General features: G+C 64.1%; 46 protein-coding genes and 1 pseudogene. 24 read left to right on the top strand and 23 right to left on the bottom strand.

Annotated features, from left to right (window positions below; all coding sequences use genetic code 11):
- Positions 1–180: 180 nt before the first annotated feature.
- Complete coding sequence (locus tag QMX85_RS16085; RefSeq protein WP_282342497.1) at positions 181–1,200, bottom strand: hypothetical protein; 1,020 nt, start codon at positions 1,198–1,200, stop codon at positions 181–183.
- A gap of 88 nt (positions 1,201–1,288) precedes the next feature.
- Positions 1,289–1,795 carry a DUF1993 family protein gene (locus QMX85_RS16090; RefSeq protein ID WP_090230528.1) on the bottom strand — a complete coding sequence of 169 codons (507 nt, stop codon included), beginning with the start codon at positions 1,793–1,795 and terminating at the stop codon, positions 1,289–1,291.
- A gap of 99 nt (positions 1,796–1,894) precedes the next feature.
- On the opposite strand from QMX85_RS16090, the gene QMX85_RS16095 reads away from it, so the two are divergent.
- Both QMX85_RS16095 and QMX85_RS16100 read left to right on the top strand, forming a co-directional pair.
- On the top strand, positions 1,895–2,248 hold the full coding sequence (locus tag QMX85_RS16095; RefSeq protein WP_282342503.1) for an MmcQ/YjbR family DNA-binding protein: 354 nt from the start codon (positions 1,895–1,897) through the stop codon (positions 2,246–2,248).
- A gap of 76 nt (positions 2,249–2,324) precedes the next feature.
- Positions 2,325–3,506, top strand: coding sequence for an MFS transporter (locus QMX85_RS16100; RefSeq protein WP_282342505.1), 1,182 nt, complete (start codon positions 2,325–2,327; stop codon positions 3,504–3,506).
- Here the strand turns inward: QMX85_RS16100 and QMX85_RS16105 are convergent.
- Both QMX85_RS16105 and QMX85_RS16110 read right to left on the bottom strand, forming a co-directional pair.
- Positions 3,503–4,174 carry a DUF1294 domain-containing protein gene (locus QMX85_RS16105; protein WP_282342507.1) on the bottom strand — a complete coding sequence of 224 codons (672 nt, stop codon included), beginning with the start codon at positions 4,172–4,174 and terminating at the stop codon, positions 3,503–3,505. The two genes, QMX85_RS16100 and QMX85_RS16105, sit on opposite strands and share 4 nt — an antisense overlap.
- 23 nt (positions 4,175–4,197) lie before the next feature.
- The gene (locus QMX85_RS16110; protein ID WP_282342568.1) at positions 4,198–5,028 is read right to left on the bottom strand and encodes an undecaprenyl-diphosphate phosphatase; all 831 of its coding nucleotides are present in this window, start codon (positions 5,026–5,028) and stop codon (positions 4,198–4,200) included.
- A 203-nt stretch (positions 5,029–5,231) separates the two neighbouring features.
- On the opposite strand from QMX85_RS16110, the gene QMX85_RS16115 reads away from it, so the two are divergent.
- Positions 5,232–6,866 (top strand): methyl-accepting chemotaxis protein, encoded by a 1,635-nt coding sequence (locus tag QMX85_RS16115; protein WP_282342510.1) that lies wholly within the window; start codon positions 5,232–5,234, stop codon positions 6,864–6,866.
- 56 nt (positions 6,867–6,922) lie between these two features.
- Here QMX85_RS16115 and QMX85_RS16120 read toward each other — a convergent pair whose 3' ends face one another.
- Positions 6,923–8,437, bottom strand: a complete 1,515-nt coding sequence (locus QMX85_RS16120; protein ID WP_282342511.1) for a RimK family protein — start codon at positions 8,435–8,437, stop codon at positions 6,923–6,925.
- A 104-nt stretch (positions 8,438–8,541) separates the two neighbouring features.
- On the opposite strand from QMX85_RS16120, the gene QMX85_RS16125 reads away from it, so the two are divergent.
- Positions 8,542–9,639 (top strand): GNAT family N-acetyltransferase/peptidase C39 family protein, encoded by a 1,098-nt coding sequence (locus QMX85_RS16125; protein WP_282342512.1) that lies wholly within the window; start codon positions 8,542–8,544, stop codon positions 9,637–9,639.
- Between the two features lie 5 nt (positions 9,640–9,644).
- Here QMX85_RS16125 and QMX85_RS16130 read toward each other — a convergent pair whose 3' ends face one another.
- The gene (locus QMX85_RS16130) at positions 9,645–10,268 is read right to left on the bottom strand and encodes a hypothetical protein (RefSeq protein ID WP_282342513.1); all 624 of its coding nucleotides are present in this window, start codon (positions 10,266–10,268) and stop codon (positions 9,645–9,647) included.
- A 185-nt stretch (positions 10,269–10,453) separates the two neighbouring features.
- Here QMX85_RS16130 and QMX85_RS16135 point away from each other — a divergent pair, with 185 nt between their 5' ends.
- From QMX85_RS16135 to QMX85_RS16160, 6 genes are all read left to right on the top strand, one after another.
- Positions 10,454–10,717, top strand: coding sequence for a DUF1652 domain-containing protein (locus QMX85_RS16135; RefSeq protein ID WP_282342514.1), 264 nt, complete (start codon positions 10,454–10,456; stop codon positions 10,715–10,717).
- Positions 10,718–10,872: 155 nt separating this feature from the next.
- Positions 10,873–11,142 carry a hypothetical protein gene (locus QMX85_RS16140; RefSeq protein ID WP_090230506.1) on the top strand — a complete coding sequence of 90 codons (270 nt, stop codon included), beginning with the start codon at positions 10,873–10,875 and terminating at the stop codon, positions 11,140–11,142.
- A 125-nt stretch (positions 11,143–11,267) separates the two neighbouring features.
- Positions 11,268–11,558 carry a DUF1652 domain-containing protein gene (locus tag QMX85_RS16145; protein ID WP_282342515.1) on the top strand — a complete coding sequence of 97 codons (291 nt, stop codon included), beginning with the start codon at positions 11,268–11,270 and terminating at the stop codon, positions 11,556–11,558.
- A gap of 15 nt (positions 11,559–11,573) precedes the next feature.
- The gene (locus tag QMX85_RS16150) at positions 11,574–12,266 is read left to right on the top strand and encodes a DUF421 domain-containing protein (RefSeq protein WP_282342517.1); all 693 of its coding nucleotides are present in this window, start codon (positions 11,574–11,576) and stop codon (positions 12,264–12,266) included.
- A gap of 78 nt (positions 12,267–12,344) precedes the next feature.
- Entirely contained in the window at positions 12,345–12,533 is a 189-nt protein-coding gene (locus tag QMX85_RS16155; RefSeq protein WP_282342519.1) for a hypothetical protein, read from the top strand.
- 60 nt (positions 12,534–12,593) lie between these two features.
- Positions 12,594–13,718 (top strand): DNA topoisomerase IB, encoded by a 1,125-nt coding sequence (locus QMX85_RS16160; RefSeq protein ID WP_282342521.1) that lies wholly within the window; start codon positions 12,594–12,596, stop codon positions 13,716–13,718.
- 6 nt (positions 13,719–13,724) lie between these two features.
- Here the strand turns inward: QMX85_RS16160 and QMX85_RS16165 are convergent, their stop codons facing one another.
- The 5 genes from QMX85_RS16165 to QMX85_RS16185 form a co-directional block, all read right to left on the bottom strand.
- Positions 13,725–14,675: a diguanylate cyclase gene (locus QMX85_RS16165; protein WP_282342522.1), complete on the bottom strand. Its 951-nt coding sequence runs from the start codon at positions 14,673–14,675 to the stop codon at positions 13,725–13,727.
- A 2-nt stretch (positions 14,676–14,677) separates the two neighbouring features.
- Positions 14,678–15,676 (bottom strand): response regulator, encoded by a 999-nt coding sequence (locus tag QMX85_RS16170; protein WP_282342523.1) that lies wholly within the window; start codon positions 15,674–15,676, stop codon positions 14,678–14,680.
- A 209-nt stretch (positions 15,677–15,885) separates the two neighbouring features.
- Entirely contained in the window at positions 15,886–16,470 is a 585-nt protein-coding gene (gene nfuA, locus QMX85_RS16175) for a Fe-S biogenesis protein NfuA (protein WP_090230489.1), read from the bottom strand.
- Positions 16,471–16,553: 83 nt separating this feature from the next.
- Positions 16,554–17,564 (bottom strand): acyltransferase, encoded by a 1,011-nt coding sequence (locus QMX85_RS16180; RefSeq protein ID WP_282342526.1) that lies wholly within the window; start codon positions 17,562–17,564, stop codon positions 16,554–16,556.
- A 182-nt stretch (positions 17,565–17,746) separates the two neighbouring features.
- A complete protein-coding gene (locus QMX85_RS16185; RefSeq protein WP_282342527.1) occupies positions 17,747–20,026 on the bottom strand; it encodes a fatty acid cis/trans isomerase in 2,280 nt (759 codons plus the stop codon).
- Between the two features lie 165 nt (positions 20,027–20,191).
- Between QMX85_RS16185 and metH the strand changes: the two genes are divergently transcribed.
- From metH to QMX85_RS16200, 3 genes are all read left to right on the top strand, one after another.
- Complete coding sequence (metH, locus tag QMX85_RS16190; RefSeq protein ID WP_282342529.1) at positions 20,192–23,899, top strand: methionine synthase; 3,708 nt, start codon at positions 20,192–20,194, stop codon at positions 23,897–23,899.
- Positions 23,900–23,909: 10 nt separating this feature from the next.
- Positions 23,910–25,181 carry a Mur ligase family protein gene (locus QMX85_RS16195; RefSeq protein ID WP_282342531.1) on the top strand — a complete coding sequence of 424 codons (1,272 nt, stop codon included), beginning with the start codon at positions 23,910–23,912 and terminating at the stop codon, positions 25,179–25,181.
- 447 nt (positions 25,182–25,628) lie between these two features.
- A complete protein-coding gene (locus QMX85_RS16200) occupies positions 25,629–26,774 on the top strand; it encodes an acyltransferase family protein (protein ID WP_282342533.1) in 1,146 nt (381 codons plus the stop codon).
- On the opposite strand, the gene QMX85_RS16205 is transcribed toward QMX85_RS16200, so the two are convergent.
- Positions 26,737–27,039 (bottom strand): DUF1883 domain-containing protein, encoded by a 303-nt coding sequence (locus QMX85_RS16205; protein WP_090230475.1) that lies wholly within the window; start codon positions 27,037–27,039, stop codon positions 26,737–26,739. The two genes, QMX85_RS16200 and QMX85_RS16205, sit on opposite strands and share 38 nt — an antisense overlap.
- Before the next feature lie 178 nt (positions 27,040–27,217).
- Here QMX85_RS16205 and QMX85_RS16210 point away from each other — a divergent pair, with 178 nt between their 5' ends.
- Positions 27,218–28,084, top strand: coding sequence for an aldo/keto reductase (locus QMX85_RS16210; protein WP_282342535.1), 867 nt, complete (start codon positions 27,218–27,220; stop codon positions 28,082–28,084).
- Positions 28,085–28,120: 36 nt separating this feature from the next.
- Here the strand turns inward: QMX85_RS16210 and QMX85_RS16215 are convergent, their stop codons facing one another.
- The gene (locus QMX85_RS16215) at positions 28,121–28,663 is read right to left on the bottom strand and encodes a flavodoxin (protein ID WP_090230471.1); all 543 of its coding nucleotides are present in this window, start codon (positions 28,661–28,663) and stop codon (positions 28,121–28,123) included.
- Positions 28,664–28,921: 258 nt separating this feature from the next.
- On the opposite strand from QMX85_RS16215, the gene QMX85_RS16220 reads away from it, so the two are divergent.
- On the top strand, positions 28,922–29,962 hold the full coding sequence (locus tag QMX85_RS16220) for an RNA methyltransferase (protein WP_282342539.1): 1,041 nt from the start codon (positions 28,922–28,924) through the stop codon (positions 29,960–29,962).
- Between the two features lie 74 nt (positions 29,963–30,036).
- Positions 30,037–30,957, top strand: a complete 921-nt coding sequence (locus tag QMX85_RS16225; RefSeq protein WP_282342541.1) for an alpha/beta hydrolase — start codon at positions 30,037–30,039, stop codon at positions 30,955–30,957.
- Between the two features lie 16 nt (positions 30,958–30,973).
- On the opposite strand, the gene QMX85_RS16230 is transcribed toward QMX85_RS16225, so the two are convergent.
- Complete coding sequence (locus tag QMX85_RS16230; protein WP_282342543.1) at positions 30,974–31,900, bottom strand: ZIP family metal transporter; 927 nt, start codon at positions 31,898–31,900, stop codon at positions 30,974–30,976.
- A gap of 189 nt (positions 31,901–32,089) precedes the next feature.
- The gene (locus QMX85_RS16235) at positions 32,090–32,788 is read right to left on the bottom strand and encodes a transporter substrate-binding domain-containing protein (protein WP_282342544.1); all 699 of its coding nucleotides are present in this window, start codon (positions 32,786–32,788) and stop codon (positions 32,090–32,092) included.
- Between the two features lie 229 nt (positions 32,789–33,017).
- Between QMX85_RS16235 and QMX85_RS16240 the strand changes: the two genes are divergently transcribed.
- The 3 genes from QMX85_RS16240 to QMX85_RS16250 all read left to right on the top strand — a co-directional run bounded on the left by QMX85_RS16240 (position 33,018) and on the right by QMX85_RS16250 (position 35,733).
- Positions 33,018–33,236 (top strand): DUF2970 domain-containing protein, encoded by a 219-nt coding sequence (locus tag QMX85_RS16240; RefSeq protein ID WP_090230458.1) that lies wholly within the window; start codon positions 33,018–33,020, stop codon positions 33,234–33,236.
- Positions 33,237–33,590: 354 nt separating this feature from the next.
- On the top strand, positions 33,591–35,249 hold the full coding sequence (locus QMX85_RS16245) for a nitrite/sulfite reductase (protein WP_282342545.1): 1,659 nt from the start codon (positions 33,591–33,593) through the stop codon (positions 35,247–35,249).
- Positions 35,233–35,733, top strand: a complete 501-nt coding sequence (locus tag QMX85_RS16250; RefSeq protein WP_282342546.1) for a DUF934 domain-containing protein — start codon at positions 35,233–35,235, stop codon at positions 35,731–35,733. Before QMX85_RS16245 ends, QMX85_RS16250 begins: the two co-directional genes overlap by 17 nt.
- 48 nt (positions 35,734–35,781) lie before the next feature.
- Here QMX85_RS16250 and QMX85_RS16255 read toward each other — a convergent pair whose 3' ends face one another.
- The 3 genes from QMX85_RS16255 to sohB all read right to left on the bottom strand — a co-directional run bounded on the left by QMX85_RS16255 (position 35,782) and on the right by sohB (position 38,271).
- Entirely contained in the window at positions 35,782–36,162 is a 381-nt protein-coding gene (locus tag QMX85_RS16255; protein WP_282342547.1) for a hypothetical protein, read from the bottom strand.
- Positions 36,163–36,246: 84 nt separating this feature from the next.
- Positions 36,247–37,239 (bottom strand): YhdH/YhfP family quinone oxidoreductase, encoded by a 993-nt coding sequence (locus tag QMX85_RS16260; protein WP_282342549.1) that lies wholly within the window; start codon positions 37,237–37,239, stop codon positions 36,247–36,249.
- 9 nt (positions 37,240–37,248) lie between these two features.
- Positions 37,249–38,271, bottom strand: coding sequence for a protease SohB (gene sohB / locus QMX85_RS16265; RefSeq protein ID WP_282342550.1), 1,023 nt, complete (start codon positions 38,269–38,271; stop codon positions 37,249–37,251).
- Between the two features lie 205 nt (positions 38,272–38,476).
- On the opposite strand from sohB, the gene QMX85_RS16270 reads away from it, so the two are divergent.
- From QMX85_RS16270 to QMX85_RS16285, 4 genes are all read left to right on the top strand, one after another.
- A complete protein-coding gene (locus tag QMX85_RS16270; protein ID WP_282342551.1) occupies positions 38,477–39,187 on the top strand; it encodes a histidine phosphatase family protein in 711 nt (236 codons plus the stop codon).
- A 56-nt stretch (positions 39,188–39,243) separates the two neighbouring features.
- A complete protein-coding gene (locus QMX85_RS16275; protein WP_090230441.1) occupies positions 39,244–39,558 on the top strand; it encodes an SCP2 sterol-binding domain-containing protein in 315 nt (104 codons plus the stop codon).
- A gap of 188 nt (positions 39,559–39,746) precedes the next feature.
- Entirely contained in the window at positions 39,747–40,814 is a 1,068-nt protein-coding gene (locus QMX85_RS16280) for a phosphotransferase family protein (protein ID WP_282342555.1), read from the top strand.
- A 23-nt stretch (positions 40,815–40,837) separates the two neighbouring features.
- Positions 40,838–41,605, top strand: coding sequence for an SDR family oxidoreductase (locus tag QMX85_RS16285; RefSeq protein ID WP_090230437.1), 768 nt, complete (start codon positions 40,838–40,840; stop codon positions 41,603–41,605).
- Between the two features lie 67 nt (positions 41,606–41,672).
- On the opposite strand, the gene QMX85_RS16290 is transcribed toward QMX85_RS16285, so the two are convergent.
- Genes QMX85_RS16290 through QMX85_RS16305 form a run of 4 tightly spaced genes read right to left on the bottom strand, consistent with a single transcriptional unit; the run spans position 41,673 to position 44,300 of the window.
- Positions 41,673–43,007 carry an ATP-binding protein gene (locus tag QMX85_RS16290; protein ID WP_282342558.1) on the bottom strand — a complete coding sequence of 445 codons (1,335 nt, stop codon included), beginning with the start codon at positions 43,005–43,007 and terminating at the stop codon, positions 41,673–41,675.
- Positions 43,004–43,672 (bottom strand): response regulator transcription factor, encoded by a 669-nt coding sequence (locus tag QMX85_RS16295; protein WP_282342560.1) that lies wholly within the window; start codon positions 43,670–43,672, stop codon positions 43,004–43,006. Before QMX85_RS16295 ends, QMX85_RS16290 begins: the two co-directional genes overlap by 4 nt.
- Positions 43,672–43,989, bottom strand: a complete 318-nt coding sequence (locus QMX85_RS16300; protein WP_282342562.1) for a PepSY domain-containing protein — start codon at positions 43,987–43,989, stop codon at positions 43,672–43,674. The genes QMX85_RS16295 and QMX85_RS16300 overlap by 1 nt, the downstream gene beginning before the upstream one ends.
- Positions 43,989–44,300: a PepSY domain-containing protein gene (locus QMX85_RS16305; RefSeq protein ID WP_090230426.1), complete on the bottom strand. Its 312-nt coding sequence runs from the start codon at positions 44,298–44,300 to the stop codon at positions 43,989–43,991. The genes QMX85_RS16300 and QMX85_RS16305 overlap by 1 nt, the downstream gene beginning before the upstream one ends.
- Positions 44,301–44,475: 175 nt before the next feature.
- Here QMX85_RS16305 and QMX85_RS16310 point away from each other — a divergent pair, with 175 nt between their 5' ends.
- Positions 44,476–45,555, top strand: a complete 1,080-nt coding sequence (locus QMX85_RS16310; protein ID WP_282342566.1) for a patatin-like phospholipase family protein — start codon at positions 44,476–44,478, stop codon at positions 45,553–45,555.
- 15 nt (positions 45,556–45,570) lie between these two features.
- Here QMX85_RS16310 and QMX85_RS16315 read toward each other — a convergent pair.
- Positions 45,571–45,819 (bottom strand): annotated as a pseudogene (locus tag QMX85_RS16315) (paraquat-inducible protein A); the annotation flags it as partial.
- Between the last annotated feature and the right edge of the window lie 34 nt (positions 45,820–45,853).

The following is a 45,853-nucleotide window of genomic DNA, read 5'->3' on the forward strand; positions in this document are numbered from 1 at the left end:
ATGCGGGGGGTCATCCCAGATTTGTGCATATTGTCGCATAGGTCCCGGGGCAGTTGCATGAAGGCTTGGAAGCGCGGCGGCTCAAGCGCCGCCGCACGCTCCTCGCAGCACGGCCTCTATGGGCGGTTAGCGCGGCCGGTGGCGGGCCGGGCGGATCGCCGCGGTCCCACGCTAGCAGCGCTACAACTGCGCGGCGGTCTGGGGGGCCGTCAGCGTTTGGCTGAAGAAGCGCACGGCCTCACTGTTGAGGCTGTCGTGGACGGCCATGCGATCGACCCCTTCGCCGTCGTCGCAGAGCTGTGGCGCGGCCTCGCGCATCTCCGCCGAACAGGGCGCCATGAAGACGAAATGCCCGGCACCCGGCACCACACGGTAATCGGCAGGTCCCGGCAGACGCCGCGCCAGCGCCGCGGCGTTTTCCGCCGGCAGCAGCAGGTGGTCCTCGGCGCCGGCGTAGAGCAGCACGGGCACCTGGACGTCGGCCAGGTCCTGGCGCCCAAACATCAGGCCGAGCGGCGCCAGCAGCAGGAGCGAACGCACCCGCGAATCTGGCGCGGCTTCCACCACGTCATCGTCGATCGCCAGGCTCGCCGCGCGCTCGCAGGCTTCGGCGTCGTCCGGCTGTTTTTCACAGTACTGGCGAAGGTGCTGGAGTTCGGGATGGCCGCCGGCCAGGATCAACGCCGACTCCCCGCCCGCCGAGTAGCCGATCACCCCGACCTGGCGGCTGTCGACCTCCTCTCCGAGCAGTTTGTCCTGGCCGACCGCGTCGATCGCCGCGGAGAGCTGCATCGGGCGGCCATAGAGGTTGCTGAAGCGGCCGATGCGGCTCTGGTCGTCGACGTTGTCACCGGGATGCTGCACCGCCAGTACGATGAAGCCGCGATGCGCCAGCGCGGTCGCCAGGTCGTGATGCGCCAGGGGCGAGCCGCCATTGCCATGGGACAGAACGATCAGCGGGAAGCGGCCCTGCGCCGGTGGCGTGTCTTCGCGGCCAGCGATGCGGAACAGGTCGATATGCGTGTCGCCGCGCTTGACCCAGGACGGATAGAACGCGACGGCGCTCATCGGCTGGTGGTCGACCGGGTCCTCCAGCGTCAGCCGGTGCAGACCGACGCCCCAACTGGGGGCGGCATGCCCTGCGATCGGCAGTGCGGTGAGCATGGTCGCCAAGAACACTGTGAGAAAACGCCCTGACATGCTCCCCTCCCGTGCATTTCCGCGAGCCCCGGACGCACAGGGGCGCCGGGTCGCGGGAAACGATGCACGGATCGGACCAGAGGACGGATCAGAGAGCGCCCAGGTAGTCCATCTTGCCCAGGTCGAGGCCGTTGTGGCGGAGGATCGCGTAGGCGGTGGTCATGTGGAAATAGAAGTTAGGCAGCACGAAGTTCAGCAGGTAGGCATCACCCTTGAACGTCACCTCACCCTTCGCCAGCGTGAGCACGATCTCCTTCGACTCGCTGCCGTCGAACTGCGCGGCATCCAGGCCCTTGAGAAAGTCCACGGTCTTGGCGATGCGCGCCTGCAATTCGGGAAAGGTGGTTTCGGTGTCGGCGAAGCTCGGAACATCGCTGCCGGTCAGGCGGGCGCCGGCGCCCTTGGCCGCATCGCTGGCGATCTGGACCTGTTTCGACAGCGGCAGCATGTCGACCGCCAGACGCGCATTGACCAGCACGGAGGGGTCGATCTTCTTGGCTTCGGCAAAGGCCGCAGCCTTGTCGAGGATCGCCGACAGGTTGCCGAACATGCGCACGAACACCGGGACGGAGGCCTGATACATGGAGAGGGACATGGAATTTCCTGCTGCACGGGGTTGAAGGTCAGCCATGATCCGTCGTGAGATGCGTGCTGTCGAGCCGACCCAATCGCACCAAAGAGAGGAGAACGGAACATGTCACCGGATGCCGTCGCCGCCTTCTGCCTGCAGTTGCCGGGCGCCTGGGAGGACCTCAAGTGGGGCCATAACCGGGTCTTCTCGGTCGCCGGCAACAAGATGTTCGCCATCGTCGATTTCCTCGGCGAACGCCTCGCCTTCAAGGTCGACGCCGACCTGTTCCTCGGCTTCTGCGACCGTCCCGGCATTCATCCGGCGCCCTATCTGGCCCGGGCCCACTGGATCGCCATGGCGCCGCCCTTCCCGCTGGGCGATGCCGAACTATCCCTCCTGCTGCGCCGTTCCCACCAACTTGTGGTGGGGCGCCTGCCAAAGCGCAAGCGGATCGGGCTGCTGCTGGACGACGAGTGAATTGCTTAGCTAGCTTTCTTAATTACCGGGGACAGGCGATCATGGCGAACCTGTTCTGCCACCGCTTCGAGTGTCCATGAGCCCGCCTGCGCAGCCTTCTCCACCGATCACGCTGCAAATCATCAGCATCGTCTTCTTCACCTTCATCGCCTTCCTCAGCATCGGCATTCCACTGGCCGTTCTGCCTGGCTACGTACACGACGACCTGGCATATGGCTCGGTGCTGGCGGGCGTGGTGATCAGCAGCCAGTACCTCGCCACCCTGCTCTCCCGACCGCTGGCCGGCGCCACGGCCGACCGCCTGGGCGCGAAGAAGGCGGTGACGTTCGGCCTCGTCGGCTGCACCCTGAGCGGCATCCTTACGCTGATATCCACCTCGATCCAGGCCTGGCCGTCCGCCAGCCTGGGCCTGCTGCTCGCCGGCCGCGTGGTGCTGGGCATTTCGCAGGGCCTGGTGGGCACCGGCGCGATCAGCTGGGGCATCGGCCGTGTCGGAGCGGAAAACACCGCGCGGGTGATTTCCTGGAACGGCATCGCCGCCTATGGAGCAGTGGCGATCGGCGCACCGCTCGGGGTGTTGATGGTCGCTGAGCTGGGCCTGTGGAGCATGGGTGCCTCGATCACCCTGCTGGGCGTCGTCGCCCTGGGCCTGGCCTGGAACCGGCCGCCGGCACCCATCGTTCCCGGCGAGCGGCTGCCGTTTCGCCGGGTGCTCTGGCAGATCGCTCCCAACGGGCTGGGGCTCGCGCTGGGCTCGATCGGCTTCGGCACCATCGGCACCTTCATCACCCTGTACTACGCCAGCCTGGGCTGGACCGGCGCCGCCTACTGCCTCACGGCGTTCGGCGCCTCGTTCATTGGCGCGCGACTGCTGTTCGGTGGCGCGATCAAACGACTGGGCGGCTATCGCGTGGCGATCGCCTGTCTCGGTGTGGAATGCCTGGGTTTGCTGCTGCTCGGTTTCGCCCATCAGCCCTGGCTGGCGCTATGCGGCGCGGCGCTGACCGGCTTCGGCCTGTCGCTGGTGTATCCGGCCCTTGGAGTCGAGGCGATCTCGCGGATACCCGCCTCCAGCCGCAGCTCGGCGCTGGGCGCCTACGCGGTGTTCTTCGACATCGCGCTGGGCATCGCCGGCCCGCTGATGGGTGCCATCGCCAATGGCCTGGGCTTCGCCAGCATCTTCTTCAGTGCCGCGCTGATGGCGCTCGCCGGCCTGCTGCTGAGCCTGTGGATGTACCGCCAGGCCGAGCGTCGCTAGAACGTAATGAAACGCCGGCCAAGCAACAGCCAATCGATCCAGAACGCCTGGTGCAACAGCACGATCAGCCAGAAAAGCAGCTGGTAGGAAAGCTTTCGCGTCTTGTGGCGAAACACCTGCTGGGCGATCAACGCGCCCGGCCAGCCGCCCAGCAGCTCGATCAGGTGAAGGGTGTTTTCCGGCGTGCGCCGGCCGCCGGACAGCGCGCGGCGCTTGTCGATCCCGTAGAGCAGAAAGGCGAGCACACTGAGCAGCAGATAGGCGGTCGCCGGCCAGAAGCTCCCGCGCCAGGCCAACAGGGCGACGCCGCCTGCCGGCAAAAGGCACAGCAGCGCGAAGAGCATCAGTTTCAGCGGCAGATGGAGTGGCCTGCCCGTCGTGCGTGCCGGGGAGGCGCTGTGGCGGGTGGCGGGCCTGGCGGTGTCGCGTGGTTTCTGGCGGATCGCCGGATCGTCCAGCGACAGCCCCGGCAACCGTGCATGGCCGGCGCGCGGACGTTCGCCGGGCTCGCTGGACATCGTATAAAGCACGGTGTCGCCGGGCCGTGGGCGACGCTCGCCGCGCATCGCCGAGACATGCACGAAGACCTGGGACCCGCCCGCCTGCGGAACGATGAAGCCGAAGCCCTTCTCGTCGTTCCAGCTTTTCAAGGTGCCGCGCAGTTCCATCGCTCGCGTCCCTGCGAATCGCCTCAGCCCTGGGCCGTGCTCCAGTCGATCCAGCCGAACTGCCAGGTCGCCAGAATCACCAAGCCGAAGGCGATCCGGTACCAGCCGAACACCGCGTAGCTGTGGTTGGCGATGAACTTGAGCAGCGCGCGCACGGTGATCATCGCCACGACGAAGGTGGAAATGAAGCCGATGGCGAACACCGGAAGATCGCTGAGGTGGAGGATCTCGCGGTACTTGAAGAGCGAATAGACTGTCGCCGCGACCATCGTCGGCATCGCCAGGAAGAACGAGAATTCCGCAGCCGCCTTGCGCGAGAGGCCGAACAGCAGCCCGCCGATGATCGTCGAGCCGGAGCGCGAGGTGCCCGGAATGAGCGCCAGGCACTGGGCAAAACCGACCTTCAGGGCCAGCTTCCAGTCCATGTCGTCGACCGTTTCGGCGCGAATCGTATGCACGCGCCGCTCGGCCCAGATCATCACCACCCCCCCCATGATCAGCGCGGTAGCGACGGTAATCGGGTTGAACAGCCAGTGTTCGATGAGGTCGGCGAACAGCAGGCCGAGGATCACCGCCGGAATGAAGGCGATCAGCAGGTTCAACGTGAAACGTTGCGCGCGACGTTGCGTCGGCAGACCGACCACCACGTCGATGATGCGGCTGCGGAACTCCCACATCACCGCCAGGATCGCGCCCAGCTGGATGATGATCTTGAACGCGGTGGATCGGTCGCCGTTGAACTCCAGCAGGTCACCGACCACGATCAGGTGGCCCGTGCTGGAGATCGGCAGGAATTCGGTCAGCCCTTCGACAATACCCAGAACCAGTGCCTGAAAGGCGCTCCAAAGATCCATCATTCCCCCAGTTCCCAGGTTTAAAAACGCATACGGCTCGGTGCGCAGGGGTGCGACATAAACGCCCCACGCTCAGGTTTGCCCGCGTTTTGCCGAAATGCTATCAGAAGCTGGCTAAAGGCTGGCAAACCGGGTTTCGGACAGTCGTGGAACCGCTACAGTTCCCACGCTAGAGCAATAACAACAATATCGAGGGCTTCACCATGCGCAGTCTCCGAAGTTTGCCCATCAGCCGCCGGCTGATGCTGATTCTCGCGGTTGCTGTCGCCATGCTGGTGGCGCTCGGCGTGTTCATGCTGCAACAGATACACAACGACCTTTACGAGGGGAAGGTCGAGAAGACCCGTCATCTGGTGCAGAGCGCCAGCGCCATCCTGCAGAACTTCCATGACCAGGAGGTTGCAGGCACCCTGACCCGCGAGCAAGCCCAGACGCAGGCCGCCGCAATGATCCGCAGCCTGCGCTACGACAAGACCGAGTACTTCTGGATCAACGACCTCGGGCCGAAGATGATCATGCATCCGGTCAACCAGAAGCTCGAAGGCCAGGACCTCTCGACGATCAAGGACCCGGACGGCAAGGAGCTGTTCAACGAAATGGTCGCCCTCGCGCGCAAACAGGGCGGCGGCATGGTGGACTACCGCTGGCCGAAGGCCGGTAGCGCCGACCCGCTACCCAAGGTGTCCTATATCCAGCTGTTCGAGCCCTGGGGCTGGGTGCTCGGCACCGGCATCTACATCGACGACATGCAGGCGCAGTTCTACGGCCAGGCGCTGCACGCATCGCTGATCGGCCTGGGCATCGCCGTGGTGATGACCCTGCTGGTGATGCTGATCGCACGCAGCATCGTCGTGCCGCTGAACGCCGCGGTCGGCGCCATGGCCAACATCGCCAGCGGCGAGGCGGACCTCACGCGCAGCCTCGACACCCAGGGCAACGACGAGCTGGCGCAGATGTCCAGGCACTTCAACGCCTTTACCCTCAAGCTGCGCCAGGTCATCGGCGAATCGCTCGCCGCCTCGCGCTCGCTGGACGAAGCCGCGCGCTCGCTGGACGGCGTCGCCAACCAGGGCTACCAGACCAGCCAGCAGCAGTCGCAGCAGATGGAACTGGTCGCCACCGCGATCAACGAAGTCACCTATGGCGTGCAGGACGTGGCGAAAAGCGCCGAGGAAGCGGCCAACGAAGTGCGCAACGCCGAGGACCAGGCCAACCAGGGCCAGCAGAACATCGACAACAGCCTGCGCCAGATCGACCAGCTGTCCGGCACCATCGGCCAGGCCGTGCAAGTGATCCAGGCGCTGGCGCAGGAAAGCTCGCAGATCGGCAAGGTGCTGGAGGTGATCCGGGCCATCGCCGAGCAGACCAACCTCCTCGCGCTTAACGCCGCCATCGAGGCGGCCCGTGCCGGCGAGCAGGGCCGCGGTTTCGCCGTGGTGGCCGACGAGGTGCGCCTGCTGGCCCAGCGCACGCAGCAATCGACGGCGGAAATTCAGGGCATGATCGAGCGCCTGCAAACCAACTCCGGCGCCGCGGTGAAGGTCATCCACGAAAGCAGCGAGGCCTCGCAACTGACCGTCGACCAGGCCAGCCAGGCCAGCGAGAGCCTGCAACTGATCGCCCAGTCGATGCGCAACCTCGCCGGCGCCAACGCCTCCATCGCCAGTGCCACGCTGCAGCAATCGCATGTGGTGGAGGACATCAACCGCAACGTCACCGAAGCCGCGAGCCTGGCGCACACCAGCGCACTGTCCGCCGAAGAGACCAGCAGCGCGAGCAAGAACCTCGGTCAGCTCGCCGACCAACTGGGACGGCTGCTCGGCCAGTTCCGCGTCTGACCGGCGCCGACGCCGGTCCGCTGCCGTGAGCGCGCCATCGCGTTCACGGCGACGCGCTAGATCACACCCTCCTGGTTTTCCGACCAGGGTTGGCCCTTGCGCTTGAGCTCCAGACGGCGCACGAATTCCAGCAACACCGCGGCATAGAGCTCGTCCTGCAGGTGCACGTCCTCGATGCCGGCGTCGATGTTCGGGTTGTCGTTGACCTCGATAACCACCACCTTGTCGCCCGCCTGCTTCAGGTCCACCCCGTAGAGCCCGTCGCCGATCAGGTTGGCGGTGGTGGTGGCCAGCTCCAGCACCTCGCGCGGCACCTCTTCCACCGGCAGCGTCTGGAAGTCGCCACTGACCTCCTGGGCGTCCGGGCGGTGGTCGTAGATCTGCCAGTGGCCCTTGGACATGAAGTATTTGCAGGCGAAGATCGGCTTGTGATTGAGCATGCCGATGCGCCAGTCGTACTCGGTGTAGAAGAACTCCTGTGCCAGCAGCAGCACCGAGCGCTCGAACAGCTCAGCCGTCACCTTGAGCAACGCCTGCTGATCCTCGACCTTGATCACCCCACGGGAAAAACTGCCGTCGGGGATCTTCAGCACCAGCGGGAATCCCAGCCGCTCGCCCAGGTTGTCCAGTTCGTGCGGGCGGTCCTTGTAGAGTATTTCCGTGGCCGGCATGCCCAGCTTGTGGGCGCGCAGCAGGTCCGTGAGGTACACCTTGTTGGTGCAGCGCAGGATGGACGCGGGATCGTCGAGCACCACCAGCCCCTCGCTTTCGGCGCGTTTGGCGAAGCGGTAGGTGTGGTCGCTGACGTTGGTGGTTTCGCGGATGAACAGCGCGTCGTACTCGGCCAGGCGGGAGAAGTCCTTCTTCTCGATCAGGTCCACCTCGATGCCGAGGCGCTTGCCGACGCGGATGAAGTTCTTCAGCGCCTTGCGATTGGACGGCGGGAAGGCTTCGTCCGGGTCCTGCAGGATGGCCAGGTCGAAGCGCACCAGCCGGCGTGAACGTGGGCGTCGCCAGATCTTGCGGTTGAAGGCGTCGAGGACGTTGGCGAAGTGGTCCTCCTGGTCGTCGCGCAGTTTGTGCAGGCTACCGGGCTTGATCCCGGTGATGTGCCAACTGTCGTTGCGGCGGAATTCCACCAGCAACAGCGGACAGGGAAACGCCTCGAACAGCTGGCGCGCCAGGTCCTGCAGCGGTTCGATCTCGGTACGGCCGAAATACAGCGTGAGGGTGAAGCCGTCGGTGCTGCCGAACGGGTGGTCAGCCAGCGCCCTGTCGAGGGACTTGTCGAGGTATTCCAGCGCCAGGCTGTAAAGCGCCTTGCGCGCCAGCTCGCTGATGGTGCGCACGCTGGGGATCACCCGGTGCCCGCGCGCCTCGGCCAGCAGCGAGCAGTAGTAGCCGTGGCCGAGGTACTTGTAGTTGCGGCACAGGTTGATCACCTGAACCCGTTTGCCGCTGGCATCGTCGTTGGGTTGTTCCAGGTACTCCTGGACACTGATGACATCTTCGCTTGGATAGTAGGAGGTCCAGTCCTCCTTGCGCTCGACCACAATGACGAGTCTGCTCACGATCGCTCCCGCTCATATGCCGGGAGCAAAAGGCGCCCCCGCCTGTCTGTGCTAGGACATGCGAGACAAACATCGCGTTCGCCCGTTCTGGAAACTCCTTATCGATGAAAGCCGCCCTACGCCTCGCCACGGCCGAAGACATCGCCGCCCTGGTGGCACTGGAAAACCGCTGCTTCGACCACGACCGCCTCTCGCGGCGGAATTTCCACTGGATGATCACGCGCGCCAACGCCCGTCTGACGCTCGCCGAGGAAGACGGGCGCCTCCTCGGCTACGCGCTGGTGCTGTTCCACCAGGGCACCTCGCTGGCGCGCCTGTACTCCATCGCCAGCGATCCGCAGGCGCGCGGCCGCGGCCTCGGCCAGCGGCTTCTGGAGGCCGCGGAACAGGCCGCGCTGGAAAACGACTGCGCCTTCCTGCGCCTGGAGGTCCGCCCGGACAACGGCGCCGCCATCGCCCTCTACGAACGCAACGGCTACCTGCCCTTCGCCCGCCTCAGCGACTACTACGAGGACCATACCGAAGCGCTGCGTTATGAGAAACGCATTCGCCAACTCAGCCAGGGTCGGCACAAGCGCTCGCCCTACTATCGGCAGACCACCGACTTCACCTGTGGCCCGGCATCTCTACTGATGGCCATGGCAGCTCTGGATCGCGACTTCCGCATGACCCGTCGCGAGGAACTGCGCCTGTGGCGCGAGGCGACCACCATCTACATGACCGCGGGGCATGGCGGCTGTGGCCCCCATGGCCTCGCGCTGGCCGCCTGGCGCCGCGGGTTTCACGTCAGCCTGATGGTGAGCGTCAGCGGGCCGCTGTTCCTCGACGGCGTGCGCAGCGAGGAGAAACGCGCGGTGATGCGCGTGGTGCATGAAGACTTCTGTGCCGAGCTGGAGAAAAGCGACGTGCAGTCGCTAAAACGTGGGCCGCTGGACATTCCGGCCGCACTCGCCGCTGGCGGGCAACCGCTGGTGCTGATCAGCAGCTATCGGCTGACGCGCTCCAAGGCGCCGCACTGGGTGATCGTCACCGACAGCGACGAGGACTTCGTGTACCTGCACGACCCGGATGTGGACCACAGCATCCATCGCCGGCAGATGGACTGCCAGCACGTGCCGGTCAGCCACGCCGAGTTCGACAAGATGAGTCGGTTCGGCCGGCGCAAGCTGCGCGCGGCCGTGATCGTCTATCCACGCCAGTGAGCGTTTCAGCTACCGCCGCCAGCGCCGCCTGCTCCGGCTCCACCCGAGCCCCCGGAACCGCCGGCGCCTGAACCCGAACCGAAGCCTGAGCCGGAGCCGGAGTTACCGCCGCTTCCGCCGATGGGTGCTCCACCGTTATTGCTGCCGGTACCGCTGGTGCCCGCGCCGCTGGAATTGCTCGGGTTCGCGCCATTCTGGTTGAGCGTGCCGTCGGTGTTGCCCGGGCTCGTAGTGGTTGGCGTACCCGGCGCGACCGTGGAACGCTCCTGGCCCGTGGTGGGCGTACCAGGCGCAAAGGTCGAACGCTGCTGGCCGGTGGTGGGCGTGCCGGGCTCGGTGGTGGAGCGCTGCTGGCCGGTGGTCGCGGGGGTGCCGTTGCCGCTGTTCACCGAATTGCCGTTAGTCGACATGCCGCTGGCGGAGTTGGCCCCGCCCGGCGCCGCCTGATCGGCCCGGGTTCGGATCTGGTTGATGTTGTCGCCTACCTGCTGGCGGTTGTTTTCCATCTGCTCGCCGCTCTGGCGACGCTGGTCTTCCAGGCTCAAACCGGCGCCCGCGTGACTGACGAGGGGAATGATGGTGGCCAGGACGAGTAGCGGGAATCTGATCGTGTGCATCTTCTTCTCCATCACGTGGGTACCCACGGTGGACAGCGCAGGGTCGTGCGGCTCTTCGTACGTTCATCGGATTCACGCCACGGCGGAATTCAGCTGCCGCGGGTCAAGGAGCCGTCGCTGGCGTGGTGCTAGTTTCGCCTTGTCCATTCGAACCCATGCCGGGTTCGCATCTCTGCGTTGCAAGTAGGACCCCATGGTTGAACAGGCTCACCCTGACCCAGGCGCTGGAACTGATGCGGCGCCACTTCAGACCGCTGGGTCTGGAGGTTTCCTTCGAGACGCCGGACAGCCTTCTGGTCCGGGTGCTGGACCCACTGACCGCTGCCCCCTTGCTGACCGTCACTGGAATCCGCTGCAACACCAAGCTCACCCACGAGGAGATCGACCGACTGATCCAGGCGCTGGAAACCGACCTTGAAGTGATTCATCCAAACAACCCATTCACCCGCCGAACCGAATAGGAACCCCGCAAGAAATCCCTACACGCGACATTTATTTTTCGATTGTCGACATCCCGTGACTTCCGGCTTAACACCGACATCAATGACATGACCGAGCCTGCTGCAAGTGACCGTACCAGGCCCCTCCATTTAGGCACTTTTAAGAGACCGCCCCCATGAACGCCCCGCTCCGTGTCAACGAAGCACTTTTGATCGCCGGCCGCGCTTTCCAACCGTTCGAATGCGTAGCCTGGGCTCCGCTAGAAGGCAGTGGTGAATTGAGCCTGAGCGTCGTCGACAGGACCTGCACCCGGGTCCTCGGTCGCTCGAAGATTTCCCGCACCACCTACTGCGATCCGCAGCAGCTGGCGGAAATTCTCCAGCAGGCGCGGCAGGAGCTGAGCCAGGAAGGCTTCAGGCTTTCCCCGTGGAGCATGCCCGAGTAAACCGAAAGGCCCGGCAATCGCCGGGCCTTTTTGTATCTGCGCACCGAAAGCGTGCCGCGGGCCCCACGACGAACTCCGGGAGCGCTGCTCCGGTCTATCCCTCAGCCACCGGCGGGAGGATCACCATGAGTACCACGCACCTCACCCTCGACGAAGCCCGACGCATCATCGATCAGGCCTTCCTCCCGCTCCACTGCACGACCGTCGCCGACCGCGAGGACGCCAGCTTCTCCCTGAAGGTGAGCGACGAGTCCGGCCTAGCCCTCTACTCCATCGCCCACCTGGCGCGCTCGCAGTACAGCGAGCCGATCCGTTTCGCAGGGCTGATCGAACAGGCGCGGCTGGAGCTGAGCAAGGACGGGCATGCGCTGTATCCCTGGTCGATGCCCTTCCAAGTGGACCTCAAACACTGCTGAAGCCAGGTAGAAGCAATGGAAGCGTTCGACCTCAAACGCATGCTGCTGGACGAATTCCCTGTGCTGTTCCTCGGCGAGGTCGCGCTGCGCGCCAGCTTCGCCTACCTCGCGGTGTTCGCCTTCCTGAAGATCTCGGGGCGCCGCGGCGTGCGCCAGCTGTCGCTGTTCGAGGTGGTGGTGATCCTCACCCTGGGCTCGGCGGCGGGCGATGTGTCCTTCTACGACGATGTTCCCCTGCTGCCGATCGTGATGGTCTTCATCACCTTGCTGGTGCTATATCGGGCCACCACCTACGCGATGGAGCGCAGCCCGCGCTTCGGCGCCTGGATGGAGGGCAAGCCGATGGTGATCATCCGCGATGGCCAGTACGACCTGCCGACGCTGGAGGCCACCAACATCTCCGACGACGAATTCTTAATGGAGCTGCGCCAGCAAGGCGTCGAGCACCTGGGCCAGGTGCGCCTGGGCATCCTCGAGGTGAACGGCGACGTGAGTCTGTACTTCTTCGACAGCGATGAAACGCGCCACGGGCTATCCGTGCTTCCGCCCAGCGAGCGGGTGGTCGTCGAGACCGCCCATCAGAACGGCCTCCATGCCTGCTGCCGCTGCGGCTTCGTCCAGTCTCTGGACTACGGACAGGGCGGTCCCTGCCCGCGCTGCGAACGCACACGCTGGTCCATGGCAAGCGACCGCCCGCGGGCGCGCTGACCGGTGGGCTGAACCGCCGCCTTTCCGACCGGGTCACTGTTTCTAGGCAACGCAGATACTCACCGGAGGAACCAGACGATGCTCGGCGACCATTCCGAAATCATTCAGCACCTCAACACCGCCCGCAAACACGCCGACCAGGCGGAAACCCAGGACAATCCCGCGCTCTACCGCGAAGCCATCGACGAGATGGCCATGGCCATCGAACTGCTGCTGCGCAACAGCGCCGAGAAGGAAGGCGAGCTGTACCGCGGCCACGGCGCCTGAGTCGCCAGCGCCAGCCAGACACTTCGCTGCCTCGCAGCGCGTTCGCTTCAAGGAGTACGTATGCGACTGGAATCCGGGGCAATCCCGCCGCTGGCCGAAGGACGACTGCCGGTGCCGCCGGACGAGTCCGGGGACACCGGCACCCCGCTCTGCTCGACGCTGCCGCCCGACCTCAGCTATGTCGACGATACGCAGCCCGGCATCAGCCGGCGCAAGCTGCGCGGCAAGTTCGTCTACATCGATGTCGACGGTGAGCGTATTCGTGACGAGAGCGAGATCAGCCGGATCAACAAGCTGGCGATTCCACCGGCCTATACCGATGTCTGGATCTGTCCCAACCCCAGCGGGCACCTGCAGGCGACCGGCCGCGACGCGCGCGGACGCAAGCAGTACCGCTACCATCCGCGCTGGCGCGAGGTTCGCGATGCAGACAAGTACGAGCGCATGCTCGCATTCGGGCGCGCCCTGCCAAAGCTGCGCGCGACCCTGGAAAAGCACCTGGCGCAACCGGGCATGGGCCGCGACAAGGTGATGGCCACGGTCGTTTCGCTGCTGGACTCGACGCTGATCCGCGTCGGCAACAGCCGTTACGCCAAGGAGAACAAGTCGTTCGGCCTGACCACGCTGCGCAACCGCCACGTCGACGTCAAAGGCACTGCCATTCGTTTCCATTTCCGCGGCAAGAGCGGCATTGAGCACAACGTCAAGCTCAGCCACCCGCGCCTGGCGAGGATCGTCAAACGCTGCCTGGAGCTGCCCGGCCAGCACCTCTTCCAGTACCTGGACGAGGATGGCGAACGCCACGTGGTGACCTCCTCCGACATCAACGCCTACCTGCAGACCCATGCCGGCGAAGATTTCACCGCCAAGGACTACCGCACCTGGGCCGGCAGCGCGCTCGCCCTGGAGCGCCTCTGCGAAAGCGCCCGGCTCGTTGGCGAGGTCGACACCCGAAAGCAGGTGGTGGAAATCGTCAAGGCGGTCGCAAGCCAGCTCGGCAACACCCCGGCCATCTGCCGCAAGTGCTACATCCATCCGGCAGTGATCGATGCCTTCGGCGACGGCACGCTGGCCGAGTTGAAGAAGCCGAGGCCGCGCAAAGGGCTGCGCGTGGAGGAAGTCGCGCTGATGAAGTTTCTCGAAAATCTGCAGAGCGCCGCCGAATCCAAGGCCGACTGTGCCTGAGCGGCGCTACAGGTATACCGAGACCTGGTTGCGCCCGCCCTTCTTCGCGCTGTACAGCGCCTGGTCGGCCCACTCGATGAGCATGTGGTGATCGACGCAGAGCGCGGTGGGCTGGGCCACGCCCAGGCTGATGGTGAACGGAATGACGTGGCCGTCATGCTCGACCCGCAACCTCTCCACCGCGGTACGCAGGCGTTCCGCGAACACCAGGCCGCCGTCCTTGCCGGTATCCGGCAGCAGCACGACGAACTCCTCGCCGCTGTAGCGCCCGGCGATGTCGACATCGCGAATGTGCTCGCGAAGCAGCTCCGACAGGCGCTGGATGACCTGGTCGCCCGCCAGGTATCCGAAGCTGTCGTTGATCGCCTTGAAGTGATCGATGTCCATCATCACCAGTGACAGCGGGGTGTCGTAGCGCTGGGTACGGGCGAACTCGTGCCGCAGGCACTCGTCCCAGTGGTCGCGGTTGAACAGCCCGGTGAGCCGGTCGATGCGCGACAGCCCTTCCAGCTTGGCGTTGACCGCCTGCAACTGGCGTCGGTTGATCGCTACGTCGGTGACGTCGTAGATCACCAGGCAGATGTGGCCGATCTCGCTGTTCACCGAGCGCAACGGCAACAGCGTGGTGTTCTGGTACATGAAGTCTTCACGACCGGTGATCGGCTGGTAGTTCTTGAAGCGCACCAGGTACGGCCGCTGCTCCCACACCGTGAAACCCGGCGTGCCCAGCGTGGCCACGCTCTCCGCCTTCATGCGGAACCACTCCTCGTTGACCTCCGGGAACAGCTCGAAGAAGGAGCGGTGATAGGCCTGGCTGGGCTGCAGCCCGGAACGGTTCTCCATGAAGGTGTTCCACACCTCCACGCGGTAGGCTCGGTCCAGCACCACCACGCCTACATCGATACCCTGCACGATGGCCGCCAGCCAATGGAATTCTTCCAGATCGATCTCTGCCATGGTCAGTTCATCACGTGAGCGAGTTTGCGCGACAGCAGCTCCACCGAATCCTCGGTGAACAGCAGCAGCAGGTCGAAGTGAATGTCGTGCCCTTCCAGGCTGTAGCTGATCTCCACCGCCAGGGTCTTCTTCCAGCGACGCTGGTTGACCTGGATGAGGTCGTCGAGGCCGGCATGGGCACCGAGAACCTGCGGATGACTCTGGGAAAACACCACGTCGATCTGTTCGGCGATGCCGCTGAGGCAGGCGCCAATCAGCACGCTGGAGAGGTCCAGCAGCATTTCCATCTCCGAGTACTCGCTCGACGACCAGCGCATCAGCCGCGCCATGTCGGCCACTTCGGAGTCATGGAAGATCAGCAGCGCCTCGCCGGCGATGCCTTCGCCGATGTAGCCCTGGCAGACCGCGGTCAGGCGCTCGCCACGCTGCGCATCGGCCAGCGCCATGTGCAGTTCGCCGACTTCGAGGATGTTCACGTTGGGCACCGGCAACTGCACGAACACCTTGAGCACCCGCGCCAGCAACGCCGCCGCACGGCCCATGGCGACGTTGACGGTCTCGCGGAAGGCATCGCGAAAGCCGACCGTGGTTTCGGCAAGGCTCGCCACCGGGACTGGAGGCACCCCCGGCGCGCCCAGCAGGCCGAGGCGTTTCAGCGTATCGGCCAGCTCCTGCGGATCGGCCGGCTTGCGCAGGAAGGCCAGCGCACCGAGCGCCATCACGCGGCGTACCGCCTCCTCCTGAACGTCGCCGGACACCACGATCACGCGGCTGGACAGGCCCTCGGCCCGCATCGCGGCGAGCACTTCGTAGCCATCCATTTCCGGCATGGTCAGGTCGAGCAGGACGATCTCGCCCTCGCCGCGGCGAATCGCCTCCAGCCCTTCGCGGCCATTGGTCGCCTGCGTGACGGACACCGCCCAGTCCACTGGCAGGGCGCGCAGCAACTGCTTGCGCGCCATGTTGGAGTCGTCGCAGACGAGCAGGGGAATCAGGGACATAGGCAGCCGTCTCGCAGCTCAAAAAATTCAATCACGACAATGGGATGAAACGTCGCGGCTCTTCGCCACACGTTTATCGCCCGAGCGCGGACGGAAGTCGAGCCATGCACCAAAAAAAAGCCGTAAACGCCCGGCACCTCGTGCGGCGGCGCCCGGCGGGAAGACATAAAAAAAGCGGCACCAGGGCCGCTTTCTTCACTGTTGATCGATCAGTAGTACGCGTTTTCCCGAACGCTATGATCGGTAACGTCACGCACGCCCTTGAGCTGCGGGATGCGTTCGAGCAGGGTCTTCTCGATGCCCTCCTTGAGGGTCACGTCGGCCTGCCCGCAGCCCTGGCAACCGCCACCGAACTGCAGCACGGCAACGCCTTCGTCAACGATATCCACCAGGGTGACCTGGCCGCCGTGGCTCGCCAGGCCGGGGTTGATCTCGGTCTGCAGGTAGTAGTTGATGCGCTCGTTGAGCGGGCTGTCCTCGTTGACCATCGGAACTTTCGCGTTCGGCGCCTTGATGGTCAGCTGGCCGCCCATGCGGTCGGTGGCGTAATCCACCACGGCGTCTTCGAGGAAGGCTTCGCTCACCGAGTCGATCCAGGCGGTGAAGCTCTTCAACGCCAGCGCGGTGTCTTCGGGTTTTTCTTCGCCCGGCTTGCAATAGGCGATGCAAGTTTCCGCGTATTGCGTGCCCGGCTGGGTGATGAAAACGCGAATGCCGATACCCGTGGTGTTCTGTTTGGCCAGCAGGTCGGCCAGATAGTCGTGGGCGGCGTCGGTAATGGTGATAGCGCTCATGTCAGTTCCTCGCGATACATGCACGCAGTCTACGCCAAAGCGGCCACCCGGATAAAGTCCTAGCTTTTTAGTCGGGAAAGCATTCAGGCATCCGCCCGCGACGCCTGCGGTTCGAGCCAGCGCCGGGTGTGGAAAAACAGCCGGCGCTCGATCAGTTGGTAACTCGCCCAGGAAATCAGCAGGATCGCCGGCATGCACGCGGCGATCACCCAGTACTCGTCGAAGCCGAAGCGTTCGTACAGGTACCAGCCGGTGGACAGCACGATGACGTGCACCAAGTACACCGAATAGGAACAGTCGCCGAGCATCTTCAGCGGCCTCACCCGCGCGAACCAAGGTTCCAACGCGACGCAGGCGACGACGATGAACGCGCTGGGAACGCCCCAGTTGAGCAGCCGCGACGAGGCATCGAGGTGCAGCACCAGTGCCATCGATACCGCCAGGATGAGCAACGGCAGCCTGTTGCCCTGGCCGATCCAGCCACGCCGATAGGCGATGCCGATGGCCACGCCAAAGAGGAACTCGTACACGATGCTGTTGCGGTAGAAATTGCTCAGCCAGTCCTGATGCGCCAGCAAGGTGCTCACCAGCGCCAGCGTGACCGCGATCAACAGCGGGCGCAGGCGTTGCGGCGCCACCAGCGACAGGGCGAACACCAGGTAAAAGAACATCTCGTAGTTCAGCGTCCAGCCGACGTTCAGCGTCGGGTACAGCCCGTAGCCGCCGGGGTTTTCCGCCGGAATGAACAGCAGCGAAAGGATCAGGTGACGCAGTTCGAAGGTCTGCCCTGGGGTCATTTGCTGGGCATAGAGAATGATCGCCGCCATCAGCAGGCTGTACAGCCAGTACGCCGGCACGATGCGCATGATCCGATTGAGCAGGAAACGCCCGGCCTGGATGTCCTTGCCCGCCGTTGACAGGTAGATCACGAAGCCGCTGATGACGAAGAAGATATCGACGCCGATGGCGCCCTTCTGCACGAAGAATTGCCCGATCGGGCTGTCTGCCTTGAAGTCGAAGAACACCTGCATCACGTGGTGGCAAACCACCATCCAGGCCGCGACCGCTCTGAGCGCCTGAAGCGAAATCAACATACTGCGTCACTCGTGCGAGACGCCTTCCCGGCGTCCGGCCATACACCGCCTGTTTCGCCCGCCGCAGTCTGGAAAGTCCGCCACTGCCCGGCGCGGCCCTGCATCTTTTCTCAAGATGTCGACCGCACTCGAGGGCAGAAAATTCGTCGCCGCCGCCCGGCGGAAGGGTCGCGCGATGCCTGCTAGAGGTTCTGGTAGCGGTTCATGTCGAGCATCCCCGCCTCCACCGGCTCGGTCTCGCGCAGGTAGTTCGAGAGATCGAGGAAGTAGTGCCAGAAGTCCGGATGGCTGCGCCGGATGCCCCAACGCTCCACGACCCACTCGAAGCTCGCCGGGTCGCGCACCTGCTCCAGCGCGGCGACGAACGCGTCGGCCTCGCTCGCCTGGAGGTCGAAGATGAAGTTCGGGTAGCTGGTCAGCACGCCCGGATACAGCGTCAGGGTGTCGAGGCCGGGCTGGTAGCGCAGCGACTCACCAAGCAGGAAGGCCACGTTGCTGTGCGCGCGGTTGCGCAGCAGCGTGTAGATCTCGCCTCCATCGTCGCCCCGCTCGACCCGCAGCAGGGTCGCCTCGGGCAGTTCGTCGATCACCTCGAGTTCGCTCGCCGGACGGCTGACCAGGCGACTCAGCGCTTGTTCGACCGGCTGCAGCACCGGCGCCACCTGCGGGCGGAAACAGCGCCCGTCGCGGCAGCGATTGACCGGGTCGGGATACGCATTGACCGCCGCGAAGTGCTCCACCAGCGCCAGTCCGAAGGCGCGCTTGGCGTCCTTTTCCGGCAAACCCAGCACGCTCGGCGTGTGCGTATCGATGCCCTGGTAATCCAGCCACATCTTCAGCCGCCCGCTGTTCTCGTACCAGCTGTCCAGCTCGGCCTGCCGCGCCGCGGCCGGCAGCAGGCGGAGGAAGTTCACCTCGGCGCCATTGCGGATCAGGTCGAAATACAGGCGTGTCTGGGCCTGGTGCGAGACGTTGCCGAACACGTCGAAGTTCACCACCAGTTGGTAATAGGTCCGCTCGAACAACGGATAGTCGAGCAGCCAGAGGGTTTTCGGCACGTCGCCGATGAGCCCCTTGCGCACCGACGCGCTGTCGAAGTGGCGGAAGATCGACAGCAGCGCGTTGTCATTACCGCGCCAGATATCGCCCCAAGCGGCTGGCGGCGCCTTGGCGTAGGCCTTCATGCGCAATTGCTCATAGGCGTTGCGCTTGTCTCGGTAGGCGAGCCAGAGGCCGAGCAGGTCGCCTACGTCGTCGAACTGGCCCGGCATCGCCAGCAGCGGCGTCGCCTCCTCGCGGTATTTGGCGTCGGTCAGGTAAAGGTCGTGCTCGGGCGCCTGGAAGGTCGTCCAGAAATTATCGCGGATTACGTCCGTGGCGATCTGCCCGCGGCACACCGGCCCGCGGATGAAGGTGCGCACGAAGTATTCGGCGTTATCCAGCATGAACTGGTAACGCGCCTGCGGCGGAATCGCGGCGAAGGTCTCGAACGGGTTGGCGCGTCGCTGCGCGCCGTACCCGGGCACCGCATCGGCCCGCCAGTCGCCGCTGTAGAACAGCTGACGCACCCGCGCCAGCTTCTGCGCGCTGAGCGGATAGGTGATGTGCGTCTTGTGCACGATCACGCCCTGGATCGGCCACAGGCGGTAGTAGAAGACGGTGCCCGGATCGTCGTTCGGCCGCCGTGTGGCGATCGGGTCGATCGGTTGGCCGCTCGGCGTGCGCGAGCGCACCAACTGGAAGAAATGCCCGCTTTCGCCACCGTCGAAATACAGGTGCGCGAGGAACAGGTGCTCGAACAGCCAGCGGTTGACCAGCGCCTCGCGCGCGCCCGGCGCATTGAGCAGGCGTTCCCAGTCGGCGATCTGTGCCACCTCGCTCAGGTTCGGCTGCATGTCCTGCTGATCCACCAGCGCGCCCTGCGCCAGCCAGGTTTGCAGCGTGGTGTACTCCTGCTCGCTGAGCCCGGTGACCGCGAACGGCATGCCGGCATGGGCGAAGCGCCTCGCGTAGGCATCGAACTCTTCCGGCAGCGGGCACTGGTTGTCGCGGCCGATGCCGATATCCAGGTCGGCCGGCAGCTTGGCGTTCGGCGTCGGCGGTTCCTGACGGCCGAGTTCCAGCATTCGCTTCATCAGCGCGGCCTGGCCATCGCGGTCGTGGAGTACTGAATAGAAATCCTTGCGCCGCCAGGCCGCCTCGCCCCGGGCATCCAGATAAAGCCGCGTCGGCTCCTGCGCCTTGCGCCGCTCGCCGTCATACACCGGCAGCTTGCTGGCCCCGCGCACGACGCCCTCGGTGCCGCCCAGATTCAACTGGCAGGGCGCGTCGTAGCAGGTGTGGCAGGCCACGCACTTCTGCGTGAGGATCGGCTGGATGTCGCGGCTATAGGAGATGCCCTCGGCGCCCAGCGCCTGTGCGGACGTCACCAGGAATACGGCGAGAAGCAAGCGGATGTGCATGTAGCGTTTTTCCGGAAAAAATGAGCCGCGATTCTAGCGGGGCTGGCGACCGCCAAGGCACGACGCCTGCATGAGTATTTCTCATACAAATGCGGGTGAGGATTAGCCGTAGCGCATCTTTGCTATCATTCGCGCCCTCTTCCCGCTTTACCCCAGGTAGTCACCATGCACGATCGCGCCCGCCTCCAGGCCCTCCAGCACGCACTTCGCGAGCGCATTCTCATCCTCGACGGCGGCATGGGCACGATGATCCAGAGCTACAAGCTGGAGGAAGCGGACTACCGCGGCGAACGTTTCGCTGACTGGCCGAGCGACGTCAAAGGCAACAACGACCTGCTGATCCTCAGCCGTCCGGACGTAATCGGTGCCATCGAGAAGGCCTACCTGGACGCCGGCGCCGACATACTCGAGACCAACACCTTCAACGCCACCCAGGTGTCCCAGGCCGACTACGGCATGGAAGCGCTGGTCTACGAATTGAACGTCGAAGGCGCCCGTCTGGCACGCCGCGTGGCCGATGCGAAGACGCTGGAGACACCCGACAAGCCGCGCTTCGTCGCCGGCGTGCTCGGCCCGACCAGCCGCACCTGCTCGATCTCCCCGGATGTCAACGACCCCGGCTACCGCAACGTCACCTTCGACGAACTGGTGGAGAACTACACCGAAGCCACCCGTGGCCTGATTGAGGGCGGCGCCGACCTGATCCTGATCGAAACCATCTTCGACACCCTGAACGCCAAGGCGGCGATCTTCGCCGTGCAAGGCGTGTTCGAGGAGATCGGCTTTGAGCTGCCGATCATGATCTCCGGCACCATCACCGATGCCTCAGGCCGCACGCTGTCCGGGCAGACCACCGAAGCCTTCTGGAACTCGGTGGCGCACGCCAAGCCGATTTCCGTGGGCCTGAACTGCGCCCTTGGCGCCGCCGACCTGCGCCCGTACCTGGCCGAACTGGCCGCCAAGGCCGGCACCCACGTGTCCGCCCACCCGAACGCCGGCCTGCCGAATGCCTTCGGCGAATACGATGAAACCCCGGCTGAAATGGCCGTGGTGATCGAGGAATTCGCCGCCTCCGGCTTCCTCAACATCATCGGTGGCTGCTGCGGCACCACCCCGGCGCACATCCAGGCGATCGCCGAAGCCGTCGGCAAGTACCCGCCGCGCGTCATCCCGGAGATTCCCAAGGCCTGCCGCCTGTCCGGCCTGGAGCCGTTCACCATCGATCGCAACTCGCTGTTCGTGAACGTCGGCGAGCGCACCAACATCACCGGCTCGGCCAAGTTCGCCCGGCTGATCCGCGAGGAGAACTACACCGAGGCCCTGGAAGTCGCCCTGCAGCAGGTGGAGGCCGGCGCCCAGGTGATCGACATCAACATGGACGAGGGCATGCTCGACTCCAAGGCGGCGATGGTGAAGTTCCTCAACCTCATCGCCGGCGAGCCGGACATCTCCCGCGTGCCGATCATGATCGACTCCTCGAAGTGGGACGTGATCGAAGCCGGCCTCAAGTGCATCCAGGGCAAGGGCATCGTCAACTCGATCTCGATGAAGGAAGGCGTCGAGGCGTTCAAGCACCACGCCCGGCTGTGCAAGCGCTACGGCGCCGCCGTGGTGGTGATGGCCTTCGACGAAGCCGGCCAGGCCGACACCGCGGCGCGCAAGCGCGAGATCTGCCAGCGCAGCTACGACATCCTGGTGGATGAAGTCGGCTTCCCGCCGGAAGACATCATCTTCGACCCGAACATCTTCGCCGTCGCCACCGGCATCGAGGAACACAACAACTACGCGGTGGACTTCATCGAGGCCTGCGCCTACATCCGCGACCACCTGCCGTTCGCCCTGTCGAGTGGCGGCGTCTCCAACGTGTCGTTCTCCTTCCGCGGCAACAACCCGGTGCGCGAGGCGATCCACTCGGTGTTCCTCTACTACGCGATCCAGAACGGCCTGACGATGGGCATCGTCAACGCCGGCCAGTTGGAGATCTACGACGAGATTCCCAAAGAGCTGCGCGACGCCGTGGAAGACGTGGTGCTCAATCGCACGCCTGAAGGCACCGATGCGCTGCTGGCCATCGCCGACAAGTTCAAGGGCGACGGCAGCATCAAGGAAGCGGAAACCGAGGAATGGCGCTCGCTGCCGGTAGGCAAACGCCTGGAACATGCGCTGGTCAAGGGCATCACCGCGTTCATCGTCGAAGACACCGAGGAGTTCCGCCTGCAGTGCGCGCGGCCGATCGAGGTCATCGAAGGGCCGCTGATGAGCGGGATGAACGTGGTCGGCGACTTGTTCGGCTCGGGCAAGATGTTCCTGCCGCAGGTGGTCAAGTCCGCTCGCGTCATGAAGCAGGCCGTGGCGCACCTGATTCCCTTCATCGAGGCGGAAAAAGGCGACAAACCCGAAGCCAAGGGCAAGATCCTGATGGCGACGGTGAAGGGCGACGTGCACGACATCGGCAAGAACATCGTCGGCGTGGTGCTCGGCTGCAACGGCTACGACATCGTCGACATGGGCGTGATGGTGCCGGCCGAGAAGATCCTGCAGACCGCCATCGCCGAGAAGTGCGACATCATCGGCCTGTCCGGGCTGATCACGCCGTCACTGGACGAGATGGTGCATGTCGCCCGCGAGATGCAGCGGCAGAATTTCCACCTGCCGCTGATGATCGGCGGCGCCACCACCTCGAAAGCGCACACCGCGGTGAAGATCGAACCGAAATACCAGAACGACGCCGTGGTCTACGTCACCGACGCCTCCCGCGCGGTCGGTGTGGCGACCCAGCTGCTGTCCAAGGAACTCAAGGCCGGCTTCGTCGAGCGCACTCGCGCCGAGTACGTCGAGGTACGCGAGCGCACCGCCAACCGCAGCGCGCGTACCGAACGCCTGAGCTACGAACAGTCGGTCGCCAACAAGCCGTCGTTCGACTGGGCCGGTTACCAGGCCCCGGTGCCCTCCTTTACCGGCGTCAGGCTGCTCGACAACATTGACCTGGCGACGCTGGCCGAATACATCGACTGGACACCGTTCTTCATCTCCTGGGACCTGGCCGGCAAATACCCGCGCATCCTGACCGACGAGGTGGTCGGCGAGGCCGCCAGCGCGCTGTTCGCCGATGCCCAGGCGATGTTGAAGAAGCTGATCGACGAGAAGCTGATCAAGGCGCGCGCCGTCTTCGGCTTCTGGCCGGCCAACCAGGTGCAGGACGACGACCTGGAAGTCTATGGCGACGACGGCGAGACGCTGGCGACGCTGCATCACCTGCGCCAGCAGACCATCAAGCCGGACGGTAAACCGAACCTGTCGCTGGCCGATTTCGTCGCGCCGAAGGACAGCGGCGTGCGCGACTACATCGGCGGCTTCATCACCACCGCCGGCATCGGCGCCGAGGAAGTCGCCAAGGCGTACCAGAACGCCGGCGACGACTACAACTCGATCATGGTCAAGGCATTGGCCGACCGCCTCGCCGAGGCCTGCGCCGAATGGCTGCACGAACAGGTGCGCAAGGAATACTGGGGCTACCAGCCGGACGAGCACCTGAGCAACGAAGAGTTGATCAAGGAAGCCTACAAGGGCATCCGCCCGGCCCCCGGCTATCCCGCCTGCCCGGACCACACCGAGAAGAAAGCGCTGTTCGCCCTGCTCGATCCCGAGTCCGACTTCGACAAGGCCGGACGCAGCGGCGTGTTCCTCACCGAGCACTATGCGATGTTCCCCGCGGCGGCCGTCAGCGGCTGGTACTTCGCCCACCCGCAGGCGCAGTACTTCGCCGTCGGCAAGGTGGACAAGGACCAGGTCGAACGCTACAGCGTTCGCAAAGGCCAGGAGCTGGCGATCAGCGAACGCTGGCTGGCGCCGAACCTCGGCTACGACAACTGAAGCGGCGCCGATGAATCTGCTGCGTTCCTTTCGCAAGATCCGGGCGCGACTTCTGGGCCAGCAGGCGCTTTCGCGGGCGGATGTCGCCCGCGAGCAGGCCCTCGCCCATCGCCGGAGTCTTGGGGAGACCACCTTCATCGGGATAACCGGCAGCGGCGCTAAAAGCACCACGGCGGCCTTTCTCCACCACCTGCTGTCCGACAGGAAGCGCTGCGCGCTTTCGCTGATCTACAACACCAGCGAGGCCATCGCACGGCGCATCCAGCGACTCGAGGCGCGGGACGAGATCGCCATCTTCGAGATCAGCGGCCACGGGCCGGGCGCCATCGACGCCTCCGCGGCGCAGGTCCAACCGCAGCTGGCCATCGTCACCGTCATATCCAACGACCACTACACCAACTACCGCGGGACCGACGCGACCGCGCAGGAGAAAGGCAAGCTGGTCTCCCGTGTCTTCGAGGCCGGCGGCACCGCATTTCTCAATGCCGACGATCCGCTGGTGGCGAAGATGGCCGAGCTGGCGCCAGGCAGGGCGGTGCGCTTCGGAGAAAGCCCGGAGGCGGATTTCCGCGCGAGCGACGTGCGGGTTTCGGCGGACGGCCGGCTACGGTTCGATTGCACCCACGGCGCGGAAACCGCGGCGTTCGATATCGGCCTGCTGGGCAGGCACTTCATCGTCAGCGCGCTGGCCGGAATCGCCTGCGCCCACCATCAGGGGATGTCGCTGGCCGAAATCGCCGAGCGCGCGCGAAGCTACGTGCAGATGGCAGGACGATGTTCGATCCATCGCGTCGCGAGAGGTCCGACCTACCTGTGCGACACCATCAAGTCGCCGCTCTCCACCCTCGGCCTGGCGTTTTCGCTCATGGACGCATTCCCCGAGGCGCCGCGCAGGACCATCGTGATCGGCAAGATTTCCGATTATCCGGGCTCCACCGGGCGCAGCTACAACCGCGCCTATGCGCTGGCCAGGCCGCACTGCGAGCGGCTGGTTTTCTTCGGAGCCAAGCCCCCCTCGCTGAAAGGGGCGGAAGAAGACGAACGCAACGGCGTCATCCTGTACGCGGCCAACCATGCGGAGCTGCGCGATTTGCTGAGCGACGCGCAGGGCGGCGAAGTGATTCTGCTCAAGGGTTCGGAGAAGGTGGACAAGCTTCTGCTCGCCCTGCCCACAACGGGCGAAAGCGGCATCCCGCCGTACCACGAGGCTCTTCCCGCCTGGGATCAACTGATTCGTGAAGCGGATTACTTCACGGCCAACAGGCGCGTGGATAGAAGGTAATACCCAGACAACTTCCCCGCCGCCCATTCATTCGATCCCGTGTTAGAACAGGGTGGGCTCGCGAGAATAATGGCACTTCAAAATCAACTTGACTGAATTGGCGATGACAATTAGCCATTAATTGCAGTTCGCCACCAGGAGTTGTGCTTTAGTCACTCGATATTTAAATAAGTTCAATATCGAAGCCTTGATTTTGAATAACCGGATATGACCAGACAGTCATTTACCGCTAGTCAGTTTTATTCGCCGCCTGTATTAACCGTCATTAACCTAGAACGTCATTAATTACGACGCCAGCAGCAGTGGGCTACCACAAGGCCTGTTGGCGAGTCCGATTCGCCGGGCTCTGACGGGCATAGCATTTCGCTTTTGTGTCTCTCCATCTCGGAAACGCAGTCTTGTCGGACATCGGCCGATCGACTTCCATTATCGATGAAAGGGGACTTCATGAAAGCCAGATATGCACATATCGATATTGCGCGGGGCATGGGGATATTGCTGGTGGTGTTCGGCCACAACTGGATCGTCTCGGACACCAAGACCGATCTGTTCAATGTCATCTATTCCTTCCACATGCCGTTCTTCTTTTTCCTCTCGGGATTGTTCTTCCGCCACACCGACTCACTGGCGAAACTGTCTTTCAACAAGTTCGACTCGCTACTCAAACCCTATTTCGTAACGCTGATTCTGTTCGGTCTGGCGGTTGCCCTGGCCAAGCCGCTGAACTTCGCCGAATACGCCGCGCGCGTACTGCACAGTACCGGCGGCAGCCTGCGCACGCTGTACGGCGATGAGAACGGGATGACCAGCTACTGGTCGCCGCTCTGGTTCCTCACCCACCTGTTCTTGCTGACGATCGTTGCCTGGCTGGGCATCTCGGCGTTCGAGAAGCTGCAACTGGGTATCCGCCCGCGCCTGGCCTTCATGGCAAGTTTTTTCATGCTCGGCGCCGTGGCGATGAATCAGGACTGGATACGCGGGCTGTCGTTTCCGGGCGATCAGTACGAGTTCAAGGGCATGCCGTTCAGCCTTGACCTGCTGCCGGTCACGCTGGGCTTCTTCCTGCTGGGGTACTGGCTGCGCGAGAAGGTGTTCAACTTCAGCCTTTCGCTCCCGCTGCTGCTGGGAGCGCTGGCGATCTTCGCGATCTGCCATTACGCCTTCAATGCCACCATGGACCTGAACAAGCGGCTGTACGACGACGTGGTGATCACCACGCTGGAAGCCGTTTGCGGCATCTACATCACGCTGGCCGTCGCCCATCTTCTCGGCCAGGGCAAGGCGGTGGTGGCGAGGGTGTTTTCCTACATCGGCGAGGCGAGCCTGCTGATCCTGATCTTCCACGCCTTCATCCAGAACAAGTCCTACTACCTGCTGGAAACCAAGCTGGGAATCAGTGGCATGCCCGCCGGGTTGATCTCCTTCACCCTCGCCTGCGCGCTGCCCATCGCGCTCTACTACATCATCGAACGGGTGCGTTTGTTCGCGCTGTTCTTCCTGCCGATCAAGAACTACTGGCCGTTGCGCAAGCCGCAGCCGCGCATGCCGAACGCGATCAGCTCAGGCGCGAACTCGAGCGACGGACGATCTTGATCGAGTGCTTCAGCGTCGGCTTGCGCGTGACGCTGATGGCCTTGCGAGTGACGGTGTCGAGGGTGATGTTCCAGAAACCGGTGCTGGGCACGGTGATCTTCGCCGGGAAGGTATCGAAGGCGCCGCCGTGGTAGACATGGCGGCCGCCGTTCTTGAACGCACGGAAGTTGGCGTCGTTCATCAGGCGGATGTTGCAGGTCTGCGAGCATTCGATGATGACGAGGTCGTCTTCGTTGAGGTGTTCGCGCTGGTGTATGAATTTCATGGGAGCTCCACGTGCAGGTTTGCAGCGGCGCGAACGATAGCACGCCAGCGTCTCCCGCGGCCCGAGAAGCCGGCGCCCGGCAGTAACTGGCTTCTGCTCGTCGCACGGGGAACGCTGGCATCGATTCGCCATCGGAGAAGATGGACGCCCAGAAACCCTCTTCCTCGAGGACACCCGCATGCCTCTTCCCCAGGTCAGATTTCCCAACGCCAGGAACATCCCCGCCATCGGCCAGGGCACCTGGCGGATGGGCGAGCAATCTTCACGTCGCAACGACGAGGTCCGCGCGCTGCGAATGGGGCTCGACCTCGGCCTGACGCTGATCGACACCGCGGAAATGTATGGAGACGGTCGTTCCGAGGAGGTCGTCGGCGAAGCGATCCGCGGGCGCCGCGACGAGGTGTTCCTGGTCAGCAAGGTACTGCCCAGCCACGCCCGACATGACGCCCTGATCAAGGCCTGCGAGAACAGCTTGCGGCGCTTGGGCACCGAGCACCTGGACCTCTACCTGCTGCACTGGCGCTCGTCAACGCCCCTGGAGGAAACCCTCGGCGCCTTCGAGACGCTCATCGCCCAAGGCAAGATCGGCAGCTACGGCGTTTCGAACTTCGATGTCGACGACCTCCGCGAGCTGGCCGAAACGCCTTTCGGCGCGCATTGCCAGACCAACCAGGTGCTCTACAACCTCGGTTCGCGCGGGATCGACTTCGACCTGCTGCCCTACCAGGCGGAACGGCGCATGCCGGTCATGGCCTACTGCCCGTTGGCTCAGGCGGGCGGGCTGGACGACGCGGTGTGGACTCACCCGCAGGTGCAGGCCGTGGCGGACAAGCACCGCGCCGGCGTCGGGCAGATTTTGCTGGCCTGGGCGATCCGCCCTCAGTGGGACGAGCGCCCGGTTCTGGCCATCCCGAAAGCGGTGCAGACGGAACATGTGCAGGCAAACGCGGCGGCGCTGGAGATCCAACTGGATGCCGAGGACCTTCGCGCACTGGACGCCGCCTTCCCGACGCCACAGCACAAGCGCTCGCTGGATATTGTCTAAGCGAAGGCGCCCGTCGGCGCCTTCGCGGCGACGGCCTTACAGCGGAAGGTCGAAGTCCTTGGCGATCAGGCCGAGCCAGGCGGTGAGCAGTTCGTCGGTCATGCCGCTCTGGTTGTCGAGGTCCAGCGCGAGGCCGACGAACTTGCCATCGACGATCGACTCGGAGTGCTCGAAGTCGTAGCCCTCGGTGGGCCAGGCGCCAACCACCTTTGCACCGCGTTCGACGACGAAGCGATAGAGCACGATCATCGCGTCGAGGAACTCGTCGGCGTAGCTCACCGAATCACCCAGCCCATAGAGCGCCACCGTCTTGCCGGTGAAGTCGACGCCTTCGAGCTGCGGCAGGAATTCCTCCCAGCTCTCGCTATCGCAGTCCGAGGACAGCCCCGGCAACTGGCCGTCGCCCAGAGTCGGGGTGCCGAGGATGAGGTACTGATACTGAGCGAGGTCCTCGGGGGTGGCGCGGTTGACGTTGAGCGGATCGGCCATGGTGTCGTCGTCGAAGCGCTTCTTGATCAGTTTGGCGACCTTGCGGGTCTTGCCGGTATTGCTGCCGAAAAAAAGTCCGATCCTGGCCATCGTTCATCTCTCGCTGAGTGGGGGTCCTTGATCGCCCGGAATGCCGGGCGCTGGTACACGCCAGAGCAGAAACCGGGCCAGCCTATGAGAGTTCTCTAACCACATGATCCACAAGGATTTTTGCTAAAAACCAAAAACCCTTGTCGGAAACCGCACAGCGACAGCCTTTGAATGGGTGGCCGATGTCGGATTTGCGACAGAGCCAACCGTAGCGGCCACCTTCGCCTGTATCCGCGCCAATGGTAGGATTCGCGCCCCATGCGTATCCAAGACATTCACCAGCGCCTCGCCGACCTCGGCGCCAAGCCCGTGCACATCGGCCGGATCAGCCGTGCCTGGCTGAAGGGTCTGCCTCTGGACAGCGGCACCCGCCACCAGCAGGCCCAGGATTTCCTGCCGTTGAGCGTCCGCGAGGGCCTGGCGGCGCTCGCCGGTGAGGTTGCCGGGCTGGCTCGGTTGCGCTCCGAACACCCGGCCGCCGACGGCTCCGCGCGGTTGCTGGTCGCGCTGGCCGACGGGCAGATGGTGGAAAGCGTGTTGCTGCCGCGTGATGGACTCTGTGTGTCGAGCCAGGTCGGCTGCGCGGTGGGCTGCGTGTTCTGCATGACCGGCAAGAGCGGTCTCCTACGCCAGTTGGGCAGCGCCGAAATCGTCGCCCAGGTTGCCCTCGCCCGGCGCTTTCGCCCGGTGAAAAAGGTCGTGTTCATGGGCATGGGCGAGCCGGCGCACAACCTGGACAACGTGCTCGAGGCCATCGACCTGCTCGGCACCGACGGCGGCATCGGCCACAAGAATCTGGTCTTCTCCACGGTCGGCGATCCGCGGGTGTTCGAGCGCCTGCCGCAGCAGCGGGTCAAGCCCGCCCTCGCCCTCTCGCTGCACAGTACCGACGCCGCGTTGCGCCAGCGCCTGCTGCCGCGCGCGCCGCGCATCGATCCCGACGAGCTGGTCGAGCTGGGCGAAACCTACGCCCGCACGGTGGGGTTTCCGATCCAGTACCAGTGGACGCTGCTCGACGGAATCAACGACAGCCAGGAAGAACTCGACGGCATCGTGCGCCTGCTCAGGGGCAAGTACGCGGTGATGAACCTGATTCCCTACAACAGCCTGGAAGACGACGAGTACCAGCGCCCGGCCGGCACGCGCATCGTCGAGATCGTGCGCTACCTGCACAGCCGCGGCGTACTGACCAAGGTGCGCAATTCGGCCGGTCAGGACATCGAGGGTGGCTGCGGCCAGTTGCGCGCCCGCGCGGTGGATGTGGTCAATACGCGTAGGCTGCAACGGCGGCCGGGCTGAGGCCGCCACGACCGTCTATCGCCCGGGCGCAGCCATCGGCTAGCATCGCGTCTTTTCCCCGTCGGAGAGTAGCCATGCCCTCGCCTGTTGGAAAACACCTCGTCCATGCGTTCCTGATCGCTGCGCTCGCCGGCAGCGTCGCCCAGGCCGGACCGCTCCGCGACGCGATAGAAGCCCGCCAGGCCGCTCGGGCAGAGAAGAACGAATCCACCGTGCGTGCGTCATTGCCCGCCGGTAGCCAGGTCCGGCGGGACCTGAGCTACGGTACCGCCGCCCTGCAACGCTTCGACGTCTATCTGCCGCCGCATGCGCAATCGGCCCCGCTGATCCTGATGGTTCACGGTGGCGGCTGGTCGGAGGGCGACAAACGCAACAGCCCGGTGGTCGACAACAAGGCCGCGCATTATCTGGCCAAGGGCTACATCTTCGTTTCCACCAACTACCGGCTGCTCCCGGATGCCGACCCGATCGAGCAGGCCCGCGATGTGGCCCGCGCCCTTGCGGCGGTGCAAAGCCAGGCTGCCAGCTGGGGCGGCGACCCCGCCCGGGTGGTGTTGATGGGGCATTCGGCCGGTGCGCATCTCGTCTCGCTGCTGGCCACCGATGCAACGTTGAGCGCCGGCGTGGTGCCCAGGCCCTGGCTCGGAACCGTCGCGCTGGACAGCGCCGCCTATGACATAGAGACCATCATGCAGACCCGGCATCTGCCGCTCTACGACCGCGCGTTCGGCAAGGACAAGGCGCTGTGGAAGTCGGCGTCACCGTTTTACGCGGTGACGGCGGCCATGCATCCGCTGCTCGCCGTCTGTTCGACCCGACGCGACGACTCCTGCGCCCAGGTGGACATGTTCACCGCCAAGACCGACCGACTCGGGGTGAAAACCAGGGTGATCCGCAAGGACTACTCGCACCGGCAGATCAATGAACTGCTCGGTACCGACGCCGGCTATACCGCCGAGGTCGACGACTTCCTCGCCGGGCTCGGCCTGCACTGAGACGCTTGCGGCGTCGCTAACCGAGCGCCGTGTCGAGGAACATCATCGCCGCGAAACCGCCCATCAGCCCCATGGTCGCGGCGCTCTGATGTCCGTTACGGTGGGTTTCCGGAATGATCTCGTGGCTGACGACGAAGATCATCGCCCCCGCAGCCAGCCCCATGCTGGTGGGATAGGCGATGGCGTAGCCGCTGGAGATGCCGACGCCAAGCAACGAACCCAGCGGCTCCATGAGCCCAGTGGCGACGGCGATCAGCGCCGCGCTCAGCGCCGACAGGCCCGTGGTGCGAAGCGCCATGGCCACCGCCAAGCCCTCTGGAATGTCCTGCAGCGAGATCGCGCTAGCGAGGGGAATGCCGACGGTGAGGTCGCCACCGGCGAAGCCCACGCCGATGGCCATGCCCTCCGGCAGGTTGTGCAGCGTGATGGCGAAGACGAACAGCCAGACCCGATTGATCCGCTGGCTTTCCGGACCGTGGCGCCCACCGATTTCGTGCTCATGCGGGGTGAAACGGTCCAGGCCGACCATCAGCAAGGTGCCTAGGCCGAGGCCGAGCACCACGGTGCAGGCCGCCAGTACGTCGTTGCCGGTGATTTCCCGGGCGGCGTCGAGCCCCGGCAGGATCAGCGAGAACGAGCTGGCGGCGAGCATCATCCCGGCGGCGAAGCCCAACATCACGTCCTGCAGGCGAGAGGAAATGTTGCGCAAGCCGATCGCCAGCAACGCACCAATGGCGGTGGCGGCGAACCCCGCGAACCCGCCATACAGCGCATAACGCAGGCGCTCCGGGTTTTCCTCGAAGGCGCTCAACCCGGCGCTGAGAATCAGCCCGAGCAGCGCCAGCAAGGCGAGCACCAGGCCGACGGTCACCCAGGGATTCGCTTGCGCCTGGGCAACCCAGGCTGCACGGAAATTGGCGTACTGCTCTTGTGTCGTCTGCATCGGCTGGCTTCGCTGGTCGGTCGTCTGACAGCGGACGCAGGAAAGGGCCGCTGGGCTCATAGAGGTTATTGACCAGCGACGGGCGTCAGCGTGCCCTGCCCCAAGGCGATATGAAGGTGATCGGCTCGACGAAGTGACGGGATCGCCGGAGCAGCAAGAAATTGCAAACCGCCAGGCGAATGCGCCATTTCAGAGTTCGGCCTGCAGAAGCTCCTCGACCTTGCGCTCGTCCAGGTAGCCCGCCAGCATCCGTCGCCAACTGCCATCGTGCTTCATGGCTTCAAAGGCCTCGCTCATCCGTGCCTTCAGCGCCTGGGCACCGCGAAACTTCGGGCTGGCGGCGATGTAGCTGTCGGTCGACGAGATCGGCTTACCGATATGCATCGGCTGATGGCTGAGGCCCAGGCGCTTCCACAGGTAAAGCGAGCGCAGGTCGATTTCGTACCAGGCGACCACTCGCCGGCTGGCGAGCATGCGGGCGGCCATCTCCGGATCGGTGACCTCGACCACGCGCTGTGCGCCGGCACTGTGGGCATGCACCTCCTCGGCGCGCGGCGTCCCCCCCATGACGACGACCGGCCCGGCCTGCAACGCCTGCTCCAGGCTGTCGAACGTCTGCTCGACGCTCACCAGCACGTAGGAGGTGGGCACCACGTCGACCAGCCAGATGAAGCTTCCCTCACGCTCGGGCGTGCGCCCCAGGTTCAACACGATGCCTCGCGGGTCTTCGGCGACGTCGTGCTGCACGCGCTTCCAGGGCACGTCGCGAATGCGGCACTCCAGCGTCAGGCGCGCACAGAGTTCGCCCATCACCTCGCCGAACAGCCCGACCTGGTCCGGCCCGCTGTCCGCGAACGGCATCTGCCCGTGACCGATGTAGACGTTCACCGGCTCCCCGCGAGCGGCCGCGCCAGTAGCCAGAATCAACGCGCCACAGAGCGCACGCAAACGTCGCGAGACAGCCCTACTCGACGGCTTCGGCTGCATGCCACCCCCACCTCTATCTGCATGCCTGGAAAAAAGCTGTCGGACAATGAACCACGTCAGCACCAGTGATCGAGTAGACCGTGGCGTCGCGAAAGCCGCAACTAGACTGTACGAAAAAAAGGAACAAGACATGACAGACGAACCGGACGACAAACCCCTGACGTTTCGCGAAATGCTCGGCAGCGTGCTGGCTGCGGCACTCGGCGTGCAGAGCGGGAAAAACCGCGCGCGCGATTTCAGCCGAGGCAAACCGGTGCATTTCATCGCACTGGGCGTGCTCTTCACGCTGCTCTTCGTGGTTCTAGTACTCGGCGTGGTCAAACTGGTACTCAGCATCGCTGGCGTATAGCAGGCATCGCTACTGATGGCTTACCCAGAAGACTGCAGTGCTCACCGCGATAACGATCAGGATGAAGATCGCCCAGGCATCGACGATGCTGTCGCGGCTTTCAGGGTGTTCGGACGGCTCGCTCATTCCGTTCTCCTTATTGTTGTGGACGGCACAGCAGTAGTTAAGTCGATGTGACAGCGCCTCTCAAGGTGATGCAACAGGCAGTGCTTAGCATTAGCCGTTCTTTCGATATGTCTAAACAGCACTTTTGCGCATATCTGCTTGCTGGTATCTTTCCGCGGCTCCGTTCTGGAGAGCGCGACCGTGCGCGCTAGCAGCTGTAGAACAGCCTGAAAACAGGACCCACCTTATATGTACGTATACGACGAGTACGATCAAAAAATCGTCGAGGACCGCGTAAAGCAGTTCCGCGATCAGACCCGCCGCTACCTTGCCGGTGAACTGTCCGGTGAAGAGTTCCGCCCACTGCGCCTGCAGAACGGCCTCTACATTCAGCGTTTCGCGCCCATGCTGCGCGTCGCCGTGCCCTATGGTCTGCTCTCCTCTCGCCAGGTTCGCATGCTGGCGAAGATCGCTCGCGACTACGACAAGGGCTACGCCCACATCAGTACCCGGCAGAACGTGCAGTTCAACTGGCCGGAGCTGGAAGACATCCCGGATATCCTCGCCGAGCTGGCGACCGTGCAGATGCACGCGATTCAGACCAGCGGCAACTGCATCCGCAACACCACCACCGATCAGTTCGCTGGCGTGGCCAAGGACGAACTGGTCGATCCGCGCCCGTGGTGCGAGATCATTCGCCAGTGGTCCACGTTCCACCCCGAGTTCTCGCACCTGCCGCGCAAGTTCAAGATCGCGGTGAACGGCTCCACCAGCGATCGCGCCGCCATCGAAGTGCACGACATCGGCCTGGAAGCGGTGAAGAACGCCGAGGGCGAACTGGGCTTCCGCGTTTCCGTCGGCGGTGGCCTCGGCCGTACCCCGGTGATAGGCAGCTTCATCAACGAGTTCCTGCCGTGGAAGCACCTGCTCAGCTATCTCGACGCCATCCTGCGCGTGTACAACCGCTATGGCCGTCGCGATAACAAGTACAAGGCGCGGATCAAGATTCTGGTCAAGGCACTGACCCCCGAGGTGTTCGCCGAGCGCGTGAACGCTGAATGGGAGCACCTGAAGGACGGCCCGACGACCCTGACCGAGGCCGAGCTGCAACGCGTCGCCAGCTGCTTCGTCGACCCGGCCTATCAGGCACTCAAAGACCAGGATGCGGCGCTCGCGCAACTGGACGCCGAGCATCCCGGCTTCGCCCGCTGGCGCTCGCGTAACGTCTTCCCGCACAAGAAGCCCGGCTACTGCGCGGTGACCCTGTCGCTCAAGCCCACCGGCGTGGCGCCCGGCGACGTGACCGACAAGCAGTTCGATGCCATCGCCGACCTCGCCGATCGGTACAGCTTCGGCGAAGTGCGCAACAGCCATAACCAGAACATCATCCTCGCCGACGTCGAGCAGCGTCAGCTGTTCACCCTGTGGGGCGAACTGCGCGAGCACGGTTTCGCCACCCCGAACGTGGGCCTGCTGACCGATATCATCTGCTGCCCGGGTGGCGATTTCTGCTCGCTGGCCAACGCCAAGTCGATTCCCATCGCCGAAGCCATCCAGCGCCGCTTCGACGACCTCGACTACCTCTTCGACCTGGGTAACATCGACCTGAACATCTCGGGCTGCATGAACGCCTGCGGCCACCACCACGTCGGCCACATCGGCATTCTCGGCGTCGACAAGAAGGGCCAGGAGTTCTACCAGGTGTCCCTCGGCGGCAGCTCGGGTCGCGACGCCAGCCTGGCGCAGATCCTCGGTCCATCCTTCGCACAGGACGACATGGCCGACGTGATCGACAAGCTGATCAACGTGTACGTGGAAAAACGCAGCGAAGACGAGAGCTTCCTCGACACCTTCCGCCGCGTGGGCATCGACCCGTTCAAGGAGCGTGTATATGCAACGAATCATTAAGGACGGCCAGGTCGTCAACGAGACGTGGCACCTGCTCGGCAAAGACGCCACGCTCGACGGCATGCCCAACTGCGACGACCTGATCGTTCCGCTTTCGCTGTGGCGCGAGCACGCCCACGCCCTCAAGGCGCGCGACGGCGGGCTGGGCGTGTGGCTGGAGGCCGGTGAGGAAATCGAGGAAATCGCCGATCAGCTGGAGCACTTCCAGGTGATCGCCTTGAATTTCCCGACGTTCACCGATGGCCGGCACTCCTCTACCGCCTACATGCTGCGCACCCGCTACGGCTACAAGGGCGAAGTGCGCGCCATCGGCGATGTGCTGCGCGACCAGATGTTCGCGCTCAAGCGTTGCGGTTTCGACGCCTTCGCCGTGCGCGAAGACAAGGACCCCTTCGACGCCCTCAAGGGTCTGGATGACTTCTCCGAGGTCTACCAGGCATCCGCCGACCAGCCGCTACCGCTGTTCCGACGCCGCCAGGCATAAATGAAAAAGCCCCGCAGAGCGGGGCTTTTTCTTGTGCGGGCGGAAGGGTCAGGCGTGGTAGTCCAGCGCCACGTGCTTGCTCTCCACCAGCTTGCCCGCCGACAGCGAAAGCATCAGCAGGCTGATCAGCTCATGCATGATCAGGGTGTGGCGGTTGCCGCTGTCGATCATCTGCTTGCGCAGCAGCTCGCGGACTTCCGGCTTCCCGGTAACGTCGATGAGGATATCCAGTTCCTCGCCAATCGCGGCCAGCTCGGTGAAATCGGTGGTGACGTGCACGCCATGCTGGCGCGCCAGGACCATGCCAGGGCTCTGCACATCGATATCGGCGACGCCAAGCATCTTCACGAACGGTGCGGCGAGGAGTTGTTCGAGCAGCGGAGTGCCGGTTTCACCCGCCCCGATCAGCGCAATGCGGAATTCTTTCATGATGCCCCCAGGCAGCTAAGTGAGGGCAGCACTGTGCCAGTTCGGCGGGCCGGCCAAGTTGATGCCGGCCAATGAATCGGCGGCTCAGTCGAGATTGACCAGCAGGCGACCGACCTGCTTGCCCGCGAGAATCGCCGCAATCGCTTCGGGCAATGCGTCGAGGCTGATTTCACGGCTCAACTCGTCCAGGTTGACCAACTTCCATTGCAGAGAGAGTTTGTCCCACATGGATGCCTTGACCACCAGCGGCAGCTCCACCGAATCGACGCCCAGCAGGTTCACGCCGCGCAGGATGAACGGCATGACATTGGCCTTGAACGCCACGCCCGCCGTCAGCCCGCAACAGGCGACACTGCCGCCGTAGCGCAGCGACTTGACCACGTTGAACAGGATGTCGCCGCCGACGGTATCCACCGCTCCCGCCCACTGCTCCTTGAGCATAGGTTTTTCCAGGCCCTCCTGGAGCGCCTCGCGGGTGACGATCTGCGTGGCACCCAGGCTGCGCAGGTAATCCGCCTGCTCCGCTTTGCCCGTGGCCGCCGCCACCGTGTAGCCGAGGCTGGAGAGCAGCGTCACGGCGACGCTGCCGACGCCGCCGCTGGCGCCGGTAACCAGAACCGGCCCGGCCTGGGGATCGAGCCCGGCGCTCTCGAGCTTGTCCACGCAGAGCGCAGCCGTCAGCCCGGCCGTGCCCAGCACCATCGCCTCGCGCAGGCTCAGCCCCTGTGGACGCTTGATCAGCCAGGGCGCCGGCACGCGGATGTATTGACCGAAGCCACCGGCGGTGTTCATGCCAAGGTCATAGCCGGTGACGATCACCTCATCGCCCACGGCGAACTCACCCACGGCGGACTCGACGACCGTGCCTGCCGCGTCGATCCCCGGCGTGTGGGGAAACTGCCTGGTCACACCGCGATTGCCGCTGGCGGACAACGCGTCCTTGAAGTTGAGCGACGAATAGCGAACGCGGACCAGCACATCGCCGGCGGGCAGGTCGGCGACATCGCGCTCCACCACCCGCTGCACGAATGCCCCGTCCTGGCCCTCGCTGGCCTGTAACGCCTTGAATGTGCTCATCTCGTCCTCCTACCAGAATCGTTGTTGGTTGAGCCGGCTCCACCAGTTCAGCAGCACGTGATCGACGGCGACGCTGGCGGCCATGCCAAAGCGCTCCTGAAGGCTCTTCTTCTCCGCGTAGTGCAGATGAAACAGGTCGGCGTCCTTGGCACGCTCGGCCAGGTACTCGTCGCTGGTCTTCAACTCGTCGACCAGTTGCTTGCCCAGCGCGGCCATGCCGAGCCAGACCTCTCCCGTGGCGATTTCATCGATCGCCAGCTGAGGCCGGTAGCGCGCGACGAAGTTCTTGAACAGTTCGTGGGTGGTCTCAAGGTCCTCCTGGAATTTCTCCCGGCCCTTCTCGGTGTTCTCGCCGAACACCGTCAGGGTGCGCTTGAACTCACCTGCGGTAAGCACTTCGAAATCGACATCATGTTTCTTCAGCAGCCGATGGACGTTCGGCAACTGCGCAACCACGCCGATCGAACCGAGGATGGCGAAGGGCGCGGAGATAATCTTCTCGCCGATGCAGGCCATCATGTAGCCGCCGCTGGCCGCGACCTTGTCGACGCAGACGGTCAATGGAACCCCGGCCTGACGGATTCGCGCCAGTTGCGAAGACGCCAGCCCGTAACTGTGCACCATGCCGCCGCCGCTCTCCAGGCGCAGCACCACCTCATCCTTGGGCGTGGCCAGCGTAAGCAGCGCCGTCACCTCATGGCGCAGGTTCTCCACTGCGGAGGCCTTGATGTCGCCATCGAAATCCAGCACATAGACGCGCGGCTTCGGTTCTGCAGCCTTCTTCGCCAGTTTTTCCACCTTGGCTTCCGCCTTGCGCTGGCTCTTCAGCCGGTCCTTGTCGATCACCGACTGCTCCAGCCGGTCGCGCAGGCCTTTGTAGAAATCATTCAGCTTGTGCACGTTGAGCTGACCGCTGCTGCGGTTGCGTCCCCTGCCGCGCAGCGCGGCGACGGTGAGCAGCACCACCAGGATCGCCAGCACTACGGTCAGCGTCTTGGCCAGAAAGCTTGCGTAATCCGCCAGAAACTCCACATCGACTCCTTCATCGCTACGCGCCGGCCACTGCCGACGACCCGTTCTTTCCCAAGCATACCGGCCGCGGCCCGTGGGTAGCCACCGGCAAGCCAACTCAACTGCTCGTCGCCGGCATTCAAACAAGCGTATGTTTTTTCGTTGACAGTGCGCCGCCGATCCCCCTACTCTCGCGAAACTTCAGCGTACCGGGATGAAAGCGGACGTGGGCAGCATCTATCTGATTCGACATGGCCAGGCTTCGTTCGGTGCCGACGACTACGACGTGCTGTCCGCCACCGGCGTACGCCAGGCCGAAGTGCTGGGCGACCACCTGGCACGTGTCGGCATCACCTTCGATCGCTGCCTGAGCGGCGACCTGCGCCGCCAGCAGCATACCGGTGTGACCGCGGTCGGGCGCATGCGCGATGCCGGGCTGACGATTCCCGAACTGGAAACCGACGCGGCCTTCAATGAGTTCAAGGCCGACGAGGTGATCCGCGCACACCTGCCGGACATCCTCGCTGAAGAGCCCGACGCGCTGCACATCATGCGCAACGCCGCCGAGCACCGCGCCGAATTCCAGCGCCTGTTCTCGCTGATCATCGGCCGCTGGATTTCCGGCGAGCACGAGCGCGAAGGCCTGCAGAGCTGGCAGTCCTTCCTCGACCAGGCGCGCAGCGGGCTCGAGCGGCTGCTGAGCAGCGCCGGGCCGAGAGACCGCATCGCCGTGTTCACCTCCGGCGGCACCATCAGCGCCCTCCTGCAACTGATCATCGGGGTTCCGGCCGTCAAGGCATTCGAACTCAACTGGCAGATCGTCAACACCTCGCTCAGCCACCTGCGGTTCCGGGGCAACGAAGTGTCACTGGCTTCCTTCAACAGTCATGCGCATCTGGAACTGTTGAAGGCGCCGGAGCTCATCACCTACCGCTGAGCGCCGGCCAATCGGCCCTGCGTGGCCGTCATCATCCATAACAAAGGAACGAAACCATGAGCAATTCCGCAGACATCATCCAAACCATGAAATCCAAGTTCAACGCTGGCGCGGCTGCCGGTTTGGATCTGGTCTTCCAGTTCAACATCGAAGATGGCGAAAACCACTATCTGGTCGTTAAGGATGGCACCTGCGATGTGCAGAAGGGCGACGCCGACGCCCCGAACGTCACCCTGATCATGGATACCGAAACACTGCAAGGCATCACCAGCGGCGAAACCGACGGCATGCAGGCTTTCATGGGCGGCAAACTGCGCGCCGAAGGCGACATGATGCTGGCCATGAAGCTGAGCGAACTGTTCCCAGTCTGATCGACCCAGGCAGCGAAAAAAACCGGAGTCATTCACTCCGGTTTTTTATTGCCCGGACGGCGATCAGGCAACCTGATCAGCCGGCAACACGCTGGTCTATAACGGCCCGCATGCCTTGTGAAGGCTTCGGCAAGCGCATTAGATTGTCCAATAATCAAAGGCGCCGATCATAAGTAGAAGGGATAAACATGACGCTGACTGATCAATCCACCGGCATCCGCGATGGCGAGGAACTCGACGCCGCCGCCATCGACGCCTACCTCAAGACGCAAATCCCCGGGCTGGATGGAACGCCTCGCATCAGCCAGTTCCCCGGCGGCGCCTCCAACCTCACCTATCTGCTGGAGTACCCCGGCCAGGAGTTCGTCCTGCGCCGGCCGCCGTTCGGGCACAAGGCGAAGTCCGCGCACGACATGGGACGCGAATTCCGCATCCTCAATCAGCTGCGGGACGATTTCCCCTACTGCCCGAAAGCCTACGTGCACTGCGTCGACGAGTCGGTCATCGGCGCCGAGTTCTATGTGATGGAGCGGGTAAAGGGAATCATCCTGCGCGCCGACCTGCCAACCGAGCTGAACCTCGACGGAGCCCGCACCCGTGCGCTATGCAAGAGCTTCATCGACAAGCTGGTCGACCTGCACAACGTCGACTATCAGGCCTGTGGCCTCGGCGATCTCGGCAAACCGGAAGGCTACGTGCAACGCCAGATCGGCGGTTGGAGCGATCGCTACGAGAAGGCGCTGACACCCGACGCGCCGAGTTGGGAGCCGGTGAAGGCCTGGCTAAAGGACAAGATGCCGGCCGATCATCCCAAGCCCGGCATCGTCCACAACGACTACCGCTTCGACAACGTCATCCTCGACCCGAACGATCCGATGCGCATCATTGGCGTACTCGACTGGGAGCTAACCACCATCGGCGATCCGCTGATGGACTTGGGCAACACCCTCGCCTACTGGATAGAGGCCGGCGACCCGGCGCCGGTCCAGTTGATGCGCCGCCAGCCGAGCAATGCCCCTGGCATGCTGACGCGCCAGGAGTTCGTCGACTATTACGCCGAACGTGCAGGCATCGAGATACCCAGCTTCGATTTCTACTATACCTACGGCCTGTTCCGCCTGGCCGGCATCGTCCAGCAGATCTACTACCGCTTCTATCACGGGCAGACGCAGGACAAGCGCTTCGCCCAGTTCGTCCAGATGAACAAACTGCTCGAGCACATGAGCCTGCAAGTCATCGGCAAGTCTCGGCTCTAACGACCAATAACAAGGGGAACCCCATGTCCAAGACGCACCTGTTCGACCTCGACGGCAAGATCGCCTTCGTCTCCGGCGCCAGCCGCGGTATCGGCGAAGCGATCGCCAAACTGCTCGCCCAGCAAGGCGCCCATGTCATTGTGTCGAGCCGCAAGATCGACGGCTGCCAGGCCGTGGCCGACGCCATCACCGCCGAAGGAGGCAAAGCCACCGCCATCGCCTGCCACATCGGCGAAATGGAGCAGATCCAGAGCGTGTTCGCGCAGATTCGCGAACAGTTCGGGCGCCTGGACATCCTGGTCAACAACGCCGCCACCAACCCGCAGTTCTGCAACGTACTGGACACCGACCTTTCGGCATTTCAGAAGACCGTCGACGTGAACATCCGCGGCTACTACTTCATGTCCATCGAAGGCGGCAAGCTGATGAAGGAAAACGGCGGTGGCAGCATCATCAACGTCGCTTCGATCAACGGCGTTTCGCCGGGCGAGTTCCAGGGCATCTACTCGGTGACCAAGGCGGCGGTGATCAGCATGACCAAGGTTTTCGCCAAGGAATGCGCGCAGTTCGGTATCCGCTGCAACGCCCTGCTGCCGGGCCTTACCGATACCAAGTTCGCCTCCGCGCTGACCAAGAACGACAGCATCCTGAAGATGGCGCTGCAACGCATCCCGCTCAAGCGCGTCGCCGACCCGAGCGAAATGGCCGGCACCGTGCTCTACCTCGCCAGCGACGCGTCCAGCTACACCACCGGCGTGGCGCTGAACGTCGACGGTGGCTTCCTCTCCTGATCCTGCCGTAACCCGGATGTCGAATCCGCCCAGTCCGCATCGCGCGCCGGGCGGATTGCATTCTGGCTCAGGAAGGGCCAGCCCCGCCGGCCGACGCAGGTAGCCGGATACTCACGCGCAACCCGCCCAGCGGGCTATCGAGCAGATCGATATGGCCCCGCCACGCCTCCACGATATCGCGGACGATGCTCAGGCCAAGGCCATGGCCGCTGACCTGCTCGTCGAGTCGAACCCCTCGCCCCAACGCGTCGTCACGTCGGCTCGTCTCGATTCCGGGGCCGTCGTCATCGATCAGCAGGACGATCCCGCCGCGCGCTTCGAGCACCTGCAGGCGCACCTTCGAATCGGCCCATTTGCAGGCGTTGTCCAGCAGATTGCCCAGCAACTCCAGCACGTCCTCGCGATCACGCTGAATGCTCAGCTGGGGCTCGGCCTCCCAGCTCAGCTCGCAAGCCTGACCGTGAATCATCTGCAGAGTCGCGAAAAGCGCGGGCAGCTCCTGGGCGCAGACGAATTGCGCGCCCGGCAGGACCTCGCCGGCCAGCCGCGCGCGGCCCAGCTCACGAGACAGGCGCTGCTCGATCTGCTCCAGCTGCTCGCGCAAGGTCTGACGCAGCGCCGGATGGGCATCGAACTCGCTTCGCGCAAGCAAACTGACCAGTACCGCCAGCGGCGTTTTCAGCGCGTGACCGAGGTTGCCGAGGGCATTGCGCGAGCGATGCAGGGTCTGTTCGGTGTGCTCGAGCAAGTGGTTGATCTGCCTGACCAGAGGCTCCAGCTCGTCGGGGACGTCGGAATCGAGGGTGCCGCGGCGGCCATCCTGAAGCTGCGCGATCTGTACTCGGGCGCGCTCGAGCGGCCGCAGCGCGCGTCGAACGGTAAGCCGTTGCAGCAGCAGGATCAGCAACAAGGCGCCCGCGCCGAGTGCCAGCCCGACGATACGGACGCGTCGGAAACTGTCGAGAATCGGCGTGTAGTCTTGTGCCACCGTTATCGACAGCGAGCGCCCGAGCCGCCGGTAGTCGGCGCGATAGACCAGCAACTGCTGCGCCTGCGGACCGTTCGCCAGCGCCTCCATCAGGCCCGGTTTTTCCGGCAACGGGAGCGTGCTGTCCCACAGCGATCGCGAGCGCCAGGTCTTGCCGTCCACATTGATATGGAAATAGTGACCCGAAAGCGGCTGCTGAAAGGCCGGGCCTACCCGCGACTCGTCCAGTTGCGGGCCATTCTGGCCGCGTACCAGCGCCGCGAGCAGCGCCTCGCTGTCGTCCCGCAGGTTGTCTTCCAGGTAACGACGCAGGCCCGACTCGAAAAGCCAGAGGCTCGTCTGTGCAAGAAGCAGCCCCACCACCAGCAGCGCACCGCCGAGCCCGAGTCCAAGACGCCGCTGAATCGACCTCAAGCCTTGATACCGGCGAAGCGATAGCCCTGTCCGCGACGGGTCTCGATCACCTCGCGGCCAAGCTTGCCGCGCAGGCGGTTCACGTGGACCTCGAGCACATTCGAGTCGCGCTCGGTCTCGCCGTCATAGAGGTGCTCGGCCAGGCGGGTTTTCGAAAGAATTTTCCCAGGATGCAGCATGAAGTATCGCAACAGGCGGAATTCGCCCGCGGTCAGCTCGGTGACGCGATTCTCCAGGCTCACCGTCTGCTCGGATTCGTTCAGCTGCAGCCCCGATGCCTCCAGGTGCGGCTGATTGGCCAGCCCATGAGAACGCCGCAACAGCGCCTGGATACGCAGTTGCAGTTCCTCGGGGTGGAAGGGTTTGGTGACATAGTCGTCGGCGCCTGCCTTGAGCCCATCGATGCGTTCGGCCCAGGAACCACGCGCGGTGAGGATCAGCACGGGTACGCTCAGTCCCCCTGCGCGCCACTCGGCGAGCAGTTCGCGGCCGGGCTTACCGGGCAACCCCAGGTCGAGGATGATCAGGTCATAGGGCTCGCTCGCCCCTTGATAGAGCGCGTCGCGACCGTCCGCCAGCCAATCCACGGCGTAGCCCTTGGCGCTGAGATCGGCAATCAGTTCATCGGCCAGCGGTACGCTGTCCTCCACTAGCAACAGGCGCATCAGTCGTCTTCCTCGTCCTTCAGAATCCTGCCCGTCGACGCATCGAGCTCGATCTCGCGCACCACGCCTTCGCTGGTGAGCAGCTCGATCTCATAGACGAGCACGTCGTCCTCTTCCTCAAGCTCAGCCTCCAGCAAACGCGCCCCGGGATGGCGTCCCAGGGCGTTTTGCAGCAGCGTTTCCAGCGGCTGAATGATGCCTTTCTCACGCAAGCGCAGAGCCTCGTCCTGGTCCAGGTCACGTGCGGAAGCAGGCACGACCAGGGCCAGAATAAAAGAGGCGAACAGCACCGAGCCGAAAGGGGTAAATCGCTTCATCAATCGTCCTGGTGGTCCTTCAGCACTTGGCCATTGGTGGCGTCAAGCTCGAGGTCCCACTGGATACCCTGCTTGTCGCGCAGCTCTACCTTGTACAGATAGCGCCCATATTCTTCTTCCAATTCGGTTTCCTCGATCACCGAACCTGGGTGTTTGGCCAACGCGGCCTGGTTCAGCTTCTCGAAATTCTGGACCGTGCCGGCGTCACGCAGTTTCAGCGCTTCATCCGGGCCGAGGTCCTTGGCCTGCGCCAGGCTGGTAAGGGAGGCGAAGGCGGCAGCGGCAAAAAGGGCAGTGATCTTGGCATTCATCTTTTGGATTCCTGTGTTTTGTTTGGACAAGCACAGACTATCCAACGCCGCTTAACTCAAACTGAACCGTAGTTACGAAGCATCCGACGAGGAGATGCCCATCATTCGGCCCATGAAGGCTTCTTGGGTGAGCCGTACGAATCCTTATAATCGTGCGCTAGAACCGGAGCCCAGCATGACCGCCATCCATATCAAATTCCCTGCGCTTTCCCTCCGCGCCGGAGCGCGAGCCCTGACACGCATACGCGAGCGGGGTTTGCACGCCGAGGACGTCGGCATCTTACCCGGAGCGGCCGGCGGCCCCAAGGCACTGGGTATCCAGGGATTGGACCTCGCACTGTTCGGGGAGTGGCTACCTGGCGCGCCGCGGGAACGGTCGCTGATTGGCGCATCGATCGGTTCCTGGCGCTTCGCCAGTGCCTGCCTGTCCGACCCGGTCGACGGAATTCGTCGACTGGGCGAGCTTTACACATCGCAGCGCTTCGCCAAGGGCGTGAGCATGGCCGAAGTCAGCCGCGCCTGTATCCGCATGCTGGATGAACTGCTCGCCGGCCAGGATGCAGACATCCTGAATTCACCGCTGAATCGGCTGAACATCGTGGTGGTGAAAAGCAACGGGCTGCTGTCCGCCGATCACCGAGGGCGCCTCGGCCTTGGTCTCTCGACGGTGGCCGGCAGCAATCTGCTGGGCCGCCCTCGCCTCGCCCGCCATTTCGAGCGCGTCATTCTGCACGACAGTCGCCTGCCACCTCCGCTAGCCGCGCTCAGCGACTTTCCCTCACGCTACCTGCCGCTGGACACCGGCAACCTGCGCCAGGCACTACTGGCATCGGGCTCGATTCCCATGGTCATGGAAGGAGTGAAAGATATTCCCGGCCTGGGCCCCGGGACCTATCGAGACGGTGGCCTGCTCGACTACCACCTCGACCTTCCCTATACGGGAGAAGGTGTAGTGCTTTACCCGCACTTCACCGATAAGGTCATTCCTGGCTGGTTTGATAAGGCGCTTCCCTGGCGAAAGGGCTGCAGCGAACGCCTTCAAAACGTCTTGCTGGTTTCCCCTTCGAAGGATTATCTAGGTCGTCTTCCCCACGGCAAGCTGCCGGACCGCAAGGACTTCACCCGCTTCCTGGGCGACGACCTGGGTAGAGAGCGCTACTGGCGAAAGGCTATGGAAGAAAGTGGCAGGCTAGGCGACGAATTCATGGAACTGACGCAAAACGGACGACTTCACGAGCAGCTCCACCCGCTGTGATGGGTTATGTGAACGCAGATCCAGCCGCATGATCGGCAGGAAGTTGGCCGGGAAGTAGAGGAGCAGCGCCGCCAGGACTAGTGCCAGGCTGCGCGACACGACGGCGTGGCGGTGGGTGTAGAGCTCGTATCCGCAACGCGGGCAGATCGCCTTCTGCCCCAGCGCCAGGTCGGGCTTGAGCATCAGCAGATCGCACTCGTGGCAGGCGATCAGTTCGTCGAGCGGGCGCTCGGCAAGAGACCGGGAATCGGCCGTATCAGGCATTGGCAAGGCTCGGCAGTCCAGCATCCAGTTTCGG

Source organism: Pseudomonas sp. PS02288 (genome assembly GCF_029959715.1).
GTDB lineage: Bacteria > Pseudomonadota > Gammaproteobacteria > Pseudomonadales > Pseudomonadaceae > Pseudomonas_O > Pseudomonas_O kuykendallii.

Excerpts from the sequence above, each read along its gene's own strand:
- QMX85_RS16085 (WP_282342497.1), bottom strand. The coding sequence starts at position 1,200 with ATGTCAGGGCGTTTTCTCACAGTGTTCTTGGCGACCATGCTCACCGCA.
- QMX85_RS16090 (WP_090230528.1), bottom strand. The coding sequence starts at position 1,795 with ATGTCCCTCTCCATGTATCAGGCCTCCGTCCCGGTGTTCGTGCGCATG.
- QMX85_RS16095 (WP_282342503.1), top strand. The coding sequence starts at position 1,895 with ATGTCACCGGATGCCGTCGCCGCCTTCTGCCTGCAGTTGCCGGGCGCC.
- QMX85_RS16100 (WP_282342505.1), top strand. The coding sequence starts at position 2,325 with ATGAGCCCGCCTGCGCAGCCTTCTCCACCGATCACGCTGCAAATCATC.
- QMX85_RS16105 (WP_282342507.1), bottom strand. The coding sequence starts at position 4,174 with ATGGAACTGCGCGGCACCTTGAAAAGCTGGAACGACGAGAAGGGCTTC.
- QMX85_RS16110 (WP_282342568.1), bottom strand. The coding sequence starts at position 5,028 with ATGGATCTTTGGAGCGCCTTTCAGGCACTGGTTCTGGGTATTGTCGAA.
- QMX85_RS16115 (WP_282342510.1), top strand. The coding sequence starts at position 5,232 with ATGCGCAGTCTCCGAAGTTTGCCCATCAGCCGCCGGCTGATGCTGATT.
- QMX85_RS16125 (WP_282342512.1), top strand. The coding sequence starts at position 8,542 with ATGAAAGCCGCCCTACGCCTCGCCACGGCCGAAGACATCGCCGCCCTG.
- QMX85_RS16130 (WP_282342513.1), bottom strand. The coding sequence starts at position 10,268 with ATGGAGAAGAAGATGCACACGATCAGATTCCCGCTACTCGTCCTGGCC.
- QMX85_RS16140 (WP_090230506.1), top strand. The coding sequence starts at position 10,873 with ATGAACGCCCCGCTCCGTGTCAACGAAGCACTTTTGATCGCCGGCCGC.
- QMX85_RS16145 (WP_282342515.1), top strand. The coding sequence starts at position 11,268 with ATGAGTACCACGCACCTCACCCTCGACGAAGCCCGACGCATCATCGAT.
- QMX85_RS16150 (WP_282342517.1), top strand. The coding sequence starts at position 11,574 with ATGGAAGCGTTCGACCTCAAACGCATGCTGCTGGACGAATTCCCTGTG.
- QMX85_RS16155 (WP_282342519.1), top strand. The coding sequence starts at position 12,345 with ATGCTCGGCGACCATTCCGAAATCATTCAGCACCTCAACACCGCCCGC.
- QMX85_RS16160 (WP_282342521.1), top strand. The coding sequence starts at position 12,594 with ATGCGACTGGAATCCGGGGCAATCCCGCCGCTGGCCGAAGGACGACTG.
- QMX85_RS16165 (WP_282342522.1), bottom strand. The coding sequence starts at position 14,675 with ATGGCAGAGATCGATCTGGAAGAATTCCATTGGCTGGCGGCCATCGTG.
- QMX85_RS16170 (WP_282342523.1), bottom strand. The coding sequence starts at position 15,676 with ATGTCCCTGATTCCCCTGCTCGTCTGCGACGACTCCAACATGGCGCGC.
- nfuA (WP_090230489.1), bottom strand. The coding sequence starts at position 16,470 with ATGAGCGCTATCACCATTACCGACGCCGCCCACGACTATCTGGCCGAC.
- QMX85_RS16180 (WP_282342526.1), bottom strand. The coding sequence starts at position 17,564 with ATGTTGATTTCGCTTCAGGCGCTCAGAGCGGTCGCGGCCTGGATGGTG.
- QMX85_RS16185 (WP_282342527.1), bottom strand. The coding sequence starts at position 20,026 with ATGCACATCCGCTTGCTTCTCGCCGTATTCCTGGTGACGTCCGCACAG.
- metH (WP_282342529.1), top strand. The coding sequence starts at position 20,192 with ATGCACGATCGCGCCCGCCTCCAGGCCCTCCAGCACGCACTTCGCGAG.
- QMX85_RS16195 (WP_282342531.1), top strand. The coding sequence starts at position 23,910 with ATGAATCTGCTGCGTTCCTTTCGCAAGATCCGGGCGCGACTTCTGGGC.
- QMX85_RS16200 (WP_282342533.1), top strand. The coding sequence starts at position 25,629 with ATGAAAGCCAGATATGCACATATCGATATTGCGCGGGGCATGGGGATA.
- QMX85_RS16205 (WP_090230475.1), bottom strand. The coding sequence starts at position 27,039 with ATGAAATTCATACACCAGCGCGAACACCTCAACGAAGACGACCTCGTC.
- QMX85_RS16210 (WP_282342535.1), top strand. The coding sequence starts at position 27,218 with ATGCCTCTTCCCCAGGTCAGATTTCCCAACGCCAGGAACATCCCCGCC.
- QMX85_RS16215 (WP_090230471.1), bottom strand. The coding sequence starts at position 28,663 with ATGGCCAGGATCGGACTTTTTTTCGGCAGCAATACCGGCAAGACCCGC.
- QMX85_RS16220 (WP_282342539.1), top strand. The coding sequence starts at position 28,922 with ATGCGTATCCAAGACATTCACCAGCGCCTCGCCGACCTCGGCGCCAAG.
- QMX85_RS16225 (WP_282342541.1), top strand. The coding sequence starts at position 30,037 with ATGCCCTCGCCTGTTGGAAAACACCTCGTCCATGCGTTCCTGATCGCT.
- QMX85_RS16230 (WP_282342543.1), bottom strand. The coding sequence starts at position 31,900 with ATGCAGACGACACAAGAGCAGTACGCCAATTTCCGTGCAGCCTGGGTT.
- QMX85_RS16240 (WP_090230458.1), top strand. The coding sequence starts at position 33,018 with ATGACAGACGAACCGGACGACAAACCCCTGACGTTTCGCGAAATGCTC.
- QMX85_RS16245 (WP_282342545.1), top strand. The coding sequence starts at position 33,591 with ATGTACGTATACGACGAGTACGATCAAAAAATCGTCGAGGACCGCGTA.
- QMX85_RS16250 (WP_282342546.1), top strand. The coding sequence starts at position 35,233 with ATGCAACGAATCATTAAGGACGGCCAGGTCGTCAACGAGACGTGGCAC.
- QMX85_RS16255 (WP_282342547.1), bottom strand. The coding sequence starts at position 36,162 with ATGAAAGAATTCCGCATTGCGCTGATCGGGGCGGGTGAAACCGGCACT.
- QMX85_RS16260 (WP_282342549.1), bottom strand. The coding sequence starts at position 37,239 with ATGAGCACATTCAAGGCGTTACAGGCCAGCGAGGGCCAGGACGGGGCA.
- QMX85_RS16275 (WP_090230441.1), top strand. The coding sequence starts at position 39,244 with ATGAGCAATTCCGCAGACATCATCCAAACCATGAAATCCAAGTTCAAC.
- QMX85_RS16280 (WP_282342555.1), top strand. The coding sequence starts at position 39,747 with ATGACGCTGACTGATCAATCCACCGGCATCCGCGATGGCGAGGAACTC.
- QMX85_RS16285 (WP_090230437.1), top strand. The coding sequence starts at position 40,838 with ATGTCCAAGACGCACCTGTTCGACCTCGACGGCAAGATCGCCTTCGTC.
- QMX85_RS16295 (WP_282342560.1), bottom strand. The coding sequence starts at position 43,672 with ATGCGCCTGTTGCTAGTGGAGGACAGCGTACCGCTGGCCGATGAACTG.
- QMX85_RS16300 (WP_282342562.1), bottom strand. The coding sequence starts at position 43,989 with ATGAAGCGATTTACCCCTTTCGGCTCGGTGCTGTTCGCCTCTTTTATT.
- QMX85_RS16305 (WP_090230426.1), bottom strand. The coding sequence starts at position 44,300 with ATGAATGCCAAGATCACTGCCCTTTTTGCCGCTGCCGCCTTCGCCTCC.
- QMX85_RS16310 (WP_282342566.1), top strand. The coding sequence starts at position 44,476 with ATGACCGCCATCCATATCAAATTCCCTGCGCTTTCCCTCCGCGCCGGA.